The organism is Streptomyces sp. NPDC057682 (genome assembly GCF_042799575.1).
GTDB lineage: Bacteria > Actinomycetota > Actinomycetes > Streptomycetales > Streptomycetaceae > Streptomyces.
The window spans coordinates 452,761-495,400 of record NZ_JBHVIN010000005.1 but is presented as its reverse complement, the minus strand read 5'-3'; the positions used below and the strand labels follow the sequence as shown (position 1 = coordinate 495,400).

The 42,640-nt window shown below is 69.7% G+C and carries 40 protein-coding genes and 5 pseudogenes; 20 read left to right on the top strand and 25 right to left on the bottom strand.

Annotated elements, in window-relative coordinates:
- Positions 1–26 precede the first annotated feature (26 nt).
- The 3 genes from ACFVDM_RS12140 to ACFVDM_RS12130 form a co-directional block, all read right to left on the bottom strand.
- Positions 27–239, bottom strand: coding sequence for a hypothetical protein (locus ACFVDM_RS12140; RefSeq protein ID WP_383636754.1), 213 nt, complete (start codon positions 237–239; stop codon positions 27–29).
- 59 nt (positions 240–298) lie between these two features.
- Positions 299–478, bottom strand: coding sequence for a hypothetical protein (locus ACFVDM_RS12135; RefSeq protein ID WP_383636751.1), 180 nt, complete (start codon positions 476–478; stop codon positions 299–301).
- 571 nt (positions 479–1,049) lie between these two features.
- The gene (locus tag ACFVDM_RS12130; protein ID WP_383636748.1) at positions 1,050–2,597 is read right to left on the bottom strand and encodes a hypothetical protein; all 1,548 of its coding nucleotides are present in this window, start codon (positions 2,595–2,597) and stop codon (positions 1,050–1,052) included.
- A gap of 101 nt (positions 2,598–2,698) precedes the next feature.
- Here ACFVDM_RS12130 and ACFVDM_RS12125 point away from each other — a divergent pair, with 101 nt between their 5' ends.
- The 3 genes and pseudogenes from ACFVDM_RS12125 to ACFVDM_RS12115 all read left to right on the top strand — a co-directional run bounded on the left by ACFVDM_RS12125 (position 2,699) and on the right by ACFVDM_RS12115 (position 5,350).
- Positions 2,699–2,872 carry a hypothetical protein gene (locus tag ACFVDM_RS12125; protein ID WP_383636745.1) on the top strand — a complete coding sequence of 58 codons (174 nt, stop codon included), beginning with the start codon at positions 2,699–2,701 and terminating at the stop codon, positions 2,870–2,872.
- Between the two features lie 24 nt (positions 2,873–2,896).
- Positions 2,897–4,373, top strand: a pseudogene (locus ACFVDM_RS12120) (helicase associated domain-containing protein); the annotation flags it as partial.
- Between the two features lie 360 nt (positions 4,374–4,733).
- Positions 4,734–5,350: pseudogene (locus ACFVDM_RS12115) on the top strand (glyoxalase).
- A gap of 11 nt (positions 5,351–5,361) precedes the next feature.
- On the opposite strand, the gene ACFVDM_RS12110 reads toward ACFVDM_RS12115, so the two are convergent.
- The 3 genes from ACFVDM_RS12110 to ACFVDM_RS12100 form a co-directional block, all read right to left on the bottom strand.
- Positions 5,362–5,697 carry a hypothetical protein gene (locus ACFVDM_RS12110; protein ID WP_383636742.1) on the bottom strand — a complete coding sequence of 112 codons (336 nt, stop codon included), beginning with the start codon at positions 5,695–5,697 and terminating at the stop codon, positions 5,362–5,364.
- Positions 5,698–5,893: 196 nt separating this feature from the next.
- Complete coding sequence (locus tag ACFVDM_RS12105; RefSeq protein WP_383636739.1) at positions 5,894–6,208, bottom strand: hypothetical protein; 315 nt, start codon at positions 6,206–6,208, stop codon at positions 5,894–5,896.
- Entirely contained in the window at positions 6,205–6,732 is a 528-nt protein-coding gene (locus tag ACFVDM_RS12100) for a hypothetical protein (protein WP_383636736.1), read from the bottom strand. The genes ACFVDM_RS12105 and ACFVDM_RS12100 overlap by 4 nt, the downstream gene beginning before the upstream one ends.
- Between ACFVDM_RS12100 and ACFVDM_RS12095 the strand changes: the two genes are divergently transcribed.
- Positions 6,722–6,931, top strand: a complete 210-nt coding sequence (locus ACFVDM_RS12095) for a hypothetical protein (RefSeq protein WP_383636733.1) — start codon at positions 6,722–6,724, stop codon at positions 6,929–6,931. The genes ACFVDM_RS12100 and ACFVDM_RS12095 overlap by 11 nt on opposite strands.
- 87 nt (positions 6,932–7,018) lie before the next feature.
- Here the strand turns inward: ACFVDM_RS12095 and ACFVDM_RS12090 are convergent, their stop codons facing one another.
- A complete protein-coding gene (locus ACFVDM_RS12090; protein ID WP_383636730.1) occupies positions 7,019–7,441 on the bottom strand; it encodes an NUDIX hydrolase in 423 nt (140 codons plus the stop codon).
- Positions 7,442–7,945: 504 nt separating this feature from the next.
- Between ACFVDM_RS12090 and ACFVDM_RS12085 the strand changes: the two genes are divergently transcribed.
- From ACFVDM_RS12085 to ACFVDM_RS12045, 9 genes and pseudogenes are all read left to right on the top strand, one after another.
- Positions 7,946–9,883, top strand: coding sequence for an ATP-binding cassette domain-containing protein (locus ACFVDM_RS12085; protein WP_383636727.1), 1,938 nt, complete (start codon positions 7,946–7,948; stop codon positions 9,881–9,883).
- Between the two features lie 439 nt (positions 9,884–10,322).
- Positions 10,323–11,801, top strand: a complete 1,479-nt coding sequence (locus ACFVDM_RS12080; RefSeq protein ID WP_383636724.1) for an NUDIX domain-containing protein — start codon at positions 10,323–10,325, stop codon at positions 11,799–11,801.
- Complete coding sequence (locus tag ACFVDM_RS12075; protein WP_383636721.1) at positions 11,798–13,045, top strand: methyltransferase; 1,248 nt, start codon at positions 11,798–11,800, stop codon at positions 13,043–13,045. Before ACFVDM_RS12080 ends, ACFVDM_RS12075 begins: the two co-directional genes overlap by 4 nt.
- Positions 13,042–13,854, top strand: coding sequence for a class I SAM-dependent methyltransferase (locus ACFVDM_RS12070; protein WP_383636718.1), 813 nt, complete (start codon positions 13,042–13,044; stop codon positions 13,852–13,854). Before ACFVDM_RS12075 ends, ACFVDM_RS12070 begins: the two co-directional genes overlap by 4 nt.
- A 152-nt stretch (positions 13,855–14,006) precedes the next feature.
- Complete coding sequence (locus tag ACFVDM_RS12065; protein ID WP_383636715.1) at positions 14,007–14,795, top strand: hypothetical protein; 789 nt, start codon at positions 14,007–14,009, stop codon at positions 14,793–14,795.
- Positions 14,792–15,542 (top strand): annotated as a pseudogene (locus ACFVDM_RS12060) (PIG-L family deacetylase). Before ACFVDM_RS12065 ends, ACFVDM_RS12060 begins: the two are co-directional and overlap by 4 nt.
- Before the next feature lie 90 nt (positions 15,543–15,632).
- On the top strand, positions 15,633–16,703 hold the full coding sequence (locus tag ACFVDM_RS12055; RefSeq protein WP_383636825.1) for an NUDIX domain-containing protein: 1,071 nt from the start codon (positions 15,633–15,635) through the stop codon (positions 16,701–16,703).
- Between the two features lie 428 nt (positions 16,704–17,131).
- Positions 17,132–17,608, top strand: coding sequence for a DUF6924 domain-containing protein (locus ACFVDM_RS12050; protein WP_383636712.1), 477 nt, complete (start codon positions 17,132–17,134; stop codon positions 17,606–17,608).
- 497 nt (positions 17,609–18,105) lie between these two features.
- Positions 18,106–18,690: a hypothetical protein gene (locus ACFVDM_RS12045; RefSeq protein WP_383636709.1), complete on the top strand. Its 585-nt coding sequence runs from the start codon at positions 18,106–18,108 to the stop codon at positions 18,688–18,690.
- Positions 18,691–18,772: 82 nt separating this feature from the next.
- On the opposite strand, the gene ACFVDM_RS12040 is transcribed toward ACFVDM_RS12045, so the two are convergent.
- The 5 genes from ACFVDM_RS12040 to ACFVDM_RS12020 all read right to left on the bottom strand — a co-directional run bounded on the left by ACFVDM_RS12040 (position 18,773) and on the right by ACFVDM_RS12020 (position 26,643).
- Positions 18,773–19,318 carry a hypothetical protein gene (locus ACFVDM_RS12040; RefSeq protein ID WP_383636706.1) on the bottom strand — a complete coding sequence of 182 codons (546 nt, stop codon included), beginning with the start codon at positions 19,316–19,318 and terminating at the stop codon, positions 18,773–18,775.
- Positions 19,315–21,750 carry a tyrosine-type recombinase/integrase gene (locus ACFVDM_RS12035; protein ID WP_383636703.1) on the bottom strand — a complete coding sequence of 812 codons (2,436 nt, stop codon included), beginning with the start codon at positions 21,748–21,750 and terminating at the stop codon, positions 19,315–19,317. Before ACFVDM_RS12035 ends, ACFVDM_RS12040 begins: the two co-directional genes overlap by 4 nt.
- Positions 21,747–23,003: a tyrosine-type recombinase/integrase gene (locus ACFVDM_RS12030; protein WP_383636700.1), complete on the bottom strand. Its 1,257-nt coding sequence runs from the start codon at positions 23,001–23,003 to the stop codon at positions 21,747–21,749. The genes ACFVDM_RS12035 and ACFVDM_RS12030 overlap by 4 nt, the downstream gene beginning before the upstream one ends.
- A gap of 110 nt (positions 23,004–23,113) precedes the next feature.
- Entirely contained in the window at positions 23,114–25,357 is a 2,244-nt protein-coding gene (locus ACFVDM_RS12025) for a tyrosine-type recombinase/integrase (protein WP_383636697.1), read from the bottom strand.
- Positions 25,354–26,643: a tyrosine-type recombinase/integrase gene (locus tag ACFVDM_RS12020; protein ID WP_383636694.1), complete on the bottom strand. Its 1,290-nt coding sequence runs from the start codon at positions 26,641–26,643 to the stop codon at positions 25,354–25,356. Before ACFVDM_RS12020 ends, ACFVDM_RS12025 begins: the two co-directional genes overlap by 4 nt.
- A 257-nt stretch (positions 26,644–26,900) precedes the next feature.
- Between ACFVDM_RS12020 and ACFVDM_RS12015 the strand changes: the two genes are divergently transcribed.
- Positions 26,901–27,530 (top strand): M15 family metallopeptidase, encoded by a 630-nt coding sequence (locus ACFVDM_RS12015; RefSeq protein WP_383636822.1) that lies wholly within the window; start codon positions 26,901–26,903, stop codon positions 27,528–27,530.
- Positions 27,531–27,951: 421 nt separating this feature from the next.
- Here the strand turns inward: ACFVDM_RS12015 and ACFVDM_RS12010 are convergent, their stop codons facing one another.
- Positions 27,952–28,314, bottom strand: a complete 363-nt coding sequence (locus ACFVDM_RS12010; RefSeq protein ID WP_383636819.1) for an NUDIX domain-containing protein — start codon at positions 28,312–28,314, stop codon at positions 27,952–27,954.
- A 43-nt stretch (positions 28,315–28,357) separates the two neighbouring features.
- Between ACFVDM_RS12010 and ACFVDM_RS12005 the strand changes: the two genes are divergently transcribed.
- The gene (locus ACFVDM_RS12005) at positions 28,358–28,588 is read left to right on the top strand and encodes a hypothetical protein (protein ID WP_383636691.1); all 231 of its coding nucleotides are present in this window, start codon (positions 28,358–28,360) and stop codon (positions 28,586–28,588) included.
- A 115-nt stretch (positions 28,589–28,703) separates the two neighbouring features.
- On the top strand, positions 28,704–29,099 hold the full coding sequence (locus ACFVDM_RS12000) for a GNAT family N-acetyltransferase (protein WP_383636688.1): 396 nt from the start codon (positions 28,704–28,706) through the stop codon (positions 29,097–29,099).
- Between the two features lie 1,334 nt (positions 29,100–30,433).
- On the opposite strand, the gene ACFVDM_RS11995 is transcribed toward ACFVDM_RS12000, so the two are convergent.
- Positions 30,434–31,192, bottom strand: a complete 759-nt coding sequence (locus tag ACFVDM_RS11995) for an MBL fold metallo-hydrolase (protein WP_383636686.1) — start codon at positions 31,190–31,192, stop codon at positions 30,434–30,436.
- Between the two features lie 268 nt (positions 31,193–31,460).
- Here ACFVDM_RS11995 and ACFVDM_RS11990 point away from each other — a divergent pair, with 268 nt between their 5' ends.
- Positions 31,461–31,865: a MerR family transcriptional regulator gene (locus tag ACFVDM_RS11990; protein ID WP_383636682.1), complete on the top strand. Its 405-nt coding sequence runs from the start codon at positions 31,461–31,463 to the stop codon at positions 31,863–31,865.
- 239 nt (positions 31,866–32,104) lie between these two features.
- Here the strand turns inward: ACFVDM_RS11990 and ACFVDM_RS11985 are convergent, their stop codons facing one another.
- Complete coding sequence (locus ACFVDM_RS11985) at positions 32,105–32,974, bottom strand: IS5 family transposase (protein WP_383636679.1); 870 nt, start codon at positions 32,972–32,974, stop codon at positions 32,105–32,107.
- A gap of 231 nt (positions 32,975–33,205) precedes the next feature.
- On the bottom strand, positions 33,206–33,379 hold the full coding sequence (locus ACFVDM_RS11980) for a hypothetical protein (RefSeq protein ID WP_383636677.1): 174 nt from the start codon (positions 33,377–33,379) through the stop codon (positions 33,206–33,208).
- Positions 33,380–33,658: 279 nt separating this feature from the next.
- Here ACFVDM_RS11980 and ACFVDM_RS11975 point away from each other — a divergent pair, with 279 nt between their 5' ends.
- On the top strand, positions 33,659–33,928 hold the full coding sequence (locus tag ACFVDM_RS11975) for a DUF1905 domain-containing protein (RefSeq protein ID WP_383636674.1): 270 nt from the start codon (positions 33,659–33,661) through the stop codon (positions 33,926–33,928).
- Positions 33,929–34,035: 107 nt separating this feature from the next.
- Here the strand turns inward: ACFVDM_RS11975 and ACFVDM_RS11970 are convergent.
- The 7 genes and pseudogenes from ACFVDM_RS11970 to ACFVDM_RS11940 all read right to left on the bottom strand — a co-directional run.
- Positions 34,036–34,605: pseudogene (locus ACFVDM_RS11970) on the bottom strand (SDR family NAD(P)-dependent oxidoreductase); the annotation flags it as partial.
- A 518-nt stretch (positions 34,606–35,123) separates the two neighbouring features.
- Entirely contained in the window at positions 35,124–35,810 is a 687-nt protein-coding gene (locus tag ACFVDM_RS11965) for a zinc-binding dehydrogenase (protein ID WP_383636671.1), read from the bottom strand.
- A complete protein-coding gene (locus ACFVDM_RS11960; RefSeq protein WP_383636668.1) occupies positions 35,810–35,974 on the bottom strand; it encodes an alcohol dehydrogenase catalytic domain-containing protein in 165 nt (54 codons plus the stop codon). The genes ACFVDM_RS11965 and ACFVDM_RS11960 overlap by 1 nt, the downstream gene beginning before the upstream one ends.
- The gene (locus ACFVDM_RS11955) at positions 35,911–36,162 is read right to left on the bottom strand and encodes a hypothetical protein (protein WP_383636828.1); all 252 of its coding nucleotides are present in this window, start codon (positions 36,160–36,162) and stop codon (positions 35,911–35,913) included. Before ACFVDM_RS11955 ends, ACFVDM_RS11960 begins: the two co-directional genes overlap by 64 nt.
- A gap of 579 nt (positions 36,163–36,741) precedes the next feature.
- Positions 36,742–37,602, bottom strand: coding sequence for a universal stress protein (locus ACFVDM_RS11950; RefSeq protein ID WP_383636665.1), 861 nt, complete (start codon positions 37,600–37,602; stop codon positions 36,742–36,744).
- 542 nt (positions 37,603–38,144) lie between these two features.
- On the bottom strand, positions 38,145–38,678 hold the full coding sequence (locus ACFVDM_RS11945; protein WP_383636816.1) for a kinase: 534 nt from the start codon (positions 38,676–38,678) through the stop codon (positions 38,145–38,147).
- A 757-nt stretch (positions 38,679–39,435) separates the two neighbouring features.
- On the bottom strand, positions 39,436–39,942 hold the full coding sequence (locus ACFVDM_RS11940) for a hypothetical protein (RefSeq protein WP_383636662.1): 507 nt from the start codon (positions 39,940–39,942) through the stop codon (positions 39,436–39,438).
- A 150-nt stretch (positions 39,943–40,092) separates the two neighbouring features.
- Here ACFVDM_RS11940 and ACFVDM_RS11935 point away from each other — a divergent pair, with 150 nt between their 5' ends.
- Positions 40,093–40,542 carry a GNAT family N-acetyltransferase gene (locus ACFVDM_RS11935; protein WP_383636658.1) on the top strand — a complete coding sequence of 150 codons (450 nt, stop codon included), beginning with the start codon at positions 40,093–40,095 and terminating at the stop codon, positions 40,540–40,542.
- 140 nt (positions 40,543–40,682) lie between these two features.
- Positions 40,683–41,468, top strand: coding sequence for a GNAT family N-acetyltransferase (locus ACFVDM_RS11930; RefSeq protein ID WP_383636655.1), 786 nt, complete (start codon positions 40,683–40,685; stop codon positions 41,466–41,468).
- Between the two features lie 467 nt (positions 41,469–41,935).
- Here the strand turns inward: ACFVDM_RS11930 and ACFVDM_RS11925 are convergent, their stop codons facing one another.
- Both ACFVDM_RS11925 and ACFVDM_RS11920 read right to left on the bottom strand, forming a co-directional pair.
- Positions 41,936–42,397: an SRPBCC family protein gene (locus ACFVDM_RS11925; protein ID WP_383636652.1), complete on the bottom strand. Its 462-nt coding sequence runs from the start codon at positions 42,395–42,397 to the stop codon at positions 41,936–41,938.
- A gap of 166 nt (positions 42,398–42,563) precedes the next feature.
- Positions 42,564–42,640 (bottom strand): annotated as a pseudogene (locus ACFVDM_RS11920) (adenine phosphoribosyltransferase); the annotation flags it as partial.

The following is a 42,640-nucleotide window of genomic DNA, read 5'->3' as shown; positions in this document are numbered from 1 at the left end:
TAGGGCCCTTGCTGCATCAGTGCAGGTCAGCGGCTCGGGCGTCGCGGCGGCGCAAGTCGCTGACCTGCGGTGACGCCTATCGTGCACGAGGTCGTTAGGGCGGCGCGGGCCTCGGCCTGGTCGTCGCCGGAGACTTTCACTCCGCGCCGGCGCAGCCCGACGACGGCGACCGCCAGGTGGGTGGAGGCCGAGGTGAAGGCGTACCCCTTGCCGCTCTGCTGGCCTCGCGCAGCATCCACGCCAGGAACGCCACCAGCGAGCCGCGGGTGGCCCCCAGTTCCGGCAGGCCGACGTCGACTCAGAACCGCTGCCACACCCGCCAGCTCTTGTTGAAGATGTCGGTGGTGTTCACCGGGGTGATCTCTACGGCGTCGGCCAGGTCTTCAGCCTCGGCCAGACGGCGGGCGGCGTCAACGCCGTGGCGTTCGGCCCACCGCTCGATGAGCACCTGGCGCTCTGCGGCCGCCGGGCCCAGCACCGCCGGGGCACCCTCAGATTCGGCGACGTCGCCGGCGTCCCCACCTTGACCGTCACTTCGTCACCAACGAACGATCACCGCCGACCCAGGCCCGGCACCCGCCGGGGGCTTCGTCGTGCTGCCCGGAGGAACGCACCCTGCCCACTTTCGAGACCCTCCCCCGCTTCACCGCCGACCTCCAGCACCTCACCCCTGCCCAGCGCCGACGCCCTGGCGGCGGACCGTCGGCGGGTTGGTCCGCCGAAGTGTGACGGCCCGGGCGGCGGCATCCGCGTTGCGCGGTCGCGTGCCGCGCGCTGCCTCCTTCCCGGACTTTCGCACCCCGCCCGTCGAGGGCGGTTCCGTCGGCCTCCGGGCCGGCATCGACCGAGTGCTCGCGACACCACGACGGCGTCTGCGCCACGAGTTGGCCCTGCTGTCGGCGAGCGGCGGGCACCCCTGGGCGGGCTGCTCGTCGCCGCCTGGGTGCCGCCCCAGTGTGCGGGGTTTTCCGATGCCGCACCCGTGTCGGTGGTTGTGGTGCTGCTGGTCCTCCTGGGGGTCCTCGGCACCGGTACCCCGTAGAGAGGGGTCACCGGTCGCGGTGGGCCGACCAGCGGTGCGCCGGGAGGGAGCGCGGGGGGTCCTGGCTGACGGTGATGGTGGTGATCGTCTCGCCGTCGGAGGCATGGACGTGGATCCAGCCCTGGGCGAAGTCCCGGAGGTCGTCGCGGTCGCCGGTGTAAGTCGGTACGCCGAAGGGGAGGTCGGTGCGAGTGGGGGCGGGCGGCATGCCGTCGGCGAAGGCCGCGAGGCGTTCGGGACGGTGGCCGCGGTCGCCGATGGTGACCGCGATGACGGTCCCGGCGTGGGTCCGTACCCTCGTTCCGGCGAGGCGGCGTACGTGCTGGGCGAGCGGGTGGTCGGCGTCGAGGCCCAGGACGTCGAGGAACAGGGTGAACTCGCCGGAGCGCCAGCGGTGGATCCGGTGCGAGACGCTGACCTCACCGAGGACCGTCGTGATCTCCTCCGGTGCCTCGCCGTCGGGCCCGTACCGGACGACGAGGTCGCGGGGACCGTACCGGTGGAGTTCGGCGCGGCCGCTGATGGCCGCCGGGGTGCCGAGGGCCCGGTGGACGTCGGCGCGCGCGAGGGGGCGGGCCGCCCCGGGGAACAGGGTGTCCGCGTCGAACGTGTCGAGCCGGATCCGGGTGCTCAGGACCCGGCCGTCCTGGACCTGGACCTCCACTCCCCCGTCGCACACGATCAGCCGCCGGGTGACGCCGGACGAGACCGCCCAACGCCGGGCGGTGCCGCCGGCCGGCCGTACCGCCTCCTGGAACTCCGTGCCCGCTTCTGGGCGGCCGAGCGGGGCGAGGAAGGCACGGATCGGGCCTGACGGCAGAGGTGCCGGGGCAGGGCGTTCCAGGGTGATCCTCGTGAGGCCGCCGTCGGTGTAGTGGAGCCGTACGCGGTCCCCTTCCATCGGGTACGTGTCCGGGGCGCCCTCCAGTAGGTCGCCCAGGATCGCCCGGGCCCGCTCGCGGTCGCTTCCCGCATCCAGACCGGCGATCAGCGCGGCGGGGCGCGGGTAGGCGCCGTCGCCGGTGAGGGCGAACGTCAGGGTGTGCCCGCCGTCAGGGCCGGGCACGGCGTCGGGACTATGCACGCCGCCCGGTACGGGCCCGCTGTCGGGTCCGGGCCGGGCGTGGGCGGTGCCGGCGGCCAGTGCGCGGGAGAGGGCCGTCCGCTCCCCGTCCGGAGTGTCGGCGAGGGCGTCGGCGTGGTGCCAGAGCTCGCCGGCGAAACGGGGCGGGATCACGCGCGGGCGGCTGGGAAACCAGCGGCCGGGGGTCCACGCCCCGCCCCTGGGATCGAACAGGCGCAGGTCGTCGTGCTCACCCCGCCAGCACGCCGCCATGAACGGCCTGATCTCCCAGCTGTCGGCGAGCGCCGTCGCGTACTGCTCCTCCGTCAGGGCGAACAGCGCGTCGGCCGAGCCGTGCCCGACCTGCTGGTCGACGCCGACCCAGGGCCGTCCCGTCGACACCTCCACCCCGATGCTCGGCTCGCGTGCGACCTGCACGAAGCACGTCGTGTCGGGCTTGCGCCGGGTCGCCTTCTTGTCGCGTTTCGCCACCGTCGTCCCGTCCCTCCGTCTGCTCGTCGGCAGGGTACGGGACCCGTCCTGCGGCAGCCCCGCCGGACGGCTACGTCTGCCGGACCTGCTCGGACCGCGCGGTGCGAACGCGAGGCACCTGCCCCGGATACGGCCAGGACCGGGCCCTTCCCGGACTCCACCCCGTCGACGGCTCCGCGATCTGCACCACCTGCGCCGGCTTCTCCCGGACCTTCGACTGCTCGCGCTGCGGCTCCGAGACCAGACTCCTCGGCGGCCGGCTCTGCGAACGCTGACCCCTCACCGACCGGCTGACCGCCCTCCTGGCCGTGCTCCAAGGCCTGCGCTCCCACGATGAGCGCCTGGCCGAGCAACTCGCCTCCCGCGCGCTCACCAGCGGGCAGCGCACGGTGCATGTCCGGCGTGACGAGGACGGGCGGATCGTCGGCGCCGGCGGGGCGGGCGACGGCGAGGACCAGGAGCCGGGCGACGACACTGACGCCGCTGCCGAGTCCGCGCTGCTGAACTTCTCCTTCCCCCGCGACGCGGCGACCATCGCGGCCTACCTCCGTACACGGGTCTACCGGCCGGAGTCCCTGGTGTGGCTGGAGGGCTACCAGGCCCTCATCCGCTGGCGGGCCGGGACCGAGATCAACGGCGTCTTCGCGGTGCCGTACGACACCGAGGTCGAGGTCGGCGTCACCAAGGACTTCCCCTCGGGCGGTGGGTGCACCAGCAGCGCAAGGCGCTGCGGGCCGGAGAACTGGAGGGCCGGCGCAAGACGCTGCTCGACTTGCCGGAGGCCGGGATGATCTGGGAGCCGGGCGAGGAAGCCTGGGAGAACAAGCTCGCCGCACTCCGGTCCTACCGGCGGGCCTGTGGGGCACCTCGCACCCCGCCAGGACGCGGAATGGGGCGAAGGCGAGGCGATGGTGCCCGTCCGACAGCACATGGCCAACCTGCGCCGGAAAGGCGCGAAGAACGGCCTGGGCAAAGACCCGGAAATGGGCCGCCGCGCGGGCGGCGCAGCTCGCCGAGATCGGCCCGGACTGGGACTGCCCCTGGCCGCTGAACTGGCAACGGCACTACCGCGTCCTCGCCGACCTCGTCAACGCCGACGGCGTCCTGCCCCACATCGCACCCGGCGTCACCTTCGAAGGCGACGACATCGGCACCTGGAGATGGCGGCAGCAGGAACCAGACACCTGGGCGCAGTTGATGCGTGAGCAGCGCGACCGCCTGGAGGCGCTGGGCATCCGCGGCGCCACCCTCCCCGTGCCCGCCGCCGCCCCGGCGGAGCTCCGTCCGTCCCTAGCAGCCGCCCTCAAGGGGCCGAGGAAGCCCGGGAGCAAGGCAGAGGCGGCGTTCCAGCGGGGCCTGACCGCCCTGACCCAGTGGGTGGAGATGGAAGGGCAGCGGGCCGTCCCGCGCAGCACGGTCGTCGAGATCACGGTCGACGGCGAGCCGGTGCCGGTGCCGGTGCCGGTGCCGGTGCCGGTGAAGCTAGGCGTGTGGCTCTCGAACACTAAGAGCCGACGGGACAAGCTCACCACGGAGCAGCTCGCCGCCCTCACCGCCCTCGGCATGAAGTGGGCGGGCCCCGTCCCGGCGCCCGAGGCCGCCTCGGAGCCGCCCGTCCAGGAGTCGCCCGCCGCGCAGCCCGCGCCGTCGGCGGACCCGGTGATGCGGGCGGTGCGCGAGCACCACGAAGAGTGTGACGAGGGGTTGTACGAGGGCGGGGACTGCACCTGCTGGTCCATCGAACGGTTCGGGCCGCCCTCCGAGCGGGAGGGCTAGGGACGGCTTCTGACCGCTCCCCCGCCGCTGTACGGGACCCCGGGCCCGCCGAAGGGCTCGGGGTCTCGTGCGTTCTGCTGTCTGGACCGTGTGCTCGATCGCGTCCGCGGCGGTCGAACCTCGAGGCCGCCAGCGCGCCCAGTCGTCAGCGATACTTCCCGATCCCCCGCGCGAATGCGGGCATGCACCGAGTAGTTCACATCCTGTCTTGTCCGCACAGCCGGTCGGGTTCCCGTAACCCACGTCATGTTGAGCGCGCCTCCCGCGAGCGTCCCCGCGCAGGCGGCGGACTGACCCGCGTTCTGAAGCGGTCAGGAATCGAGAAGCCCGCGTAGGCATCCCCTCATGAGCGTGAGGCACATGAACTCCATCGAACCCCTCACCCTGGAGGTGGCCGACACCACGGCCGCCCACACGTTCTACACCGCCTTCGGCGTGGGCGACCGGGTCCGTCTGCGTGCCTCGGACGCGCCGACCAACGGGTTCCGCGGCTTCTCGCTGTCCCTCACGGTGCCCCGGCCGGCCGACGTCCGCGGCTTCTTCGACGCCGCCGTCGAGGCCGGCGCCACCCCGCTGAAGCACGTCTCGAAGTCCTTCTGAGCGGCGTCGTCCGGGCCCTCGACGGCACGATCTGGAAGCTCGCGACGTCGTCGAAGAAGGACACCGGCCCCGCCACCGGGGACATCGAGCAGATGGTTTTCCTGCTGGGTGCCTCGAACGTGACCGCGACCAAGAAGTTCTACGTTGCCCATGGTCTGACCGTGGGCAAGAGCTTCGGCGGCAAGTACGTCGAGTTCGACACCCCGGGCAGCCTCGTCAGGCTGGCCCTGTACAGCCGCCGGGCCCTGGCCAAGGACGTCGGCGTTCCCGTCGACGGCGGCGGGTCGCACCGCATCGCGCTCGCCGCCGACGGGGGTCCGTTGACCGACCCGGACGGGTTCTGCTGGGAGGCCGCCTCACTCGCGGCGGCCTCCTGAACGGCAGGAACTCACCGTGGACCGGGTGTAAAGCACGCCGTCACCGTCAGGTCGACGTCGGCGGTGAGGGCGAGGAACGGGCCCTGTTCGGCGACGGTTTCGCCGTTGACGGTCCAGCCGGTGAGCACTCGGCCCGGGGCCGGATGCGCTGTGAACGTGACCCGGCTCCCCTTCTCGTAGCGGCCGGGCTCCGTCTCGTCCCCGCCGAACCGGGCGACGGCGACCGTGCCCCCGTCGCCCGGTTCGGCGGGGACGGGTTCGTGGAGGAACGCGCCCTGGGGGCGTGCTGAAGGAAGTCCGGGTCGAGCATCCGGGAGCGGATGCGCCAGTTCATGACCGCCGGCCATCCGTAGACGTACGCCTGGACGCCGATCGTGTACGCGTCCAGGGCGCGTGCCTCGTAGAGCGTGGCGTTCATCGGTGCGTCGTCGCGCTCCACGCGGTCGGCGCGGATGAAGCGGGCGGGCGGGGTGGCGATGCTGCGGTCGGGGGACCAGGCCGGCACGGGGGTCCTTTCCTCGCGGGCGGGGTCGTGGAGGGTGGCTACGGAGCGGACCGGGCGGGGGCGCCGAGGTGGGCCAGGGCGGATTCGGCGGCCTTGGCGCCGCACATGCCGTGCACGCCGGCGCCCGGCGGGGTGGACGCCGGGCACAGGTAGACGCCGGGGACGCCGAGGCTGTACGGGTCGGCGGCGGCCCGGGGGCGCAGGAGGAACTGGCGGGCGGTGCTGGCGCCTCCGGCGATGTCGCCGCCCGTGTAGTTCGGGTTGTAGGCGGCCAGTTGGTGTGCGGTGCGGGAGTGTGTCGCGAGGATCCGCTCGCGGAAGTCGGGTGCGAAGCGCTCGATCTGGGCGGTCACCGCCTCGGTGGCGTCGCCCTCGTAGCCGTTCGGACGTGCGCGTACGCGTACAGCGGGTTGACGCCGCCGGCGGAGCGTGACGGATCGGCGAGGTACTGCTGGCCGACCAGGGTGAAGGGCCTGCGGGGCATGGTGCCGCGCGCGGTGGCGGCCTCGGCGGCCGCGATCTCCGCCGGGCCGCCGCCCAGGTGGAGGGTGCCGGCCCGGCGGCAGTCCTCGTTGGTCCAGGGCACGTCCCCGTCGATCGCGAAGTCGGCCTTGTGGACGGCAGGGCCGTGCCGGTAGCGGGTCAGCGCGCGGCGGACCGGGGGCGGCAGCCGGTCGCCGACGATCGCGGCGGCGGAACGCGGGCTGGTGTCCAGCAGGACCGTGTCCGGGGTGTTCCCGAGGAGTTCGGTCAGCTGGCCGAGCCCGGTGACCGTGACGCCGGTGCGAACGGTGCCGCCCAGGGACTCCAGCAGCCGGAGCATCGCGGTGGTGATCGCCTGGGTGCCGCCTTCGGCCGGGCTGCAGGTGATCGCCACAGAGGTCACCGGCCAGCACACCACCGTCGCGGAGCGCGCCGCCTGGCTGTCCATCCCCGTCCTCGCCCACTCAGAAGGAGCCCTCTCCTACGAACAGAAGATGGCGATCCTCACCGAGGCCACCGCCCAGACCAAGCCGGACGACATCACGATCACGAGCTGGCTCGTGATCGTCGCCGAGCCCCTGGAAACGGCATGACCCCGAACACGCCCGCCCAGACGGCCTCTGCGACGGCATGTTCCCCGCCCGTCAGCCCGCCCGCGAGAACTCCCGGTGGGGCAGGGGTTACCTGCTTCCGGCCGGGGTGGTCACCGCCCGCGCGATCCGGGGTCCGACCAGGCGCTCTGCCACGTCCAGCGGGTACCAGGCGGCCCCGGTCACCTCGGACTCCTGGATGCGGCCGACCTCGGCGCCCGCTGCGGCGAAGGCGTAGCCGATGTCCAGGTGGTCGTGGTCGGGCTCGTCCTTCTCGGGCCTGGCCGACACCCGGCCGAACTCGATGTGGACGGGGTGCATCGAGACGGGGCCGATCTGCCCGGGGTCGATGCCGGTCTCCTCGGACAACTCCCGCACAGCAGCGCCGACCAGCGTCGTATCGGTCGGTTCAGGATGACCACCGGGTTGCAGAGCGATCCCGTACGTGAGGTGCTCGATCAGGAGGACCTCGGCGCCGTCGCGGACCAGCAGTGCGCCGGCGGTGACGTGCATGGGAAGGTCCTCCGCGAGGCGAACTCCCGGCCTTCGGCCAGGTGCCGCAGAGGCTCGGCCGGTTGTCCGGCCTCATGGGGGTGGCGTTCGAGGTGGTGGTGAGCACTCCCGCGTTGTCGGAATCAGTGATCGGCACAGAGCCTCGCCCTCCGCTCGGCCCGAGAAGGCGTTCCGCCGGGATGGGCCGCTGGAGGGCGGCCACCAAGCACGTGCACAGTCAGCTCCACAGGGGTCGTGGCGTACGGGAAGCCCCGCACTCCACAGGTCCGACGGGCCCCGTTCGCACCAACGCGCCGGCCGGCGCACGGCATTTGGGAACCTCGGCGATTCGGCCAACCGCCTTTTGTGGCAGTCCCGTTGCGAGAGCTGGGTCGGTGCTGTTTCCACGGTTCCTTCAACGCTCTATCCCGGGAATTCAGAACCGACCGAAAGACGTGTGTTCGATATCAGGGCTGTGTCGTTGAGCCTGGCGAACCAGCCGTGACGACCGACAGGGGGATCGAATTGACCTCGGGAAGCACAGCCGAACAGCCGAGCACGGACGAAGCGGAGGGAGCTCCAGCCGACGGGGGCGGTGCGGCGCAGGAGGAGTTCCAGTATCGGGACGAGTCCCGGCTCCAGGCAGGCGCGCAGATGACGACGATCACGATGGCGCGGCGGCTGCCCGTGCTGGTGCACCGGTCGCTGCGGATGGCGTGGCAGGTAGACCGGGGCGCGACAGCCGGGCTCCTCGCGTGCCAGATCGGCACCGGCGTGCTGGCGGCCCTGGGGCTGTTCGCCGTCACCGGCACCCTCACCGCGCTGATCGCCTCCGGCGACATCACCGACCGGCTGCGGGAGGCCGCCCCGCAGTTGGCCGTCATCGCCGGGGCCGCCGGTCTGCGCGCCCTGCTGGGGGTGACGGTGACCTGGCTGACCGGGCGGCTGAGGCCGGTCCTCGCGCGTGCCGCCGAGGTGAGCATGGTCGAGGCGGCTCTCGGCGCCGAGGCCTCGGCGAACAACAAGCCGGGGTACAACGACCAGTACGACATCGCCGACCGCGGCGCGCAGGTCACCCCCGACCTCGTGGCGGAAGCCCAGGACGTGCTGGCCGCCACGGCGACTCTCGCCGCCGGCGCCACGGTCCTCACCGTGATCCACCCGGTTCTCCTGCCCCTGCTCCTCCTGGCGTGCCTGCCGCAGGCCGCCGCGTACGTGCGCGCGGCCCGCGTGGTGTACCTCGCGAGCCTGGAGACGTCGGGGCGCCGGCGGATGCTGCACAAGCTGCGCTGGCACATGTCCTACATGGAGTCCGGCGAGGAGATGCGGGCCTGCCTGGCCGGCCCGTTCCTCCTCGGCCGCTACCGGCGCCTCGCCGCCTCCGTCAACGTCTCCGAACGCAGGGCCGCGAACACGGGGGCCTGGATGGGCCTGGCCGGTGCGGCAGCCGGCGGAGTCGCCTCGGCGGCAGTCTGGGCGACCCTGCTGGGGCTCCTGGTCTCCGGCCGGATGGACCTGGCGGCCGGCGGCGGCGCGGTCTTCGCCCTGCAGACGGCAACCGGCTCCGTGCGCGGCATCATCAACGGCGGGGCCCGGCTGGTGCGCACCGGCTGGTACGTACAGGACTGGCAGAACTTCATCGACAACGCGCACGGGCAGGCGATGGTGACCGCGCGCGGCTCCGAAGTACTGCCGGCGCCGCCGGAGCGGTTCGAGGTCCGCAACGTCACCTACCGGTACGACGGCGCGGAGAAGGACAGTCTGACCGGGGTGTCGTTGAAGGTGAGGCGCGGGGAGATCGTGGCCCTGGTCGGGGAGAACGGGTCGGGCAAGACGACGCTGTCCCGGCTGATCTGCGGACTCCTGCTGCCGACATCCGGGGAAGTGGCCTGGGACCACGCGACCACCGCGCGGCTGGAGCCCTGGGAGGCGTGGAAGCACGTGGCGGTGGCACCGCAGCGGTTCACCTACCTGCCGCTGACGCTACGGGACAACGTCACCCTGGGGCAGGGCGACACCAGCGACGCCGCGCTCATGGCGGCCTGCGAGGCGTCCGGCGCCGCCGACATGCTGCCTTCCCTGCGATCCGGCCTCGATACTCTCCTGACCTCCGAGTGGTTCGGCGGCCACCAGCTGTCCGGAGGACAGTGGCAACGCGTCATCCTGACCAGGGCTTTCCACCGGAAGGCCCAGCTGCTGGTGATGGATGAGCCCACGGCCGCGCTCGACGCACGGGCTGAACACCATGTATTCACCGGCCTGCGAGACCTGGCCAAGGACCGCGCCATCCTTCTGATCACACACCGTCTCGCCAACGTCGCCGTGGCCGACCGGATCGTCGTCCTCGACCAGGGCCGGCTCGTGCAGGAGGGCACGTACGCGCAGCTCACCTGCGAACCCGGGCTCTTCCGGACCCTCTGGGAACTGGAGCAACGCACCGGCCATGAGCCCGAGCAGATGTAGGTTCCGCGACTCCGTGAGCCCGACGGCCCCAGGAGGATCCGTGTTCCCCGATCACATCGCAGCGAATGCGGCGGCGGCCATGGTCGCCCGGCTCGTGGAGGACGGGTCGCTGCGGCCGGGCCCGGTCGGCGACGCCCTCCTCGCGCTGCCGCGCGAGGTACTGATGCCGCAGGCGTACGTACGGCGCGGCGCGCCGGGCGTGGATCCGCCGAGGTGGGATCTGCTGGACCGGTCGGCTCCGCATGCGACTCCGTCGGGACCAGCCGTCCGCAATCCCGCAGTCACCGTGGATGCACTTCGACCGCTCCGCGGAAGGTGGCCGGTATGCATCCCCTTGCACACGTTTCCCGACCCGGAGCGTTCATCGGGGAGCCCGCCGCAAGGCGCGCCCCTCTCTCCCAGCCCGTTCGTCCGGTTCCACATGTACCGAGGTGATCACGTGCCGCCCTTCCGTTCTGATGTCCGCGCCACTGTCGAGGCCTATCTCAGCAGGTATGCCGAGGAACGACCCGTCCTGGAGGGGCTGCTGGCTGTCCTCGACGAGAGCGAGGAGCCGTTCAGCCGCGCCACGCTGCCCGGTCACGCGACCTGCAGCGCCGTCGTCATCGACCGCGACCGCCGGGTGCTCCACATCGCCCATCGGGCGACAGGGCTGCTCCTTTGTCCGGGAGGCCACGTCGAGCGGGAGGACCGCACGCTGCTCGCGGGTGCGCTGCGCGAGGTGGTGGAGGAGGCGGGGATCGCGCCGGGAGCCTTGTGCCTGACCCCGCAATTGCTGGACGCGCCGATCGACATCGACGTGCACGACATCCCCGCCGACGCCGCCAAGGGTGAACCAGCCCATCAGCACTACGACTTCCGCCACGTGTTCTGCCTCGCCGAGGAGGAACCACCGGTCCTCACCCTGCAGGAGGAGGAAGTGTCCGGCGCCCAGTGGATCCCTTTGCCGGAGATCACCTCACCGACACTGCGTGCCAAGCTCCTGCGGGCCGGGGTGGACGGGCGGCCGGAACCCGTGAACGCGTCCGCGATCATCCACGACGGCCACGGCCGGTACTTGCTGCACCTGAGGGACGCCAACAAGCCTGACATCTGGGAGCCGGGGTGCTGGTCGTTCCTCGGCGGCGGCCGGGAACAGCAGGACCGGACCCTGCTCGACACCGTCCGCAGGGAGTTGCGGGAGGAAGCCGAGCTCACGGTCGCCGGCCTGGAGCCGTACGTGATCGAGTGGGTCACCGGCATGGACGGGACGCGCGTACCGGTGCAGGTTTTCACCGGCCGGTGGAACGGGGAGCCGGCCCGTCTGCCGCTCACCGAGGGCGTGATGGTCGCCTGGGTGCGCCCCGAAAAGTTCCCGTACATGACGATGCTGTCCTCGACCAGGGAACTCCTGCAGCGGCACGCCGCCGAGCATCCCCCGGCCGCCGTGGTCGCCACGGTCGCTTCGGCTGGGACCATCCCGGCCGGGTCACCGCCGGGAACGGTACTGAACATGGTCGGCGTCCACCTCTATCTGGAACGCGACGGCCAGGTCCTGCTGGGTCTACGCCACCCCGAATCGGCGTTCGCCGCCAGCACCTGGCACCTGCTCGCGGGTCACTGCGAAGCGGAATCGGCGACCGCCTGCCTCGTGCGGGAGGCGTATGAAGAGGCAGATCTCGTGATCGACCCGGCGGACCTCGAACTCGTGCACACCGTCCACATGGTCAACCGGCCAGGCGCCCAGCCCCGGGTCAATCTGGTCTTCCGCACCCGGGCCTGGGACGGCATGCCCAAACTGAAAGAGCCGGACAAGTGCGTGGCCTGGCAGTGGTGGAGCACCAAGGACCTGCCCGAGCCGATCGTCCCCTACGCGCGCACCGCGATCGAGGGCATCAAGGCGGGCCGGGCCTACAGCGAGCTGGGGTGGGGACGGTGACCGGGTTGGAATCGGAGGGCGCGTTCTGCGCCCGCTCCCAGCTGGTCGACCGGCTCTCGACGGACGGACTCCTGAGGGACATGCTGCTGCGCGATGCGCTGCTTCGCCTGCCGCGCGAGGTCCTGCTCCCTCACGCGTATGTGCGGGTCAGCGGTCCGGGCACGGATCCGATTGACTGGCGCCTCCTCGACGGCTCCCATCCCGAGGACCGTCAGGAGTGGTTCGACCTGATCCACAGCGGCGAGTCGGTTCTGCTCCAGCGCGACGGCGAACCCCTTGACGCTCTCGCCCGAGGGCCGGTGACCGGCGGACACATGACGTCCATGTCCACCTACCTCCCCGCCACCGTCGAAGCCCTCCAAGCCGTCGAACTCGGCCCCGGGCAGCGGTATCTGGAGCTCGGTGCCGGTCCCGGCATTTCCCTGGCGCTCGCCGCCGCCATCACAGGTCCCGGACTCGCCATCGGGGTGGAGCGGGACGGGCACATGGCCGCTTTCGCCCAGCAGAACCTGGACCAGTTGGGCGTCGGCGCGGCCGTTGCCGTGGGCGACGCCCTTGATGGGCAAGAAGCGCGGGCGCCGTACGACCGGATCCACTCCGGCGTCGGCGTTCCCCGCGTTCCCGAGGCGTGGGTGGCCCAGCTCGCGCCCGGTGGCCTGCTGCTCACCACGCTCGTGACCCGCACGCCCAGCTGGCCCGGACAGCTTCTGGCCACTCGTACCAGGGGCGGCGAGATCGAGGCGGTGCTGCGGGGGCGGCCGCGTGGATACCGGCCCATGCTCGGCTACCGATGGCTCGACGCGGTTCCGATGCGGCCCAGAATCAAGGCCGAGCCCGGTGCACCGCGCCCGTCCCGACTCTCGCCGCCGGCGGACGATGCGTACGGCTTCTGGCTCGCGGCCGCGTACCTGGCGCCCGGGCTCGTCCGCGACTTCCAGGCCGAAACGATGACGATCGTCGCCCCCGGCGAGGACTCCTGGGCGGTCGCCGAACCAGGCAAGGCGACCGTCCGCGTCCACGGCCCCCGCGACGTGTGGGCCGAGCTGGAGGACGTGCACGCCCGCTGGGTCCTGGCCGGACGGCCCGACACGTACCACGTGACCATGAACGAGCACGGCGGGACCCAGCAGGTCCGGTCCGGCACCGATCCACGCGCCCTGACATGGGTCCTGCCTCCGCTCGCGCCCGTGGCCCACGAACCCGCCGCTCCCCGGCAGACCGATCACCCGACGGAGACCCTGTGAGCCTGTTCCATGCCGCAGCTGACGCCTACAGCCGCCACCGCCCCGGCCTCCCCGACGAAGTCGTCCACCTGCTTGCCGGCACCCTGCGCGGCATCCACCGCCCTGTTCTGCTCGATCTGGGCGCCGGGACCGGCCAGGTTCCGGCCGCCCTCCTGCCGGTCCTGCCGCAGCTCGCCCGCCTGGACCTGGTGGATGCCGACCGGGACATGCTCCGCCACGCCGATCTTGCCCTCCGTCCTCTGTTCGCGGGCCGGACCGCCGCCTTCCATCCCGTCCGGGCCGAGGAATTCACTCCGCCCCAGGAGGAATACCGGGCTGATCTGGTCACCTGCGCGCGGGCCTTCCACTGGATGGACCGCCCGGCCGTCCTGGCCATGGCCGGCCGCGTCACCGCCCCGGGCGCCACGCTGGCGATCATGGGCGACGGCAGCCTCTGGACGCACCCGGCGCCGTGGACCCTCGCACTGCGGGAGCTGATCCAGTCCTACCTCGGCGCCGAACGGCGCGCCGGAACCACCGGCCCCTACTCGGAACCGGGCCGCCGGTACGAGGACGACCTGGCCGATTCGGCGTTCAGCGACGTCGAGGAGCACCACGTCCCACTCCGCCGTGTGTGGACCCCGAAGACGGTGGTCGGCTACCTGCGCAGCACCAGTTTCGCCCGCCCCGGCCTCTTCGGCCACCGGCATTCCCGGTTCGAGACCGAGGCCCAGGACCTGCTGGAGCAGCACGCGGCGCAGGATGGCGGGCTCGTCGAGGACGGGGCGTTCGATGTTCTGCTCGCGCGCCGGCCGGGAGGTGCACGGTGAACGGCGTGGTGCGGCACACGGTGCCGGTGGATGTGCACGTGATCCCCGTCCGTGGAGGCGGCCCGGTTGCTGGGCGGACCGGCATGACGACACACGAAGCGCCTCCAACAGCGGTGTTCGCCCCGCCCCGGGAGCCTGCCGAACGTAGCCGGATGCGCCGGGCACACACCGTCGGCGCCACCCTGCTCAAGGTCCACGCCCACGGCACCGAGACGTGGGGATGGCAGGGGCGCACCCTCAGCCGCCGGGCCGACGGCCGCTGGCTGCGCGTGGTCGCTCGGCCCAAGGACAAAACGCCAGGGGCGACCTGGGACGGGTACGCGCACGCAGACGGGCTGCTCCCCCGCTCGGTGCCCCGACCTCGGCTGCACGACGTCGCCGAGTGGACCGCCGATGGCCACCGCTACCGCGCCGAGCTGTCCGCGTACCTGCCGCGGCCGGCCCTTGCCACCGGCGGCCCCGTACTGGGGACGGACGTTGATCTGCCTTCCTCCTGGTGGGCAGACCTGCGGGAGGCATTGGCCTCCACGGCCGCGGTGGCCACCACGCGGACGACGGTCCGGCAGCAATGGATCGACCGGCACTTCACCCGCCTCCTCGGCATCCCGGCACCGGCGATCGCGTGGACCACCGGACATGGCGACCTGCACTTCGCGAACCTCACCGGCCCCCCGCTGGTCATCTGCGACTGGGAGGGCTGGGGGCGGATCCCGGTCGGTTTCGACGCCGGGCTCCTGCACGCCTACAGCCTCCTGCGGGCCGGCACGGCAGCCCGGATCCGCCGCGAGCTCGCCCACGTCCTGGACACACCCACCGGGCGGGCCGGCGAACTCGTCGCGCTCGCCCAGCTCCTCCAGGTCACCGCCCGCGGCGGCCACCCCGACCTCGCGCCCCATCTCGCCCGTCACGCGGAACGCCTCACCGCCATGCCCGTACCGTGACCGCATCGGAGAACCTCGTGTATCCCAGCCTCCTGGCCGTGTTTGCGCACCCGGACCCAGCATCACGCCGCCGGGGCCCGCACAGCGGTCGTCACCGCGACCTGGGCCTCGGACAGCCAACGTGCTCCCGAACTCGCCGACGCGCTCGCAGTCCTAGGTGCCGGCGCCCCGCGCCTGCTCGGCTACAACGACGCCCACAACCGGGAAGCCGCGCCCGGCCGGCCCCGGCTCGTCGACGCTCCGCTCGACGAAGCCGTCGGTCACGTCGTCGCCCACATCCGCGGCTTCCGCCCGGACATCGTCGTCACCCACGACGCCCTCGGCCGGCTCACCGGCCACCCCGACCACGTACGCACCCACCAGATCACTCTGCTCGCGGTCGAAGCCGCCGGTCTCGCCCACCTGCACCCCGATGCCGGCTCGCCGTGGCAGCCCTTGGCTCTGTACGCCGCCACCCACCCCGTCTCCGGCGTCGGTCCGCTCCGCGCGCTGCTCGAAGGCGTCGGCAAGAGCGTCCTCGCGGTACCCGACGCGTACGTCACCACCACCGTCGGCGTCATGCCCTTCGCCGAGACGAAGTGGTGCGCCATCAGCTCACACGCGGGGGAAGCCGTGCGTGAGCGGCCCCTGCCCGGAATCCTCGCCCGTCTCCCCGAAGCAGACCGGCTCCGGACCATCCGGACCGAGCATTTCACCCGCCTGGGCACCGGCCCCGTGCAGGGCGACCCGGCCAACCTGACCACCTGACCTGCGCCCGTGGGCAAACCCCACCGGTCGAAGAGAAAGGGCGTGAAGATGACCACGACTTCAGCACCCGACGAACATCCCAGCGTGAGGATGACCGACACGGCGTACGGTGCGCTGCGCGCCTCCCACGCGCTGTGGGCCGGCACTTCGGTCCTGATCACCGACCGGCACGGCCGGGTCCTGGTCCAGCGCGTCGGCTACCGGCCCACCCGTCTCCTGCCCGGCGGCGCGCTGGATCCCGGCGAGTCTCCGGCCCAGGGCGCCGTCCGTGAGCTGCAGGAGGAGCTGGGCGTCTCAGTGCCCCTCACACGGGGGCTGGCCGTCGACTGGGTGTCCCCGGCAGGCCGCAGGACCTCTCCCGCCGTACGGTTCCCCGGTGAACTGCTGCACGTCTTCGACGGCGGTGTCTGGGACGAGGACCGGATCGCGGCCATCCGCCCGGCACCGGGCGAGATCGAGGGCGTCGACTTCGTCGAACCGGCCGACCTGCCCGCGCTCATGTCTCCGGACGATGCCCGCCGCGCACTGTCCGCCCTGCGCGCCCGCCTCAACGGCGCCGGCCCCGCGATCCTCGAGGACGGCCGCCCCCTCTCCCCCACCCTCCTCGACCGCGTGAACGCCTTCACCCGGAACCGCGCAGTCCACCACTGGCCCTGGCACGACGGGCCCGACCCGGCCGGGCTCCCCGTCTGCCAGAGCTGGGGGTGGCTCTTCGCCCCCGACGGCCGCGTCCTGGTACTCCTCGATCCGGTGAACGGTGCCGCCTGCCTCCCCGGCGGCACACCCGAGACCGAAGACGATCAGGACCCCGCGGCAACCCTCGTCCGCGAGGCCCTCGAAGAGGCCTCCGCCCGCATCGGCCCTCCGGTTCTCCTCGGCCACCTGCCGGACCGGGAGCACAGCGCCGGGCCGTGCACGCGCGTCCGCATGGCAGCTGTCCTCACCGGCATCGGCCCCTCCCGGCCCGACCCTGCCACGGGCCAGACCTACGTACGAGCGCTGGCCACCCCAGAGCAGGTCATCGAACTGTTCAACTGGGGCCCCGGCGCAGCCGACCATCTCACCGCCGTCCACCACGCCCGAGGACGGTTCGGGCTGCCCCGCGCCGCACGACAGCCGCTCACCGAACTGCCCGACGCCACCGACCTCACCGCCCCGTAGCCCCGGACCACTCCGAAACGAGGACTCACATGCGCAACACCTCCCCCGCCCCCGGCGCCCCAGCCGTGCCTGCTTGCCCCTGCCGGCCGCACGAGCCGCAACAGCGGCTCCCGCGCCGGTACGAGCGGGGCACTGCCAGTGCGGCCAGATCTCCTACCAGGTCACCGGCGTACCGGATGATCCGCATGTGTGTTCCTGTGTCCATGAGACACGGATCTCCGGCGGGCCCGCAGTGCTGTGGGTCGGCTTCCCCCTGGACTCCCTGATCTGGACCGGGCCCGGCGGCGAGCCGAAGTGGTACGCGACCTACCTTCTCCGAACTACCAGGGGTGTCCCGTACTCGGGCGACGGGGATGATGAGGCTCGTTGAAAACGGCCCATGAGACAGTCGGGCACGGCTCACCGATTGTCACCGAGGAGAAGGATCCATGAGAGCGTTGCCAGCGGTCACCGGCCGTGATGAGTTCGATGCCCTGGTCATCAGAACCGACTACCTCGACGACCAGGCGTGGCAGGACGTGATGGCGGCGCTGATGGAGCCCTGGGGAGACAGGCAGTTCGAGGCACGCGTCCACGTCATCGACGATCCGGCTTGGGCAGGGGCGACCGTTGATGAGGTGCTGCCTGCGGTCTGCGGCGACGACAACCTGGCCGTAATCTTTCTCGCCGACCGTACAACCATGCAGGCCGAGAGCCACCCGCTGCTGGCGGTCACCACACTGACGCGGGAGGAGTGCGTAGACGAAGAAGACTACGAGCAGCTGACCGAGTTCGGTCGCGATTTCCGCACCATCCCCGCCGGGCTCCACGACGTCCACGCGAACCTGAGCATCGGCAACTTGGGCTTCGAGGAGTACGCCGCATGGGCTCACGATGATCCCGAGGGGATCTACCGGTCCTTCTGAACGGGCTCACGAAACTGTGGCCAGAGCCGATTTCACAGATCCTCATCAGTCATGCAGGCTCCGGCGGTGTGGAGACTGCGGTAGCGCGAGCAGCAATCTCTCGTAAGGTAGGAATTCCCAGGTCGACGGACTCCTGCTTCCGGGAGATGTGGGCGTCGAGTTGGGCCAGCTTCTCCTCGGCGTGGGTCAGGCTGCTCTGCAGCCCTTCGATCTCGCCGAGCCAGCCTTCCCTTTCGGCTTCCAAGATGCGCGTGAGGAGGTTGTCGCGAATTTCGACAAGCCGGGGACGTTCTGTCGCGTGGACGATCAGGGCGGGGCATCGGACACAGGCTTATCCGAACCAGCTCAGCTGGGTCCGGCGGAGGCAGACGACGGGCGGGTTACTGAATGTAGCGGTCAGAGATCTTGAGGTCGGTGGGGCGCCCGGGCGTGTCGCGCTGCCGGATCGGGTCAGGTCGTCTGTGACAAAGCCCCGGGACCAGGCGAGAATCCAGCATATGGATGACGCGTTCACACTTCTTCGGCGGGCTGTCGAACTGCTGCCTGAGGACGCCATAGCGGAGAACGGCCAGTCGGTCGGGAATGTTCGCGAGGAGATCGCCTTCCAGGAATGGGAGATGGCGCTGGACGTGCTGATCGAGATCGCCGACGTCCATCCCGTGTCCACCGGCTTCTGGGAGATGCTCGCCGAGGCCGCCCGGCAGATGATGCTCGACCGCAGCCGCCGTTGGTGCGAGTGGCGGGCTTGGGAAGTTAGGCACGGCACCGTTCGCGCGACGCTGACTCTGCTGGGCGCCGACGAGGGCGGACGCCAGAGCACCTTCTCAGGGGATGGGCGACTCAGGCCGCTGTGGGACATCGGCAACCGCACCGCAGACGGGCAACGAGATCTGAACATCGCAAAGATCTGGGTGGAGTTCGCGCCGCAACTCGGTCCCGGAGAGACGGCCGACGTGCGTCTGGCCCCCCTTCAACCCGAGCAGTGGCGGCATCTCAAGTCTGGTGACGTAATAGCAATGCACGAGGCCCAACCTCTCGCTGGCATCGCCGAGATCATCGAGGTTCTTCCGCCTGGCGTCTGAGGCCCAGCCGGGTAGTCAGGTACCTGATCCCACTCCACGGGGTCCAGGTGCGAGAGCACCAGCACCCCGTGGCCGTCATTGTTTATCGGAGCTCGGGCAGTGGTCCGGAGCTCTTCGGGTAGTGGCCCTCTTCAAGCCGGAAGAGGTACTTCCGGAGGTCCGCGCCGAGCCCTTCAGTGATGTAGGCGGCAAAGTCCCTCAGCCCCTCTGCGGCTTCCCGCTCGTCAGACCTGTCGCTGGACGACCATCCTGGCAGGAGGGACTCCAGGTACTCGGTGACCTGTCCATGGTCGCGCCACCAGTCCCGAACAGCCTCGGGTGTCCATCGGCTGTCGCCGTCGCAGGCATAGCCGCGGTACGGATCTTCCTGGGCCGCTGTCACCAGGTTCAAGACCTCGGCCGTGGTCGTCGGCTGGCGATACACATATTCGCCGAAGTACTCGCCGCCGTAGAGCACATGACGCGGTGCGTGCAGCCGGCCCGTCCAACAGTTGTCGGCAATGCCGGTGTAGAAGGGGCCAGGAACGTTCAACCAGAGCCGGTCCTCCCAACGCCCGCCGAAGGACGTCTCGGGCTCGCCTTCTGGAAGGGCCGCTATCGGTTCCCAGCCCAGCTCTTCGTAGGTCATCCGCGAAGCTTAGGACCCGTCGGGAAGGATGTCTCAGCGTCGGCGCTGCTGCGGCCGGTGTCGCGGCGGATGTCGGGCATGCCGAGTTGGACGGTGGACGGCTGGGCTGCACGCTCGCGCATGGCCTCCAGTTTCTGCGCTGCGGCGGCCATGGTGGTCTCGATGGCGGCGACCTCTCCGAGCCAGCCCTGGTCCTTGGCCTCTTGGAGGCGGTCGATGAGGTTGGCGTGGATCTCCTGGAGACGTGGCATCTGGGCCGGGTCCACGAGAAGTAGGGGACATCTGACGCAGGCGTTTTCATGCTGGCACGGGGTCGCGTAGTCGCGGCCGCAGGTCCCCAGGGCGACCTTACGGAGTTCGAAGTGGGCCAGGAACTCGTCCCATTCGGTGGTGGTGAGCTCGCGGTACTCTTCGCTGGGCCGCTCGGTTCTGCGGCGGGCGATGAAGGCCCGGTGATGGGAGATCACGTCCTCCGGATAGATCGCGGCATAGCCCATGGTGGTGTCCAGAGCGGCGTGGCCGCAGATCTTCGCGGCGATGTGCGGGGGCAGTCCGGAGCGGATGGCGTCTGTCACGAAGATCCTTCTGAAGTCGTGGGGGCGCCATTCGAGCGGGTCGCCGGCCACGGTGATCTGGGCGGACTGCGAGGTCGCGACCAGGCACTCGCGGATGTAGCTGCGGGTCAGCGGCCGATCCTCGGTGCCGTACCGGCGTTGGAACAGTAACGGCATGGGCGGGCTCCAGGTCTGCTCGAACACGTCGTAGGCCGACACCAGCGGCAGAGCGGCGTTCCCGGCCCGGACCCGGAAGATCACCGCGGTCAGCACTTCTGCCAGCTCCGGGGAGACCAGCAGCAGTCGCTCCGCATCGGTCTTGGACGGGGCGACCTGCAGCATTGGCACCACCTCGCCGGTGGTGGGCAGGGTGTAGGCGATGAAGCTGTGGTGGGTGAGCTCCAGCATCTCCTCGATCCGGATGCCGGTGTGCCGCAGCACCTCCACCGTCGCCCAGGACCAGAACGCCGCCTCCTCCTCGTGGGTCAGGTTCCGCCTCTTGCCGGCGGACACCTCGGTGACGTAGACGCGGCGGGCCTGCCCGGATCCGCAGCGCTCGAACTCCTCCCCGGCGACGAGGAACCGTCCACCAGCCGGCGTCGCCCGAGCCGCAGTGATGCGGGCCTCGGCGTCCTTGCGCTGCCGCTCGACGGCTCGAAGCAGGGCAGGCAGCAGCGGCAGCTGGGCCCTGGTCCGCTGGTCCATCCGGGACTTCACTCCGGACCTGGACTTCTTCGTCGCGCACTCGTTCGCCTTGATCGGACACGGCGCCACCCAGGGCGCCCATCGAGCTGGATCGTCGGCGGCCCAGCGGGCGATGTCCTGGTAGAACGCCCGGACGAACACCAGCTCGCTGCGGAAGTTCACCCGTGGCCGCACCGGGTGGCCCTGGGCGTCACGGATGTAGGCCAGGCGTTCCTTCCACGCCTGCGTGACCTCGGGCGTCAGTCGCAGCGAGTCGATGCCGGGATGGTGGATCTCCAGGTCGCGCCAGAACAGGCGGCACAGGTTGCGGGCGATCGAACGTAGCGAGACATGGTCGAGCTCGGGAGCCCGCTCGGTGAAGTACTCGACCAGCAGGTCCCGGACGGCCTGGCATTCAATGCCGTACGCGTCGACGATCTGCTCGACGCTGCGACGGCCTTCGATGCGAAGCGCCCGCAGCCGCAGTGGTGCGCTGGCCGGCAGCACGCCGGTCTCCTTGAGCAGGGCGTAGAACAGTGGCCGGCCGGCGCTGCCCCGGAAGTGGTGTTCCTCCAACGCGGTGGTCAGCTCGATGCAGTCGCCGACGGTGATGTCTCTGACCAGGCCGCCCTTGCGGATCACAATCCAGGTGACCTTGTTCAGGGCGTCGGACCTCGCTGTGGCTGTCGCATGCTGAGCCAGCTCTTCGAGCCGCTGGAAGGCATCGGGGTCGCTGGCGGCCCGGGACTCGGTGAGCATCACCGTCACGCGCTGCCGCAGCAGCCACGGGTAGCTGGGGCGGATCGCCTGCCCGGCGACCAGGAGCACCAGTCCCGTGGCCAGCTCATCGCGCCAGTGGCTCTTGGGCGTGCCGCGTCCCTGCAGGGGCAGATCGGTCCACTCGAAGCCGGCGTCGTCCGCCCCGCTGGCCATCCAACGGTCCTGCCAGGTCTCTCCGGGCTGGCCTTCGAGCCAGTCCAGCAGCTTGCCCAGGCCCCGCCGCCGGGTCTTGTCGCGGGTCAGGCCCGCACCGGGGTCGGTGAACGAACTCAGCAGCCGCTCGACCAGGCTCTCCCGGTTCTGACGGGTCTGCCACCAACTCGCTTCGCCGACTCGCGGATCCCACTCCAGCGCTTTGTCTACCTCAGGTGACTCGACGGCCCTGGCAACGTCGACGTTCGCGGTAGGGTTCACCGGCTCTCGCCGCCTGTAGCCGAGGTGCCGAACAGCGCTGCCAGCACCTCGGGGCGGTAACCCGGCGCCGGCGGGGCCGGCGGCTTGGCCTGCTCGGCGCGCTGTCGCTCATGGTGGGCCAGGACGTGGGCGACGACCTCGTCGGGCGTGGGAGCGATGTAGATCTCCGTGGTGGTGATGTGGGCATGTCCCATGACCCACTGCACGTCGGCGAGGGTCAGGTTCGGATCGCGGACCATCCTCTTGGCCGCGCTGTGCCTCAGGTCGTGCAGGGTCCAATTCGCCCCGAGCAACTGGTTGGCACGGGTGAAGACCATCCGGGCCGCGTCGTACTCCAGCGGGCGGAAGGGTCGGCGAAGCGTCCACCACAGCGGTTCCGACGGGTGCTTGGGGACCATGCCGCGCAGTTCTTGCTGGTAAAGCCGCAGCCACACGAACGCGTCGGCGGAGGCGGGAAGGTGCTGCAGGACCTGGCTGCCCTTTCGGACCACACCGATCGTCTGGCCCCCGGGCGAGACCCGGCCCTGCGCGACACCCAGCAGCTCGGAGGCGCGAGCGCCGGTGGAGATGTAGAACGCGATCAGAGCCCTGTCCCGGTTGTACTTCAACCCGGCGAACAGGTCGTTGAACGCCTGGTCAGGAATGATCCTCGGGGTCGGCTTGGGCTCCTTGGGCTGATAGGTGCCCCGACGCGAGGGCCGCCGGAACGGCTGCATCGGATTGTGATGCGCATTCGGACTCCCCTCGTCGGCAGCCCCTCCCTGCGGGAACGGGTTGATCAGCGGTCGGCCGTGGGTCTCTCGGTGGTACTCGTAGAACGAGCGGATCACCGCGCGAGCATGCCGCCTGGTCCGAGCGGCATAGTTCTCGCCGGGCGCGGCCTTCCCTGTTACCGGGTTCACCGAACCCGGGGCGGGCGCATCAGGACGCCGCCGCCGAGGCGGCTTCTTCGTCGTCTTCAGCCACAGTGCGAAGTCACGGGCCTCGACCCGGCTCGCCAGATACCAGGGAACGTCCACGGCGCGCAAGAACCGGACCCACGCCAACAGCTCATAGGCGTAGGACCGCAGCGACGTCGGACTCGCGTCGTCGGCGAGCATGTGGTGCAGGAACTCGCTGACCGCAGCCACCTCGATGCCATCAGCGTCTACGAGCCGGAACGGCCGCAGAGGGTCATCGGTCTTCTCGACGCGGCCGACCCTCGGCACCCTCAGCGCCGCCACGTCGCGGACCGTCGTGCTGTGCTCTGGCATCCATACCTCCACGGGCCGACCTACTCGACGACACGCGATGAAACCAGATCCACCACTGCACGCGCAGTCACCGCGACCCGCCAGCAGGAGCAACAATCCCCTTGTCTTCACTATGAGTTGACCTCGAAGAGAGCCCAAGCTAGTTCGGTCAACGGGACGTGTTCGTGAGCACAGTCAGTTCCGTAGGCGCGGCCGCAGTCGCCCAGGGCGAGCTTGCGGCGCTCAAAGTGTCCGAGAAACTCTCCCCATTCCTCAGGAGTGACGGTGCGGTATTCGTCGGCAGGTCGCAGAGCCCGGCGCCGGGCGATGAACGCTCGATGTGCCTCGATGGCGTCAGTGGGGTAGATCGCGGCGTATCCCATCGTCGTTCCGATGTGGTCGTGACCAGCGATGACCTGGGCGATGTGAGGTGGCAGGCCGTTGAGGATGGAGTCCGTGATGAAGATCCGGCGAAAGTCGTGGGGCTGGAAGATGAGCGGGTCACCGGCGCTGTCTGTCAGACCTGAGGCCAACAAGGTGACGTCGAGTCCCCGACGGATGGTCGCTCGTGACAGCGGACGCAGGTAGCCACCAGAGCGATCCTGGAACAGGAGCGGCATCGGCGGGTTCCAGACCCGTTCGTAGTGGTCATAGCTACGAAGAACAGGTACTCGCCCGTCCGAGCCTCGGACTCGAGAGACGACCGTACTCAACACGTCCGCCAGATCCGGCGTGACCAAGACAAGTCGCTCCTGGTCCGTCTTCGACGGGGCGATCTGCAAGAGCGGAACGGTCTGCCCAGTAGTGGGGAGCCTGTAGCTGACGATGCTGTGATGCCCCAGCTCGAGGAGTTCCTCGATGCGGATGCCGGTGTGCCGCAAGATCTCGATGGCAGCCCACCCCCAGAATGCGCTGCGCTCCTCACCCGCGAATGAGCGCCGGGTGCCCTTCGCATCCCAGGCATGAATCGGACGCCCGTCGGCGCACTTACTGAAGCGCGGAACTCTGAACGTCTCACCAAGCACGCTGAAATCCGAACCGAGCGGGGCAGCGTTGAGTGCATCGAGGCGGATGGTGGCCTCTTTCAGCTGGCGGTGCGCCGTCTTCACCAGCGTGGGAAGGGCCGGCAGGCGCTCGCGAGTACGTTGGTCCATGCGGGCCTTGAGCTGCTTCTCAGCCTTTCTGCCCGAGCACTCAGCTTCGCTGATCGGACAGGGTGCCACCCACGAAGCCCACTGGCCGGGGTCCTCCACTGCCCACTCCGCCAGGTCCAGGTAGAAGGCTCTGACCTGGGTTTTGATCCCGATTGCACCTCGGCGTGGCTCTGTGAACTCACGAAAGGATCCGTCGGGTAGGCGCTTGCGGACGGTCTTCGTGGCCAGGCGGACCTTCCAGGCAGTCATCACCTCGGCAGGCAGCCGAAGAGAGTCGATGCCCGGATGATGCCGCTCCAGGTCGCCCCAGAAGCGAAGCGCCAGCGAGATCGTGAGTGCCTGCAGCGTCGTGAAGTCGAGCCCTACGGACCGATGGGAGAGGTAGGCGACCAAGAGATCGCGGATCGGACGGCACTTCAGTTCGTAGCGGTCGACAAGGTCCGCCGGGGTGAGTTGCCCGGTACGGTTCGAGATCCGGAACAGCGTGTGCGGTGCGTCTGCTGGAAAGAGACCCGAGTCGCGTAGCCAGGTGTAGGCGAGCTGGATCCGTCCATTGCTGTTGCGCGGATTTTTGCTCTGCCAGAGCAACAGGTCGCCGACGACGATGTCCTTGATGGCGCCGCCTCGACAGGCCATGATCTCCGCAATGGTCTTCAGTCCGGACGAGATATTCGCAGCCGAGATGTTGGTCGGCAGTGAAGCCCTCAAGCGGGCGAACCCCTCGGGGTCTCGTGTGGTCTCCAGCGCCGGCCGAAGGTGCCGCGATCTTGACCCGATGAGGAACTCCGGGTCGGGTCTGACGGCATCCGCGCAGAGCAACGCCAGCAGCCCGACGAGGAGCGTTTCACGGCGAGATACTCGCCCTTCCAGGCGGGCCCAGGCTGCGAAGGCACCCCTCCACCCCTGCGACGCAATGTGCTGGCCGTGGGCAGGGCTCGTCTGCCAGCGCTGCTGCCAGGTTTCTCCAGGAAAGGTCATCAGCCAGTCGAGCAGGAGACGTGCCCCGAACATCCGATTCGCCTGGGCGCTGGGTTCCACAGCTCGTAGTGGTGGGCGAGCGACCCGCTCAAGGACCTCTTCACGTGTGATTGCGGTCGCTTCCCACGTGCTTGGTCTCTCCCGATGCGGGAATTGGTTCATCAGCTTGAGCTCTTCGGCGCCCACCATGCTGGTGACCTTCGGAACGAAGCTCGAGCCGACGTGTGTTGCAGTGCTCGTCATGTCGCGTCCCGGCCGAAGAGGATGGACAGGGAGTCGGGGTTGTAGGACGGCTCGTCAACGGGCACGGGGATTTCCTCGCGTCGCTTCTCCTGACGGGCATGGTGGGCAAGGCCAGCTCTGATGACGTCGTCCCTGGTCGGACGGTTGTAGATGTCCAGGGTCGACAGGTACTTGTGGCCGAGGATCTTTTGCACGTAGACCGGCGGCATGTTGGGGTCATCGAGCATGAGGAACGTCGCCGTGTGCCGCAGATCGTGAAGGGTCCAGTTGGCGCCCAGGAGATCGTTGGCGCGGTTGAACATCATGCGCGCCGCGTCGTATTCCAGCGGCCGCCATGGGCGCCGCAGCGTCCACCACAGCGGATGGTGGCGGCCCCGGGGGACGCCCTTCTTCCACGCGGACTCCTGGTAGAGCCGCAGCCAGACGAATGCATCCGGGGTTGCGGCCAGGTCCTGATAGTCGCGGGTGCCCTTGCGGATCACACTGACGGTCTGCTCGCCGACAACCGCGCCGCCCTGCTTGACCGTGAGCAGCTCCTCGGCGCGGGCGCCAGTGGCGACCCAGAAGGCCAGCAAGGCGCGGTCCCGATGAGAACGGAGCCCGGTGAAGACCTTGGTGTACATCTCGTCGGGAATCCGCCGTGGGACCCGCTGCGGAACGGTCGGCCGGTAGAGGCCCGTGCGTCGGTTCCGGTGCTTCTTCCCACCATCACGCCGTGTCGCGAGCTGGGACAAGCGGCGCCCACGGACCAGCGGGAAGGGGTTCACCAGCAACGAACCGGTGCTTTCATCCAGATGGAAGTTGTAGAACTCCCGCAGCACCGTCTCGCAATGAGCACGGGTTGCCGGCGAGTACTTGGTCCCGACCGTGGGCTTACCAGTCACCGGATTCGGTGTCCCTGGTACCGGCCTGCCACTGCGAGGCGACGGGACCTCGGAGGGAACCTTGCCGCGATGGCGCCAATGGACACGCTTCGGCTTGTCCGCCACCTTCATCCACAACATGAAGTCCCGGGCGTCCTCCCGGGTCGCACGGTCCCACTCGATCCCGAGCGCCCATAGGAACCGGAACCAGCGCAGCAGATCCATGCCGTACGAACGTGGCGTCAACGGCGAGCTGTCCCTCGCCATCAGCTCCTTGAGGTAGAGCGCAGCGGGCTCGACCGGCCTCCCGAGGCCATCCAGCACCCTGTACGGCTCCCAGGGATCTCCCGTCTTCAGTAGCTGGCCTAACTCGGGCAGGACGAAGGTCCTCAGGTCCCTTCCGGACCGCTGCTCATCAAGCACATCGGGAAGCTAGCAGATACCCGTCCTGACCTGCGAAGACAGCTGAGTTAGTTCGGTTAACAGGCCCGACCCTCCGACGCGGTTTCTGCCCCGACTGCGGAACGCACCTGGTGTCCGTGGCCGACGGCTCCCGCACGGTCATGGTGACCGGGTTCAGCCTCACCGACCAGACCGGCATCGAGCCCCTCGGCCACTCCTACCGCGAGAACGCCGCGCCCTGGATGCACGTCACCCTCGCCCCCGATCCCCTCGTCCTGATGTCCGACCCGCGCGTCGCGGCCGTCCCCGTCGCCGACTCCGGCGAACCGCTCGTCGACGTGCGCGGAACTCTGCTGGTCGACGACCGCCGCGCCGACGCCATCGGTGCGTACGCCCACCTGCGCCGCGGCGTCCTCGACCGGCTCGTCCACGCCCAGTCGCTCCTGCCCGACGGCCTGCGCCTGCTCTTCGTCGAGGGCTACCGCCCGCCCGACCTGCAGCGGCTGTACTTCGAGCAGTATGCCGGGAAACTTCGCGCGGCCAACCCGACCTGGTCCGACGAACAGGTCCACCAGGCCACCAGCCGGTACGTGTCCCCGCCGGAGATCGCCCCGCACAGCGCCGGCGCCGCCGTCGACCTCACCCTCGTGGACGCCGACGGCACCGAGCTCGACATGGGCACCCGCGTGAACGCCAACCCCGAGGAGAGCGACGGCGCCTGTTACACGAACTCCGCCTCGATCAGCCAGCAGGCCCGCACGCACCAGGACCTGCTGGCTGCCGCCCTGAATGCCGCCGGGTTGATCAACTACGGCTCGGAGTGGTGGCACTGGAGCTACGGGTGCCGGTACTGGGCCCTTATGACCAACCAACCTGCGGCCCTGTACGGACCTCGCGCCCCGCACTGACCGGGCGCGGCGTTCGCGGGCGACGGCACGGGCCCCAGCCCGCTTCCGGCGGGGAGCTACCGGTGCCCGAGGCCGGGCACGTTTCGACCCAGGGATCACGGCCGCATCTCATCGCGACCAGTCCCCCGCCGTCAGGGCCCTTGAGCAGTCGCGACGGGCGGTCTGCCCTGGCTGCCACCTGCGAGTCCTGCCAGTACAGACCACCAGGACGACGGCAAACACCGTCGGTGCGAGCGAGGCCGTCGCCCGGCTGCATCCGGGACGGCGGACGTGCAGGAGGTCGTCTGGTGTGCGGTTCTCACGTCCGGCGGCTCGGCTGGGTCCTGCACGTCTACGGACTGGCCCCTTCTGCGCCGTCGGTGGTGTGCTCGATGTGCGCCGTGGTGAGCCTTTGTATGGGTGTGTCGACGGCGTGAAGTCGCTAGTACGCCCTTGCCGGCAGTACGCGTTCCCACTGGGTAGGAGTGCGCGCCGCCCACTCGGTGTCCTCCGCCGGATCGAGCCGGATGGCCGCCAGCTCTGCGGTGGTCAGCTTGCCTCCGTCGAACACGTAGCCGTGCTTTGTGGCGGGCCAGGATGGCTCGGGTGGGAGGAAACGCACGGCCAGGAGCCGGTCGCTGGTACGGGCGAGGCCGGTCTCCTCAGCCGTCTCCGTGACCGCGGCTGTGCGTGGGGACTCGTCGTGGTCAAGGTTTCCGCCGGGAAACTGCCAGATCTCGCGTCCGTGGGCGCTCTCATAGACCCGGGATCGCAGAAGGACGGGAAGGCCGTTCGGATCGCGCAGGAACAGGCAGGCGAGAAGGACGCGCCGAGCTTACTCTGTGGGCTTGTCGGGGTGGTCCAGACGGTCGGGCCGCCTGCGACGCGGCGGTGCAGCACGATCGCATCCCCCTTCGCCCCGACTCCACACGCCCACCCTCGCCACCCACGCCACCGACGCCTTCACCCACTCCCTCCAGAGCGCCGGACTCATCGGCGGCATCCTCATGCCCGGTGTGGCCGCCGTCGTGTTCTTCCTGACCCCCAAGGGCACCGAAGTGTCGAACGCCGCTCACTGACCACGCGCTCCGACCGGCCCCGGACGCTGTAGCGTCCGGGGCCCCGCCATATCCCGCACCCCACCACCGGAGCCAAAACTGGCAAGATCCGAAAAAGACGCCCTAGGATCCGGACGTGGCGATCGAGTATGAGTGGCGGGGCGACTTCGATAACGCATCCCTCAACGGATTGCACGCCGACGGTTTCGGCTCCCTGGTCGCTCAGACCGACTGGCGGGCACGGCTCGAGCGCCACAGCCTTGGCTGGGTCTGCGCGTGGGAAAACGACTCTCTGATCGGATTCGTCAACGTTGTCCGGGACGGTGGAGCACACGCCTTCATTCTGGACACGGTGGTCGCCCGGCATTTTCGGTCGAGAGGGGTTGGAGCCGCGCTTGTCGCAGTCGCAGCCAAAGAAGCCTGTGCCGCGAAGTGCGAGTGGCTCCATGTCGACTTCGAGGAACATCTGCGTTCGTTCTATTTCGACGCCTGCGGCTTCCGGGAGACACCAGCCGGGCTGATCGCCCTATAACACCAGGGCCCAACCCCTCGGTCCTGGTGCACACCGCCCCACTCACTCCCGGTCGTCACCCACCGTGTCGGCACCACATAACCTGAGCCAGAACCCCTAGAAGTGAACAAAGCCAGCGCGGGCCTGCCGAGCGCGGTAGATGGCGTGACCGTCGAGCTTGTCGAACGCGGCCTTCCACATCTACTCGGACGCCGTGGGCGAGGTCGGGCCAGGCGCCGCCACATCGCCGCGTCCGCGCCGTGCTCCTGGAACTGCGCCAGGGTGGTGACGACGACGGGCACCACCTCGGCGGCAGTCGCGCGAGCTGGTGGCGTTCTCGTAGAGGGTGTCGTAGCAGCGCGGCGCCCAGTAGCGGCGGCCGGCCTCCTCCAACCGGTGACCGTGTTGGCAACCTTCGTGGTCGTGGTGTCCGCGAACACGAACGCGAGAGGGACCAGGCCCTCGCGGTCGGTCGGTGGGTAGACCCCGCACCACAGCCGCTGCTCGTGGCCGACGACCTGGTCCGATCGCGTCCGGCCGCGAGCGGACCAGGTCGACGGTGCGCTTGTCCGCGTCCTTCGGCAGCAGGCCCCATTCCCAGTACCGGCACAGCTTCGCCACCAGGTCGTGCGCGTCATCGGTACGGCGGTCGACCTCCACCAGCAGCACCGGCACCCCGGCCTCCGGCGCGCGGACCACCAGGTCCGCCCGCTGCACGAAGCAGTTGCCGAGTCGGTGTCCGACCTCGGTCCGGAAGCCGAGCCGGTGGCCAATCCCGGCCCGGTGGAGTTCGGCGACTATCAAGGTTGCGGGGGGGTGGTGACCGGGCAGTCGGCCGGCGAGGCCGCAGTTGCGGGGGTTCTGCAGGGCGGGCGGCGGCCGACGCGGGCGCCTGTGAGCGGAGCGGGCGGGGTGAGGGGTTCTGGCTGGCCGAACGCGGCGGTGTCGGCCGGTCACTGCGGCCACCAGCCCCACCCCAACGGGCGCGTCGACGCCCCGGCGCGACTCCCCTCCACCCGAACTGGCGGGGTGACGCCAACGGCGGCGCGGGCGTCAGTTGCGCCTTGGACGGCCTCCCCTGCACCACCGGCCGGAAGTACACCATCACCACCCCGCAAGATCGCCAGCACCGCGTACACCGGCACCGTCAAGAAATACCGTCACCGACGCCCAAGGCACCACCGGTTCCCGGCCGTGCCGGTCACCGTCTACTACTCCGATGCCCGAGCCGACCAAACCCCTGTGGCCTTCCCCGCGATCACGCACCGGGCCTCCAGCGAACCCGGCAGCGGCATCTACACCTGCTCGTACGTCTCCGACTACACCATCACCACCCCCCGCCCGCCCCCGGGCAGCTACACCTTCCGCTCCGGCGTCAACCGCAGCTGCTGGGCCGCGCGGTGGTCGTGCGTCGGGATAATCGTGACTCGGTCCTTGACGGCGTACAGGCGGTGCAGCGTCCGGAAGGTCTCGTGCCGGTCTTCGTCGGCGAGTTTGCCGGGGTAGCCGGCCTTTTGCCGGATGAGCTCGATCTGGTCGGTGTGCCAGGCGGCGTCGCCGGCGAGCAGCACCCAGCCTGCTGCCGTGTGCGCCAGAACTCCCACGCTGCCAGGGGTGTGTCCCGCGAGGTCGACGAGCACGACGGAACCGTCGCCGAAGAGGTCGTGGCTGGCGGTAAAAGTGAGGATCGGCGGGCCGTCCAGTTCGTACTGGACGGTGCCCCGGCCGCGCAGGGCCTCGCGGACGCCGCCCACGGGCGCGATCGAGCCTTGCATGACCCAGTCGTGTTCGCGGCGGTGCAGGTGTACTGGCAGTTCGGGAAGATCGAGGAGTCCGCATACGTGGTCCCAATGCGTGTGCGTCGGCAGCGCGAAGTCCAGGCGGGGGCCCGGCCGCTCGTGCAGCGCGGTAACGGTGGCGACGGTGTCTGCCGGGGGACGCACTGCGGCCCGCAGGAACGGCGGCAGTTCCGCAATGGCGCGGCTGTCGACATCCACGCAGACGCCCGGATCCACGATGAACGTCGCTTCCGGGTGGGTGATCACGAACGACTGCAGCGAGTTTTCGATGCGCCTCGGTTGCCGCAATCCCTCCACGATCAGCGCGGTGGGCACGGATCGTGGCACCTGTCTCAGTGCGGACACGGTGACCGAAACCGCTGTGTCCGGTAGCCCCGTGTCGGTCAAGCTGTGCAGAAACCGCTGGTCGCGGCGTCGGGGACGAACAAGACCCGTGGCCAGGCTTGCGACCGCGCCACAGCATGCGGCCAGCGTCGGTGATTTCACAGCGTCGGACATGGCAGCCCTGTCCCTCTCGCGATCGGGTGGTGGGTTCGATGACGGGACGGTATAACTTCAGGCCGACCTGAAGTAAAGGAGCGTGATGTCCACAGTGGAGTTGAAGATCGGCGGTGCGGCAGCCCTGCTCGGAGTGGCGACCCATGTCCTGCGACACTGGGAGAACATCGGACTGCTCACCCCGCGTCGGCTGCCCTCCGGGCATCGCGTCTACGACGACCAGACCATCGGCCAGGCCCGCCTGATCCAAATCAGCCAGCGGGCCGGGCTGTCCCTCGCCGAGATCGGTGAACTCGCCGCAGGAGAACGAGCCGACCGCATCGGCCTGGTCAACGCGAAGCGCGCCCGGATCGCCGAACACATCACGAACCTCGAACTGGCTGACCGGTTCCTGGCCCACCTCGTGCACTGCGTACACCCGGTCATCTCCGACTGTCCGGAGTGCTCCGCCCTGGTGGAGCGGCGCGCGCTGCCAGCGATCACTCAGTGACACAGCATGAGAACGCGTACAGCACAGCCGTAATAAGCCGGGTCACCACGTCGGCGTTGGGCATGTGGGGCGAGCGCGGTAGTGGTTCGGGGGCCTCTATGTTCTTCGTCAAGCGTCTGGGCAGCAGCCTCTGCTCGGGATTCGGTCATCTCTGTGGGGCGTGAGACTGTCTGGCTGTGCCAGAGACGACGAGTGGGTTGGAGGCGGCCTTGGCTGAGAGGTCGTTTCATCCTGTTGTTTCATCCCGGTATGCGGCTTTGATGTGCTGGTGTCGGGTCGCGCCAGGAGATGGTGTTTTCGCCGGTGAGGCGGCGGGCCATGAGGTCGGTCATGGCGAGGTGGATCATGGCTTCGGAGCGGTGTGGGTGGGTTTCGTAGTCGCGGGCCAGGCGGCGGTGGAGCATGAGCCGGCCGTAGGTCCGCTCGACCGCCCACCGCTTCGGGATGGGTGTGAAGCCCCGGGTCCCGGGCTTGCGGGCGGTGATTTCCATGTCGATGCCGAGGGCGGCGGCGTGTTCGACTAGGTGCTGGCGGTAGCCGCCGTCGGCCCAGACTTTCCGCAGGCCGGGATGGTCCGCGGCGACTTGGTTCAAGAGGGTTTGCCCGGCGGCGGAGTCCTGGACGCCGGCCGCGGTGACCAGGACCGCCAGGAGCAGGCCGAGGGTGTCGGTGACGATGCTGCGTTTGCGACCTACGATCTTTTTGCCCGCGTCGATGCCCTGACTCTTGGCGGGGACGGAGGTTGAGGTCTTGACACTCTGCGCGTCGATCACGCAGGCCGTCGGCTCGGCGCTCTTCCCCTCCTGCTGGCGCACCAACTCTCTGAGCAGGCCGTTGAGCTGGGCGAAGACACCGTCCTTCTGCCACCTGGCGAAGTAGCCGTAGACACTCTGATGCGGCGGGAAGTCATGTGGGAGATAGGCCCACTGGCAGCCGGTGCGGTCCACGTAGAGGATCGCGTTCATGATTTCGCGCAGGTCATGCCGTGGAGGCCGGCCGAAGTCCAGGGCCCGACCACGGCGCTCGAAGCGCCATGCGGACAGCACCGGCTCGATCAACTCCCAGCGCGCATCGGACAAGTCACTTGGATACGCACGTCGTTCCGTCATGAACTGGGCATACCGCCAGCTGGGGGCGTGCGCCCAGGCGTGCAACCCGCCGTGTCGAAGCACGGGACAGACCTGGGCGTCCTGGAATGAGACAGGCGCAAGCAGGCTCCCGCCCCACCTGACACACCACCGGCCCCACCAGGCAGAACGACCACTACAGCCCCACCGGCAACACTTCGACGAGAGGCGCAAACCGACCTAAAGAATGGCACTCAAGATGAAAACGACCTCTCAGCCACGGGACTGGCCGATGAGCGAGGCGATTCCGTCCAGCGCCCAGGAGAGTCCGGCTGCGAAGAGTGTGTCGAGTTCGAGGTCGAACTCCACCTGGCCGAAGAGATTGGACAGGGTCGGATAGGACCCCGCGGTCTGGATCGTCTCCATCCGTGCTTCGTCGGAGGCCATCCACTCCCCGGGCGTCATTTCGCCGAAAGCGCCGGCGTTCCGGGGACGGGGCTCTCTCGGCCGATCCCAGAGAGCTGTCGCACCGTTCACCAGACGCTGGACCTGCCGGCGGTCCAGGCGACGTTGGCCCTGTTGACGGACCCTGCTCCGGTCGCACTTGGTGGCCGGCGATGATTTTCCCCGCCTGCCTCCGTCTTACCTGGTGAACAACAAAGAAGCGGCGGCACGAGAAGGAGCAGGGCATCCTCGTCGACAGCTCCTGAACCGGAGGTATCCGTGATGGACAAGCAGTTCACCGCGACCCTGCAGAAGAGCCCGAACAAGGGCGGCTGGACCTACGTCGTGTGGCCCGACTCGGCAGAGTTCTTCGGCACCCGCGGCCTGGTGAAGGTCCGAGGCACGATCGACGGCCATCCGTTCCAGAGTTCGTTCATGGCTCTCGGGGACGGCACACACAAGCTGCCGGTGAAGGCGGACGTGCGCAAGGCGATCGGCAAGGAGGAAGGGGACACCGTGACCGTCCGCCTGGAGGCGCGATTGAACGCCTGACGTCAGGATCGATTGCTCTCCCAGTCGGTGCGCCCCCGGCACGATGCACGGTGGCAGGACGTGTACGCGGGCGGGCCCCGCTCGATGGAGCGGAGGCCACCCGGGGGCTAGAAGGAGAGCGCTCCAGCGACGGCAGTGTCCATCTCGCGGGCGAGCAGCTTGGCCGCGGCGGCGCCGGCGTTGAAGGTGATCGGCGTGGCGACCGCGCCGGGGTCGAGCGGGGAGAGGCGGACGTTCGTGCCGGCAAGTTCCTCGCGCAGGGCCATCGACAGGCCCACGCTCACGAACTTCGAGGAGGTGTGGGCGGCGACTCCTGCCATGGGGGTCAGACCGGAGATGGACGAGGTGTTGAGGATATGGCTGCGGCCGCCGCGGCTCTGGCAGCGCGGCAGGAACGCCGCCACGGAGGCGGACTGCACGTCGAGGTTGACGGCGTGGACCCACCGCCAGCCCTGAGGCGGTGTGCGATCGGCCGTCGTGCCGCCGTTCACGCCGACGACGTTGCAGCGGATCGGGATCGGTCGGAGCGCCTCCTCGGCCCGGTCGGCCATGCGCTCCCACTGCTCGGTCCGGCTGGTGTCGAAGCGGAAGGCGAGGATCGTGCCGCCGCCGTCCCGCACGGACTTCTCGGCTTCCGCCAGGCGCGCTTCTCGGATGTCTACGAGCACGACCTTCGCTCCGGCGGCGAGCGCCGGGCGGCCTCAAAGCCGATTCCGTATGTGGCGCCGGTGACGAGGACTGTTCTGCCTGGCGGCCACTTCAAGGCGGTCTCCGCTTCGTCGAGGGACTCTGAGTGGGCCGAAGCGGCCGGTTGCCCGAGATCCTGTGGGAGAGCGAGCCGGGACGTCGGCCGGCACCGGGTGGCGACGACCGGCGCATGTCCGGGATCATCTCCGCGGTCAGGGTCGGTGGAATCCGGTCGGCGAGGACCGCGAGAACGGCCTCCAGTTCGGGGTCGAACGGCGGTCGCGGAAGGTTGTCGGACATCGGGGTTCCCTGATCTGTGAGGTGTGATCTCGATCGCCTGGACTCGGCGGAAGCCCATCGTCGTGGGCGGGGTGCCGCGCGGAGAACCGCCGAACGCTGCGGTCCGGAGCCGTGTCCCCCGCCGTTCGCGCACCCCGCCCACCAGGCATGCGGCGGTCCGGTGCGGACGGGCCCGCAGGCCGTCGGCACCGGACCTTTCCGTGAACGATCAGCCGACCTTCAGGAGAACCTTTCCGCCGACGCCGGCGCGCAGCGAGTGGAGGGCGTCGGTGAAGCCGTCCCACGGCAGTTCCTGCACCCAGCCGGTGGTGTCGTAGACCCCGTCGGCCATGGCCGCGATGACCGCGTCGAACTCCTCGGGCCGGTATCCGACCGCTCCGACGATCTCCGTCTCACCCATCATGAGCTGCGTGGGCTGGAAGTCCATGGGGTGCTCGTGCAGTGCGACGACCACCGGACGGCCGCCGGGAACCAGACCCGCCAGCGCGGACGTGATCGCCGGGCCCGCTCCTGCGGCGTCCACTCCGTCACCGCCGGTGAGCGCGGCGACGGCGGCCGCGAGGTCCTCGTTCACCGGATCGACGGTCCGGGCGCCCAGGGCGTCCATGACGGCACGGCGGTCCGCGCTGGGCTCGGGGACCAGGACCTTCTCCACACCACGGGCCTTGAGCGCGAACCAGGTGCCGATCCCGACCGGACCGGCCCCGGCGACGAGCGCGCTGCCGCCCGCCTGCACACCGCTGCGCGACACGGCGTGCCGGCCCGCCGCCATCGGTTCGACGAGCGCGCCCATACGCAGGTCGACGCCGTCCGGCAGCACATGCAGCTTCGAGGCGTCGACCAGGGTGAACTCCGCCAGGCCGCCGCCATCGACGTTCGACCCGAGCGCACCCATCAGCCGGCAGGAGAAGGGCAGCCCGTTGCGGCAGGCCCCGCACTCGCCGCAGGAGACCGCGAGGGGTATACGGCGCCGAGGTCACCCGCCTTCACATCCGTCACACCGTCGCCGACCTCGACGACGGTGCCGGCGAACTCGTGGCCGAGTATCTGCGGCAGCAAGGCACCTGTGAGGGGATGCGGTGGTCCAGGTCGAAAGGCAGCGATTCCGGAAAGAAGTAGAAGTGCAGATCGGAACCGCTGATGCCGGCGAAAGCGTTGCGGAGCTTCACCTGCCCGGGTCCGGGGCTGGGCTCCGGCACCTCCTCGATGCGAACGTCTTCCTTGCCGTAGAACCGTGCGGCCTTCATTCCCACTCCTTCTCACAGGGCGACCAGGACACTGGACGCCGTCCCTGCTGGCGCGACGCGCCGTATCGGACACTGCGCGGCCGCAGCACCGTGATCCCCGTGGCCGAACACCGGACGAACGGGAATCGGGTCGGGTACGAGGTACGAGGTACGAGGTACGAGGGAGCCGACCGCTCCAGGACGGCCCTGGAGGCAGGTTGACGGCCGGCGGCCGGAAGTCCTCGTCTCATGCCGCACTGCCGCGGCTCACCTCCGTGTCCCTGGGCTCCGCTTGCGAAGGTCACCGCCGTACGCGGCGGGTTCCGAGGAAACGTCCCGCCGTGTGCGCACCGCTCCCGGGGCGACGCGCGCACTGCGGGACGGCAGGAATCGGCGGCCCACCCCGCCCTGCCGCGGCCGTCGCGCGGAAGCGGGCCAGATGGGTCCGACCCGGCACCGGTCCCAGATTCGTGAATACAGAATTCGTTACGGTGCGCACACGGCCAGACCCCGCACGTTCGACGATTACGCCGTGCTCGCCGCCGCCCAGGTCCGGGTGCACGGCTACGCCGACACGTCCACGCGGCAGCCTAAGGAACCTCAGTCGGCAGGTGTCTCCTTCGTGGGGACGACGGCGACCGGAGCGTTGGCGAAATGGAGCACGGAGTGGACGACGTGCCCCACGTACCGGCTGCCCTCACTGCTGCGCCCGACCACCAGGAGCTGGGCGCCCGCGGCGAGAGAGACCAGCATCTCGGCGGCGAACCCCACCTGAGTGTGTTCGGTCACGGTGACGGCGGGATAGCGTCGGCGCCACGGCTTCAGGAGGGTGACCAGTGCCCGGCGGTGCTCCTCCTCCAGCTCGGCGGGCCTGTTCGAGAGGCCCAGGACGCCGGACCGGTTCGTGAACATGGAGGGCAGGTCCCACGCCCGAGCCGCCCTCAGCGGGACGCCGTCCGCGTCCGCCGCCCGGAAGGCGAAGTCCAGGACCGCCTCCGCCTCGTGATCCACCTCGGGGACGCCTGCCACGACCTCGCCCTTCCGTGAACGCCCGACGGCCTCGCCGCCACGGATCAGCACCACCGGGCAGGCGGCCCGGCTCATGACGCGCAGGCCGACCGACCCGAGGAGGAATCCGGTCACCGGTCCCGGTCTGCGAGACCCGACGACAATCATCCGGGCCCCGTCGCCCCGCTCCGCCAGCAGGTCCGCCGCGGGCAGATCGGCCAGCTCGGCACCGACCTCGACGTCGTCGTAATGCTCGCGCACCCAGGCCAGGGCACCCGCGAGAGCCTGCTCGCCGGCCCGGCGTTCGGTGTCGGCATCGGCGAGGTAGGACGGATCGTGTCCGTGCAGCAGCAGGAGCGGCGCGCCCCGTCGGCGTGCCTCACCGGCTGCCCAGCCGGCAGCGAGCAGGCTGTCCGGCGTGCCGTCGATTCCGGCGATGACAGGGTGATGCACAACGTCTCCTCGCTGATGACGGGCGGCAGAAGGTCCGCCGCGCCGGGCCGAACGGGTTCGGACGGGAGACACGACACCCGGGGTGTTCGAGCAAGGGGCGCGGCACCACCCGCCCGCCGGACCGGTGGGCGCTCCTCGAAGAGTAGGCGGTTCATGCCCATTCGCCCCTGATGACGCGTTCGGGTCCTGTGGCGCGCCCGCGTCTCCGCCCTCGGACTCGCCGGCCGGGGCGTCCACCTGTCCGCAGTCCCCCACCCGCCCGATAGCTCAGGTGCGACGCGGAGTCCGCAGCCCCGTCAGACCGGACCCGTCCCTCCGGCACAACCGACCTGCGTGCATCCGCGTGCCGGCCACCGGCTGGAACGTGAACGGCCAGTTGGGCGACGGCACCACCGTCGACCGCCCCACGCCCGTGGCGGAGGGCAACGCGACCCTGACGGTCGCGACCTGGCTCCGTGGCGCACGAGATCGGGGCAACAACCGCCGACGCGTTGGTCGACGGTCGGTGGCACGTTTCAGCCACCTCGACGGCCCGGCGCTGGTCAGTCCTCCCGTGCGGGAAGCCGGTCGAGGCCGGTGTCGTTCATGATGCGGACGACGGTGGCCGCCAGAACGCTGTCGGCGTCGATGACGCTCTCGACGCTGCCGGGCAGGAGATCCAGTGGTCTGTACCACTCGCGCAGTTGGCTCTCGTCGACCTCGTCCGCGATGGGTTTGGTCGCGTGTCTGATCAGGGTCTCGGCGAAAGGGACGTCCAGGTAATAGCAATGGGTGTGCCCGCGGTGGTCGGCGATCAGCTGTTGGAGCATCCGTCCGTAGTGGTCGGCGTACAGGATGCCTTCGAGGACGACGTGGTACCCGGCGTCAAGGCTGTAACGGGCGACCGTGTCGATGAGGCCGATGTTCGCGCCGCCGGGAAGGTCCCGTTCCCGCAGGACGATCCGGCGGAGGTTGTCCTGGCTGACCAGGGCCAGGCCCCGGCCGAAGCGCTCCCGGATCCCCGCCGCCACCGCCGATTTGCCCGAGGCGCTGTTCCCACGCAGGAGAACCAGCCGGGTTTCCGAGGTCCCCACCATCATGCGCACGACCCTACCGGCGGCCCCTGCACGCGGTCCGGACCGGAGTGTGGAAGATCTGGCTGCTGGGTGCGCGGCGGCTTCTCGGGTTCCGGAGCCTTCGAGCGCAGCTCAAAGACCCGTGACAGCCCGAGGAACGCGGGGTCGTGCCATGAGCGCCACGCAAGCCGTCGGAGGTCTGGCTGCGGACTACTACTACTCGTAGATCTTGGCTGCTTGGAGCGCGCGGGCAAAATAGGTCCAGTCACCGTCCACTGGCGGCTGTTTATCCAAGTTCTGATACCCCCCCCGGGGAGTCGTCCACCCACGCGGCGAGGGCCTCCAGGAAGTCGGCGAGTGTGTTGTTCGCCCACTGATGGCCTTGGTGTAGGAAGTCTTGGTGCAGCTCGCGTACAACAGCGGCCAGCTCCTCGCGGCTGCGGATCTCATCATCTGGAGCAAAGGACATGAGGGCGAGTATCCGGTGGCTCAGCAGGACGGCTCGCTTGGGGCCGGTTGCGTACGGTTCGGTTCTCGTCCCGCAACATGCAGCGAAGCCAGGTGCGGACAGCGGCGCCAACGTCCTCCAGCTCGGCGACTCGCTGCTGAAGGGCCGCCCGACGCGGTCGACCGAGTCGTGGTTGCCAAGCTGTTCGAATCACCGGCCAAGGTGAACGCGGGACTCACCACTCAGCCAACACGGCGTCCGGCACGCTGCGGTGGCGCGGGACTCAGTGGTGGCGGTCCGGGCTCTCCCCGCAGCCTGCACCGCTCACGTTTACTCGGCAGCGTCCGTCAGGGTGACGGTGAGCGTGTCCTCGTCGCGGGTGAGGTGTTCGATGGTGATCGAGCCCTCCGCGCCCCTGTAGTTTCCGGTGCCGCCGGTGATCGCGAACTCGTGTGTCCACTGGCGTGAGTTGACGGGCAGCTCGGTCACGGCAGGAAGCGGGCGCTGGAATGCGGTGGAGGCTGTGATCAGGCCGTCCTCGAGAGCCAGGACCAGCGTCGCCATGACGTAGGAGCCGTCGGGTCCCACGCTCACGGGCAGGCAGTGCGCGTTCTCGGTGCCCACGCTGCGGCCCTCGGCATCCGTCAGGTCGTAGCGCACGTAGTACGGGACTCCGGTCGTCAGGATGTCCGGGATGTTTGCGCCCGTGCGCCTGCCCTTCAGGGTGATCAGGCGGTCGGCCCTCGTGGTGGCGCCGGCGGCTCCGGCCGTTCCGGCCACCAGTCCTCCGGCGATCGCAGCCGCCGAGGTCAGCTGCAGCATGCTTCTGCGGTTCATGTGGGTCACCCTTGCTCGTCGTGTGCGTGGGCCGCGCGCCCGCACCCCACGGGTAACGGCGTCCGGGGGCGGAACGGGTCGCCCCCGGACGGAAGATCACCAGAACGCAGGAGTCGCCAGGAGTGCGTGCGCCCATGTCAGGGTGCACGTATGAAGATCACCGTACGATTCGCCGCCGGGCACGACCTTCCCGCGCTCCTCGCCCTTTACGGCGAGCTGAACCCGGACGACTCCGACCTGCCTCGGGAGACTGCCGAGATCGTCTGGAAGCACATCGCGTCCCAGGAGGGACGGACCGTTCTGATCGCCGAGACGGAGGACGCGGTGCTGGGTACGGCCGACTGCCTCGTCATGCCGAACCTGACCCGGGGCGGCCGGGGCATCCTCTTCGTGGAGAACGTCGTTGTCGCCGGCGCCGGCCGTCGCCGGGGCGTCGGGCGGCATCTGCTGGAGGCGGCCGTGCGGCTGGGCGAGGAGGCCGGATGTTACAAGGTGCAGTTGCTCGCGGCCGACGACGCGTATGTGCACACGTTCTACGCGGCCTGCGGTTTCGAGCCGTTGGCCCAGGGCTTCCGGCGCTACATCGAGCGGGAGACGTGAGCCGTAGCAGCGATGCTCAGCCCACCTCGCCGACCCGCAATGAATTCGGGGCTCCCGTGGCTGAGTGAGCGAGTGCGGGGCCGATGCTCGGGCGGTGTGACGGGCGCTCAATCACTTGACCCGGCCCGTACGGTGTTCGCATGAAGGACGCATTGATCAACGAGCTCCGCACCGCGTACGACCTCCAACTCCGCGGTGTCACACCGCCGGGCGGCAGTGCCCGTGTCGAGAAGGACGGGCCTTTGACCCGTGTAGTCGGTTGGCACCGTGGCTTCGTCACCGGGCCACGCGACCTCGGTGTGCGCGGGAAAGAGCTCGACACGCTCATAGCGCGGCAGCGTGACTTCTACGCTGCTCGTGGTGAGGCGGTCGAGTGGAAGACTCGCGCCCACGATCTCCCCGCCGACCTCACGGATCGACTCACGGCGGCCGGGTTCGTCGCCGAGGCGCCGGAGACCGTGCTCATCGGGAGGTCAGCGGACCTGGCCTCCGAACCCGTCCTGCCCGACGGCGTGACCCTCCGCCGTGTCACCGCCGGATCAGACCTCCAGCGCATCGCCGCCATGGAGAGCACCGTCTGGGGCGAGGACTGGGGCTGGCTGGCCGACGACCTGGCCGCCCGGATCGAGAACGCCCCGGAGAACACGGTCGTCCTCGTTGCCGAAGCACATTCCGAAGTAGTCTGCGCTGCCTGGCTGGTGTTCAAGGACGACGTCGACTTCGGCGGCCTCTGGGGCGGCTCGACCCTCAAGGAATGGCGCGGTCAGGGCATCTACCGGGCCATGGTCGCTCACCGGGCCCAGATCGCCGCCGCCCGTGGCGTCCCGTACGTCTATGTCGACGCCTCATCGGACAGCGCCCCGATCCTCACCCGCCTTGGCCTGCATGCGGTCACCACGACGACACCGTATGTCTGGTCTCCCTGAGCTCAGCCGGCCGAAGGGGGCTCCTCGGTCCGCGGTTCGGGCGCCGGCGAGGCGGTGGACGTCGTGAGGGACCTCGGTGAGGGATCTCGGTGAAGGACGTCCACGCGGGCCTCGCACCCGCCCTCCACGCGGCGTAAGGACGAGGCATGGCCGCGCTCCGCCTTCGCGCTGCCTCGGCGGGCAGACCCGCGCCGATCCCCGCCGCCCCGCCTCCACCCGAAACAGAGCACACAGAGCAGCCGTCTGCACGACCGAGGAGCTGTGTCACGAGGCGTTGGCAGGTTTCCAGCTGCGATGTCCCGCAGCAGCATCCCGTCATCGTCGTAGAGCTCAAGCCTGAACCGCAGACCGAGCCGGGCCGGGCCGGCGGCGCAGACGGATGGTGGGCGATCGCCGAAGGGCGGACGCTTCGCGGCCTGCTCACCCCTCTTTGCAGGTTCGGGTTCCGGGGTCGTCGGACGCACGTGTCACCCCTGGGCACCTTCGAGCGCGCGGTTGTGTTCCCGGACCGCGATCCGGGCCAGCTTGGTCAGCATCATGCCGTTGCGGATCTCGACGAGGTAGTCCACGGGCAGGCCGTGCATCCGGATGCCGGGTCCTCGGAGCGCGTGCCAGTCGAGGATGAAGAGGGTGGCGTCGCCCCAGGGCACCAGCTTCATCGCGATGCGGGCCGCGCCGAACGGTTGTGCTCTCGCCTCCAGCTCCAGTCGGCGTTCGGGCTCGCAGATGCGGACGACGCAGGTGTCGTCGACGACCAGTCGGCCGACGCCGACACGGACGCGCAACCGGGCGCCCACCCGGGGCCAGTGCGGATCCGCGTCGAGGATCTGCTGAGTGCCGGTCACCCATTCCCCGTAGCGGTGCCCGTTGGACAGCAGGCTCCAGACCTCGGAGGGGGTGCTCAGAATCAGACGACGGTTCCGGGCCAAGCTGAACACGCTCCCTACGGACAGCGGCGAGGACAGAACGGTTTCGCCGTCTCCGGCGCGCCTCTCGACACTAGCCCGGCCCCTCGGCGGCCTCCGGGGAACGCGCCGGGCGTGAGCCGTCCGGGCGAGGCGGTGTCCGGCGCCGGCCGCCCGGCCCCTTCCCGCCGACCACGCCCGGCTTCGGGTAGTCCGCCACATCGCGGATCCGGCTGAGCAGCAGCTCCCTGAGGGATTCGGTGGTGC

Bases quoted from the DNA above. Each gene is read 5' to 3' on its own strand.
- ACFVDM_RS12030 (WP_383636700.1), bottom strand. From the start codon at position 23,003: ATGCCAGAGCACAGCACGACGGTCCGCGACGTGGCGGCGCTGAGGGTG.
- ACFVDM_RS12045 (WP_383636709.1), top strand. From the start codon at position 18,106: ATGGATGACGCGTTCACACTTCTTCGGCGGGCTGTCGAACTGCTGCCT.
- ACFVDM_RS12090 (WP_383636730.1), bottom strand. From the start codon at position 7,441: ATGCACGTCACCGCCGGCGCACTGCTGGTCCGCGACGGCGCCGAGGTC.
- ACFVDM_RS11980 (WP_383636677.1), bottom strand. From the start codon at position 33,379: ATGGCCTCCGACGAAGCACGGATGGAGACGATCCAGACCGCGGGGTCC.
- ACFVDM_RS11990 (WP_383636682.1), top strand. From the start codon at position 31,461: ATGTCCACAGTGGAGTTGAAGATCGGCGGTGCGGCAGCCCTGCTCGGA.
- ACFVDM_RS12065 (WP_383636715.1), top strand. From the start codon at position 14,007: ATGCGCCGGGCACACACCGTCGGCGCCACCCTGCTCAAGGTCCACGCC.
- ACFVDM_RS11965 (WP_383636671.1), bottom strand. From the start codon at position 35,810: ATGGGTGCGCTCGGGTCGAACGTCGATGGCGGCGGCCTGGCGGAGTTC.
- ACFVDM_RS11935 (WP_383636658.1), top strand. From the start codon at position 40,093: ATGAAGATCACCGTACGATTCGCCGCCGGGCACGACCTTCCCGCGCTC.
- ACFVDM_RS11940 (WP_383636662.1), bottom strand. From the start codon at position 39,942: ATGAACCGCAGAAGCATGCTGCAGCTGACCTCGGCGGCTGCGATCGCC.
- ACFVDM_RS12040 (WP_383636706.1), bottom strand. From the start codon at position 19,318: ATGACCTACGAAGAGCTGGGCTGGGAACCGATAGCGGCCCTTCCAGAA.
- ACFVDM_RS11975 (WP_383636674.1), top strand. From the start codon at position 33,659: ATGGACAAGCAGTTCACCGCGACCCTGCAGAAGAGCCCGAACAAGGGC.
- ACFVDM_RS12015 (WP_383636822.1), top strand. From the start codon at position 26,901: ATGTCCGACCCGCGCGTCGCGGCCGTCCCCGTCGCCGACTCCGGCGAA.
- ACFVDM_RS12050 (WP_383636712.1), top strand. From the start codon at position 17,132: ATGAGAGCGTTGCCAGCGGTCACCGGCCGTGATGAGTTCGATGCCCTG.
- ACFVDM_RS12025 (WP_383636697.1), bottom strand. From the start codon at position 25,357: ATGACGAGCACTGCAACACACGTCGGCTCGAGCTTCGTTCCGAAGGTC.
- ACFVDM_RS11955 (WP_383636828.1), bottom strand. From the start codon at position 36,162: ATGAAGGCCGCACGGTTCTACGGCAAGGAAGACGTTCGCATCGAGGAG.
- ACFVDM_RS12055 (WP_383636825.1), top strand. From the start codon at position 15,633: ATGACCGACACGGCGTACGGTGCGCTGCGCGCCTCCCACGCGCTGTGG.
- ACFVDM_RS11945 (WP_383636816.1), bottom strand. From the start codon at position 38,678: ATGGTGGGGACCTCGGAAACCCGGCTGGTTCTCCTGCGTGGGAACAGC.
- ACFVDM_RS11930 (WP_383636655.1), top strand. From the start codon at position 40,683: ATGAAGGACGCATTGATCAACGAGCTCCGCACCGCGTACGACCTCCAA.
- ACFVDM_RS12110 (WP_383636742.1), bottom strand. From the start codon at position 5,697: ATGGCCGGCGGTCATGAACTGGCGCATCCGCTCCCGGATGCTCGACCC.
- ACFVDM_RS11985 (WP_383636679.1), bottom strand. From the start codon at position 32,974: ATGACGGAACGACGTGCGTATCCAAGTGACTTGTCCGATGCGCGCTGG.